53 protein-coding genes (1 of these 53 cut by a window edge) are annotated in these 56,779 nt (G+C 61.9%); 26 read left to right on the top strand and 27 right to left on the bottom strand.

Annotated features, from left to right (window positions below; genetic code table 11):
* On the top strand, positions 1-456 hold the 3' end of the coding sequence (locus M0D68_RS19845; protein WP_266225072.1) for a GlxA family transcriptional regulator. 480 nt of this gene lie to the left of the window's left edge; the window shows 456 of its 936 coding nt (coding positions 481-936); its start codon lies off the left edge, out of view; the stop codon is at positions 454-456.
* A gap of 81 nt (positions 457-537) precedes the next feature.
* Positions 538-1,008: an HIT family protein gene (locus tag M0D68_RS19840; RefSeq protein ID WP_200565624.1), complete on the top strand. Its 471-nt coding sequence runs from the start codon at positions 538-540 to the stop codon at positions 1,006-1,008.
* A 227-nt stretch (positions 1,009-1,235) separates the two neighbouring features.
* On the opposite strand, the gene M0D68_RS19835 is transcribed toward M0D68_RS19840, so the two are convergent.
* Positions 1,236-1,412 carry a hypothetical protein gene (locus M0D68_RS19835; protein WP_172737709.1) on the bottom strand — a complete coding sequence of 59 codons (177 nt, stop codon included), beginning with the start codon at positions 1,410-1,412 and terminating at the stop codon, positions 1,236-1,238.
* 278 nt (positions 1,413-1,690) lie between these two features.
* Here M0D68_RS19835 and speG point away from each other — a divergent pair, with 278 nt between their 5' ends.
* Positions 1,691-2,230, top strand: a complete 540-nt coding sequence (gene speG / locus M0D68_RS19830; RefSeq protein ID WP_093634539.1) for a spermidine N1-acetyltransferase — start codon at positions 1,691-1,693, stop codon at positions 2,228-2,230.
* A gap of 448 nt (positions 2,231-2,678) precedes the next feature.
* Positions 2,679-3,017 (top strand): surface attachment protein Sap1, encoded by a 339-nt coding sequence (gene sap1 / locus M0D68_RS19825; RefSeq protein ID WP_093634538.1) that lies wholly within the window; start codon positions 2,679-2,681, stop codon positions 3,015-3,017.
* Between the two features lie 260 nt (positions 3,018-3,277).
* Here sap1 and M0D68_RS19820 read toward each other — a convergent pair whose 3' ends face one another.
* From M0D68_RS19820 to M0D68_RS19800, 5 genes are all read right to left on the bottom strand, one after another.
* On the bottom strand, positions 3,278-5,011 hold the full coding sequence (locus tag M0D68_RS19820) for an IlvD/Edd family dehydratase (RefSeq protein ID WP_154558770.1): 1,734 nt from the start codon (positions 5,009-5,011) through the stop codon (positions 3,278-3,280).
* A gap of 38 nt (positions 5,012-5,049) precedes the next feature.
* Positions 5,050-6,054, bottom strand: a complete 1,005-nt coding sequence (gene araH / locus M0D68_RS19815; RefSeq protein WP_093634676.1) for an L-arabinose ABC transporter permease AraH — start codon at positions 6,052-6,054, stop codon at positions 5,050-5,052.
* Positions 6,055-6,139: 85 nt separating this feature from the next.
* A complete protein-coding gene (gene araG, locus M0D68_RS19810) occupies positions 6,140-7,666 on the bottom strand; it encodes an L-arabinose ABC transporter ATP-binding protein AraG (RefSeq protein ID WP_266225161.1) in 1,527 nt (508 codons plus the stop codon).
* Positions 7,667-7,789: 123 nt separating this feature from the next.
* Positions 7,790-8,794: an arabinose ABC transporter substrate-binding protein gene (locus M0D68_RS19805; protein ID WP_211706310.1), complete on the bottom strand. Its 1,005-nt coding sequence runs from the start codon at positions 8,792-8,794 to the stop codon at positions 7,790-7,792.
* Between the two features lie 258 nt (positions 8,795-9,052).
* On the bottom strand, positions 9,053-10,501 hold the full coding sequence (locus M0D68_RS19800) for an aldehyde dehydrogenase family protein (protein WP_266225067.1): 1,449 nt from the start codon (positions 10,499-10,501) through the stop codon (positions 9,053-9,055).
* A gap of 177 nt (positions 10,502-10,678) precedes the next feature.
* Between M0D68_RS19800 and M0D68_RS19795 the strand changes: the two genes are divergently transcribed.
* Both M0D68_RS19795 and M0D68_RS19790 read left to right on the top strand, forming a co-directional pair.
* Entirely contained in the window at positions 10,679-11,656 is a 978-nt protein-coding gene (locus tag M0D68_RS19795; RefSeq protein WP_200565621.1) for a LysR family transcriptional regulator, read from the top strand.
* Between the two features lie 159 nt (positions 11,657-11,815).
* Positions 11,816-12,373 (top strand): YaeQ family protein, encoded by a 558-nt coding sequence (locus tag M0D68_RS19790; protein WP_211706335.1) that lies wholly within the window; start codon positions 11,816-11,818, stop codon positions 12,371-12,373.
* Between the two features lie 44 nt (positions 12,374-12,417).
* Here M0D68_RS19790 and M0D68_RS19785 read toward each other — a convergent pair whose 3' ends face one another.
* Positions 12,418-12,843 carry a VOC family protein gene (locus M0D68_RS19785; RefSeq protein ID WP_093634532.1) on the bottom strand — a complete coding sequence of 142 codons (426 nt, stop codon included), beginning with the start codon at positions 12,841-12,843 and terminating at the stop codon, positions 12,418-12,420.
* A gap of 397 nt (positions 12,844-13,240) precedes the next feature.
* Between M0D68_RS19785 and ada the strand changes: the two genes are divergently transcribed.
* The 4 genes from ada (at position 13,241) to M0D68_RS19765 (ending at position 18,063) form a co-directional block, all read left to right on the top strand.
* Entirely contained in the window at positions 13,241-14,416 is a 1,176-nt protein-coding gene (ada, locus tag M0D68_RS19780; RefSeq protein WP_266211394.1) for a bifunctional DNA-binding transcriptional regulator/O6-methylguanine-DNA methyltransferase Ada, read from the top strand.
* On the top strand, positions 14,413-15,330 hold the full coding sequence (locus M0D68_RS19775) for a DNA-3-methyladenine glycosylase (RefSeq protein ID WP_211706307.1): 918 nt from the start codon (positions 14,413-14,415) through the stop codon (positions 15,328-15,330). Before ada ends, M0D68_RS19775 begins: the two co-directional genes overlap by 4 nt.
* A 338-nt stretch (positions 15,331-15,668) precedes the next feature.
* On the top strand, positions 15,669-17,285 hold the full coding sequence (gene gshA, locus M0D68_RS19770) for a glutamate--cysteine ligase (RefSeq protein WP_211703127.1): 1,617 nt from the start codon (positions 15,669-15,671) through the stop codon (positions 17,283-17,285).
* A 277-nt stretch (positions 17,286-17,562) separates the two neighbouring features.
* The gene (locus tag M0D68_RS19765; protein ID WP_266225064.1) at positions 17,563-18,063 is read left to right on the top strand and encodes a hypothetical protein; all 501 of its coding nucleotides are present in this window, start codon (positions 17,563-17,565) and stop codon (positions 18,061-18,063) included.
* 433 nt (positions 18,064-18,496) lie between these two features.
* Here M0D68_RS19765 and M0D68_RS19760 read toward each other — a convergent pair whose 3' ends face one another.
* Together M0D68_RS19760 and M0D68_RS19755 are read right to left on the bottom strand one after the other, a co-directional pair.
* Positions 18,497-20,059: a DHA2 family efflux MFS transporter permease subunit gene (locus tag M0D68_RS19760; protein WP_266225063.1), complete on the bottom strand. Its 1,563-nt coding sequence runs from the start codon at positions 20,057-20,059 to the stop codon at positions 18,497-18,499.
* A 135-nt stretch (positions 20,060-20,194) separates the two neighbouring features.
* Entirely contained in the window at positions 20,195-20,737 is a 543-nt protein-coding gene (locus tag M0D68_RS19755; protein WP_093634527.1) for a MarR family winged helix-turn-helix transcriptional regulator, read from the bottom strand.
* A 252-nt stretch (positions 20,738-20,989) separates the two neighbouring features.
* Between M0D68_RS19755 and M0D68_RS19750 the strand changes: the two genes are divergently transcribed.
* Positions 20,990-21,352, top strand: a complete 363-nt coding sequence (locus M0D68_RS19750) for a hypothetical protein (RefSeq protein WP_093634526.1) — start codon at positions 20,990-20,992, stop codon at positions 21,350-21,352.
* Positions 21,353-21,597: 245 nt separating this feature from the next.
* On the top strand, positions 21,598-23,163 hold the full coding sequence (locus M0D68_RS19745) for an efflux transporter outer membrane subunit (protein ID WP_211706301.1): 1,566 nt from the start codon (positions 21,598-21,600) through the stop codon (positions 23,161-23,163).
* Positions 23,164-23,254: 91 nt separating this feature from the next.
* Here the strand turns inward: M0D68_RS19745 and M0D68_RS19740 are convergent, their stop codons facing one another.
* The 8 genes from M0D68_RS19740 to gspG form a co-directional block, all read right to left on the bottom strand.
* Complete coding sequence (locus M0D68_RS19740) at positions 23,255-24,034, bottom strand: type II secretion system protein N (RefSeq protein ID WP_211706300.1); 780 nt, start codon at positions 24,032-24,034, stop codon at positions 23,255-23,257.
* 22 nt (positions 24,035-24,056) lie between these two features.
* The gene (locus M0D68_RS19735; protein WP_093634523.1) at positions 24,057-24,560 is read right to left on the bottom strand and encodes a type II secretion system protein M; all 504 of its coding nucleotides are present in this window, start codon (positions 24,558-24,560) and stop codon (positions 24,057-24,059) included.
* Positions 24,557-25,978, bottom strand: coding sequence for a type II secretion system protein GspL (gspL, locus tag M0D68_RS19730; RefSeq protein ID WP_266225062.1), 1,422 nt, complete (start codon positions 25,976-25,978; stop codon positions 24,557-24,559). Before gspL ends, M0D68_RS19735 begins: the two co-directional genes overlap by 4 nt.
* A gap of 28 nt (positions 25,979-26,006) precedes the next feature.
* Positions 26,007-27,365, bottom strand: a complete 1,359-nt coding sequence (gene gspK, locus M0D68_RS19725; protein WP_266225159.1) for a type II secretion system minor pseudopilin GspK — start codon at positions 27,363-27,365, stop codon at positions 26,007-26,009.
* Between the two features lie 548 nt (positions 27,366-27,913).
* Positions 27,914-28,591 carry a type II secretion system protein J gene (locus tag M0D68_RS19720; protein WP_211703120.1) on the bottom strand — a complete coding sequence of 226 codons (678 nt, stop codon included), beginning with the start codon at positions 28,589-28,591 and terminating at the stop codon, positions 27,914-27,916.
* The gene (gspI, locus tag M0D68_RS19715) at positions 28,569-28,985 is read right to left on the bottom strand and encodes a type II secretion system minor pseudopilin GspI (protein WP_266225060.1); all 417 of its coding nucleotides are present in this window, start codon (positions 28,983-28,985) and stop codon (positions 28,569-28,571) included. Before gspI ends, M0D68_RS19720 begins: the two co-directional genes overlap by 23 nt.
* Position 28,986: 1 nt before the next feature.
* Complete coding sequence (locus M0D68_RS19710; protein WP_211706297.1) at positions 28,987-29,541, bottom strand: GspH/FimT family pseudopilin; 555 nt, start codon at positions 29,539-29,541, stop codon at positions 28,987-28,989.
* 30 nt (positions 29,542-29,571) lie between these two features.
* The gene (gspG, locus tag M0D68_RS19705) at positions 29,572-30,036 is read right to left on the bottom strand and encodes a type II secretion system major pseudopilin GspG (RefSeq protein ID WP_093634518.1); all 465 of its coding nucleotides are present in this window, start codon (positions 30,034-30,036) and stop codon (positions 29,572-29,574) included.
* Positions 30,037-30,209: 173 nt separating this feature from the next.
* Here gspG and M0D68_RS19700 point away from each other — a divergent pair, with 173 nt between their 5' ends.
* A complete protein-coding gene (locus tag M0D68_RS19700) occupies positions 30,210-30,623 on the top strand; it encodes a type II secretion system protein N (protein ID WP_093634673.1) in 414 nt (137 codons plus the stop codon).
* 30 nt (positions 30,624-30,653) lie between these two features.
* Here the strand turns inward: M0D68_RS19700 and gspF are convergent, their stop codons facing one another.
* From gspF to gspD, 3 genes are read right to left on the bottom strand one after another with little or no spacing between them, the layout of a single operon-like run.
* Positions 30,654-31,871 carry a type II secretion system inner membrane protein GspF gene (gene gspF / locus M0D68_RS19695; RefSeq protein WP_093634517.1) on the bottom strand — a complete coding sequence of 406 codons (1,218 nt, stop codon included), beginning with the start codon at positions 31,869-31,871 and terminating at the stop codon, positions 30,654-30,656.
* Positions 31,872-31,875: 4 nt separating this feature from the next.
* Positions 31,876-33,444, bottom strand: coding sequence for a type II secretion system ATPase GspE (gspE, locus tag M0D68_RS19690; RefSeq protein ID WP_280530032.1), 1,569 nt, complete (start codon positions 33,442-33,444; stop codon positions 31,876-31,878).
* Complete coding sequence (gene gspD, locus M0D68_RS19685) at positions 33,441-35,807, bottom strand: type II secretion system secretin GspD (protein WP_266225058.1); 2,367 nt, start codon at positions 35,805-35,807, stop codon at positions 33,441-33,443. Before gspD ends, gspE begins: the two co-directional genes overlap by 4 nt.
* On the opposite strand from gspD, the gene M0D68_RS19680 reads away from it, so the two are divergent.
* From M0D68_RS19680 to M0D68_RS19670, 3 genes are all read left to right on the top strand, one after another.
* Positions 35,801-35,977: a hypothetical protein gene (locus tag M0D68_RS19680; RefSeq protein ID WP_211706295.1), complete on the top strand. Its 177-nt coding sequence runs from the start codon at positions 35,801-35,803 to the stop codon at positions 35,975-35,977. The genes gspD and M0D68_RS19680 overlap by 7 nt on opposite strands.
* Before the next feature lie 346 nt (positions 35,978-36,323).
* Positions 36,324-36,773: a lytic transglycosylase domain-containing protein gene (locus M0D68_RS19675; RefSeq protein ID WP_093634514.1), complete on the top strand. Its 450-nt coding sequence runs from the start codon at positions 36,324-36,326 to the stop codon at positions 36,771-36,773.
* A gap of 157 nt (positions 36,774-36,930) precedes the next feature.
* Positions 36,931-38,253, top strand: a complete 1,323-nt coding sequence (locus M0D68_RS19670; protein WP_211703115.1) for a GTP-binding protein — start codon at positions 36,931-36,933, stop codon at positions 38,251-38,253.
* A gap of 121 nt (positions 38,254-38,374) precedes the next feature.
* Here the strand turns inward: M0D68_RS19670 and M0D68_RS19665 are convergent, their stop codons facing one another.
* On the bottom strand, positions 38,375-38,653 hold the full coding sequence (locus M0D68_RS19665) for an HU family DNA-binding protein (protein ID WP_006050811.1): 279 nt from the start codon (positions 38,651-38,653) through the stop codon (positions 38,375-38,377).
* Positions 38,654-39,067: 414 nt separating this feature from the next.
* Between M0D68_RS19665 and mnmC the strand changes: the two genes are divergently transcribed.
* From mnmC to M0D68_RS19630, 7 genes are all read left to right on the top strand, one after another.
* On the top strand, positions 39,068-41,035 hold the full coding sequence (mnmC, locus tag M0D68_RS19660) for a bifunctional tRNA (5-methylaminomethyl-2-thiouridine)(34)-methyltransferase MnmD/FAD-dependent 5-carboxymethylaminomethyl-2-thiouridine(34) oxidoreductase MnmC (RefSeq protein WP_266225057.1): 1,968 nt from the start codon (positions 39,068-39,070) through the stop codon (positions 41,033-41,035).
* A gap of 853 nt (positions 41,036-41,888) precedes the next feature.
* A complete protein-coding gene (locus M0D68_RS19655; protein ID WP_200565608.1) occupies positions 41,889-43,094 on the top strand; it encodes a cation:proton antiporter in 1,206 nt (401 codons plus the stop codon).
* 140 nt (positions 43,095-43,234) lie between these two features.
* Entirely contained in the window at positions 43,235-44,350 is a 1,116-nt protein-coding gene (locus M0D68_RS19650) for a YbdK family carboxylate-amine ligase (protein ID WP_200651938.1), read from the top strand.
* 535 nt (positions 44,351-44,885) lie between these two features.
* Positions 44,886-45,524: a MarR family winged helix-turn-helix transcriptional regulator gene (locus M0D68_RS19645; protein ID WP_054042738.1), complete on the top strand. Its 639-nt coding sequence runs from the start codon at positions 44,886-44,888 to the stop codon at positions 45,522-45,524.
* Positions 45,525-45,652: 128 nt separating this feature from the next.
* Positions 45,653-46,366 (top strand): glutamine amidotransferase, encoded by a 714-nt coding sequence (locus M0D68_RS19640; protein ID WP_093634509.1) that lies wholly within the window; start codon positions 45,653-45,655, stop codon positions 46,364-46,366.
* 73 nt (positions 46,367-46,439) lie between these two features.
* Positions 46,440-47,552 (top strand): NADH:flavin oxidoreductase/NADH oxidase, encoded by a 1,113-nt coding sequence (locus tag M0D68_RS19635; RefSeq protein WP_211703111.1) that lies wholly within the window; start codon positions 46,440-46,442, stop codon positions 47,550-47,552.
* 220 nt (positions 47,553-47,772) lie between these two features.
* Complete coding sequence (locus M0D68_RS19630; protein ID WP_093634507.1) at positions 47,773-48,285, top strand: SET domain-containing protein; 513 nt, start codon at positions 47,773-47,775, stop codon at positions 48,283-48,285.
* A 72-nt stretch (positions 48,286-48,357) separates the two neighbouring features.
* On the opposite strand, the gene M0D68_RS19625 is transcribed toward M0D68_RS19630, so the two are convergent.
* Positions 48,358-49,860, bottom strand: coding sequence for a sensor histidine kinase (locus tag M0D68_RS19625; protein ID WP_093634506.1), 1,503 nt, complete (start codon positions 49,858-49,860; stop codon positions 48,358-48,360).
* Positions 49,861-50,003: 143 nt separating this feature from the next.
* The gene (locus M0D68_RS19620) at positions 50,004-50,690 is read right to left on the bottom strand and encodes a response regulator transcription factor (protein WP_028197606.1); all 687 of its coding nucleotides are present in this window, start codon (positions 50,688-50,690) and stop codon (positions 50,004-50,006) included.
* A gap of 173 nt (positions 50,691-50,863) precedes the next feature.
* Between M0D68_RS19620 and M0D68_RS19615 the strand changes: the two genes are divergently transcribed.
* Positions 50,864-51,088 carry a DUF3717 domain-containing protein gene (locus M0D68_RS19615; RefSeq protein ID WP_200619598.1) on the top strand — a complete coding sequence of 75 codons (225 nt, stop codon included), beginning with the start codon at positions 50,864-50,866 and terminating at the stop codon, positions 51,086-51,088.
* Between the two features lie 94 nt (positions 51,089-51,182).
* Here the strand turns inward: M0D68_RS19615 and M0D68_RS19610 are convergent, their stop codons facing one another.
* The gene (locus M0D68_RS19610) at positions 51,183-51,527 is read right to left on the bottom strand and encodes a 4a-hydroxytetrahydrobiopterin dehydratase (protein ID WP_266225157.1); all 345 of its coding nucleotides are present in this window, start codon (positions 51,525-51,527) and stop codon (positions 51,183-51,185) included.
* A gap of 49 nt (positions 51,528-51,576) precedes the next feature.
* Complete coding sequence (phhA, locus tag M0D68_RS19605; protein WP_093634504.1) at positions 51,577-52,467, bottom strand: phenylalanine 4-monooxygenase; 891 nt, start codon at positions 52,465-52,467, stop codon at positions 51,577-51,579.
* A gap of 148 nt (positions 52,468-52,615) precedes the next feature.
* Here phhA and M0D68_RS19600 point away from each other — a divergent pair, with 148 nt between their 5' ends.
* Complete coding sequence (locus tag M0D68_RS19600; RefSeq protein ID WP_054042727.1) at positions 52,616-53,107, top strand: Lrp/AsnC family transcriptional regulator; 492 nt, start codon at positions 52,616-52,618, stop codon at positions 53,105-53,107.
* A gap of 91 nt (positions 53,108-53,198) precedes the next feature.
* Here the strand turns inward: M0D68_RS19600 and M0D68_RS19595 are convergent, their stop codons facing one another.
* Both M0D68_RS19595 and M0D68_RS19590 read right to left on the bottom strand, forming a co-directional pair.
* Positions 53,199-53,735 (bottom strand): class IV adenylate cyclase, encoded by a 537-nt coding sequence (locus M0D68_RS19595; protein ID WP_097390774.1) that lies wholly within the window; start codon positions 53,733-53,735, stop codon positions 53,199-53,201.
* A 374-nt stretch (positions 53,736-54,109) separates the two neighbouring features.
* Positions 54,110-55,009 carry a LysR family transcriptional regulator gene (locus M0D68_RS19590; protein ID WP_266225052.1) on the bottom strand — a complete coding sequence of 300 codons (900 nt, stop codon included), beginning with the start codon at positions 55,007-55,009 and terminating at the stop codon, positions 54,110-54,112.
* A 133-nt stretch (positions 55,010-55,142) separates the two neighbouring features.
* Between M0D68_RS19590 and M0D68_RS19585 the strand changes: the two genes are divergently transcribed.
* Positions 55,143-56,681, top strand: coding sequence for a CoA-acylating methylmalonate-semialdehyde dehydrogenase (locus tag M0D68_RS19585; RefSeq protein ID WP_266225051.1), 1,539 nt, complete (start codon positions 55,143-55,145; stop codon positions 56,679-56,681).
* Positions 56,682-56,779 lie beyond the last annotated feature (98 nt).

The following is a 56,779-nucleotide window of genomic DNA, read 5'->3' as shown; positions in this document are numbered from 1 at the left end:
CTGTGTCTGGCGCTGGTCGAAAGCGATCTCGGTGTCGAGGTCTCGCGCGCCATCGCCAAGAAGCTGGTGGTCTATCACCGGCGCACGGGCGGCCAGTCGCAGTTCTCGGCCATGCTCGACCTGGAGCCGAAGTCCGACCGGATTCAGGACGCGCTGTCATACGCGAAGAACCATCTGCGCGAGCCGTTGACGGTCGAACAGCTCGCCGACGTCGCGCATCTGAGCCCGCGCCAGTTCAGCCGCGCCTTTCGCGACGAAACGCGCCAATCGCCGGCCAAGGCCATTGAGGCGTTGCGTGTGGAAGCCGCCCGCGCCATGCTCGAAGCAGGCCGTCACTCGATGGAAGCCGTCGCGGCCGAAACCGGCTTTATCGATACCGAACGGATGCGGCGCGCCTTTCTGCGCGCGTTCGGCCAGCCGCCGCAGGCAATCAAACGCGCAGCGCGCGCGGTATAGCAGCGTGTTGTAACAGAGGTGGTGGACAATATCGTCGGCAGCATCTCCACCTTGGACCGTACGGCAACTAGAGGACGCGTGATGAACTACGACGACAGCAATCCCTTCGCGAAGATTCTGCGCGGCGAACTACCCTGCATCAAAGTGGCGGAAAGCGATGCCGCGCTGGCCTTCATGGACCTGATGCCGCAAGCCGACGGCCACATGCTGATCGTGCCAAAGGAAGCCGCGGTTGAGATTTTCGAGTTGTCGGATGCGTCGACGGTAGCCTGCATGCGTATGACGCAGAAACTCGCCATCGCCGTGCGCGCGGCCTTGCGCCCCGACGGCGTGTTCATCGGACAGTTCAATGGCGCCGCGGCGGGACAAACGGTGCCGCACGTCCATTTTCACGTGATCCCGCGCTGGGAAGGACAGCCGCTGCGCATGCATGCACGCGATGTCGCCGATGCGGCCACGCTCGAAGCGCTCGCCACGCGCATTCGCAACCATTGGCGCGCCCCTGCAGACGGCGCGAAGGCCGAGGACGACGCAACTGGTCACGCCCCGTAATATGTGTAATGGCCGGTGAAACCAGCCGCACGCGCTAGACGGCTAGACTGGCGTCTGCCTTGTACCCGCAAGGCATTGAGTGTGGATCTCTTTTCAGCCTGCCCGAAACGGCAGGCTTTTTTATTTGCAAGTCTGATCGGCGGGTCTCGTTCGTGGGTCTCACACGAAGCGCCCTCGCCTCGCAGCGACGCTTGCAGCGCGATGATCGATGCATTCCCCTGAAAGGGTCAAACCCGATGCCGCGAGCGGCGCAGCGGATGCCGCCAGTCACGGCGCGGCTTCGTGGGCTCAAGATGCAGGTCGTGCAGATGCCGATGCTCCTGCCACAATTCGTCGGAGAAAAGAAACGCGACGATGAGCAGCGGGATGACCAGAAAGGCGCCTAATATCAAGTGCTCGATCACGGTAGCCTCCATCGCAAGAGCATGATTTTCATTGTAGAGCACCGCATGTGCCCACACGGTGCCAAGCCCCTCACAAATTTGCGATAAGCGGCCTGCGACAACGCGACGCCCCTCCCTTGCCGAACCCGCGCAGCGTCTCGCGCTTCACAAGAACGCGCTGCGTGGGCGCGAGGCGTTGTAAGAACTCCCTGCGCTGAGGCCTGACTAACAGGAAACGCAAGCCTGAGCTCTCACGCTGAGCCTGCGCAATCAAACCAATAATTCTCAAGGGGAATCCAATGACTATCGAACGCAGCAGCGAACTGACCCTGCGCCCGCTCGAGCGCACCGATCTGCGCTTCGTCCACGAAGTGAACAACAACGCAAAGATCATGCGTTACTGGTTCGAAGAGCCTTATGAAACGTTCTCCGAACTGACCCAGCTCTACGATCAGCACGTGCACGACCTGCGCGAGCGCCGCTTCGTGGCGATCGACAACGACGGCCAGACCGTCGGTGTCGTCGAATTGATCGAACTGGACTATATCCACCGGCGCGGCGAGTTTCAGATCATCATCGCGCCGCATGCGCAGGGCCGCGGCTATGCCACCGTCGCCACGCAGCTCGCGATCGACTATGCGTTTTCGGTGCTGAACCTGCGCAAGGTCTACCTGATCGTCGACAAGTCGAATACCGCTGCCATCCACGTCTATGAGAAGTGCGGTTTCCGGCACGAGGCCGAGTTGATCGAGGAGTTTTTCGGCAACGGCCGCTATCACAATGCGTTGCGCATGTGCATGTTCCAGTCCGAGTTCTTCAAGACCAATCAGCACGGCTGAGTACCCTAAACCGCGTCGCCCAGGCACGCCATGCTGCGTCGCCTGGGGCACCTGGCACCTTTTATCTTCTGTATACACACCGTTATTTCGTGATTTTTGATTAGTCGGGTGAATGACTTTGTGTGCAATGCACCAAACACCTGCATTAATTGTAGTAAATCACTTAATTGGTGCCTCGCGTTTACGCCAATACGCGCCGCAAAGCTTTACTGGTTAAAGCGGCGCACCCTGCCCGTCTTTTAGTTATCCGTTTCAATCAGCCCTGTTTAAGCGACTGCTCAAGGCTTAAGCAGGTGCGGCAGGTGGTGCGACAATTCGCCGCTGTTGCGACCGCACACAAGATGTGCTTGTCGTTCTTGCGCGTTCTCCTAAAGTGCAAGGTGCGGGTTCGACGTTAAAGTTAAATACATAGCTAACCTGAGTAATTCAACCCGCACCGGAGGAAAATATGAAAACGCGAATCGCCCTTGTTTTCGCCATTGCGGGATTGGCTGCCGCTTCTGTTCAGGCTCAAGACTCCATGGTCAAGCCGCAGCAAACAATCCAGTTCAAGGCCAACGCGTATGGCTGTCTGTCGAAAGATAAACTCGACGCCGCCGATGTCCACGCGCAAGCCGGTGAACAGCAAAAGATGCAGGAATTCTTCTCGGGATATCAGTGCGTTTCGACGCCGGAAAACTCGAGTTTCCGCGTTGTGCGCGTAGTCGGCCATGACGTCGAATTCGTCAATGCCGGCAATAGCGATACGCAAGGCCTCTGGGCAAACGATCGATTCATCAAACAATAAGCTAAACGCCAATACCCCGGGTAAACGCCCGGGTTGACGGGTTTTAATTTGCGCTACAAACCCTCTGATAAAAAACTGAGGGGCTGCGAACCTGCGAGTTAAAAATCGGCTGGGCATTACGTGCCCGGCCGCTTTTTATTTCTGCGCGCGCTTTCCATAACGTAACGCCGATAAAAAAGCCGATGCGGGCTTTCGATCCGCATCGGCAATACGCCTTCTCGCAAAGCGCAGGGAGAAACGGCTAACCGTTCAAAAGATCATCAATGCGAGTCGCGCGGCACCGGCGCGCCGCTCGATCCGACCAGGAAGTCCAGATCCGCGCCCTGGTCCGCTTGCAGCACGTGCTCGACGTAGAGCTTGTAGTAGCCGCGCGTGGGCGGCGCAGGCGGTTGCCAGGCGGCGCGGCGGCGCGCGAGTTCTTCGTCGGTGACATCCAGATGCAAGCGGCGGGCGTCGACATCGAGTTCGATCATGTCGCCGGTTTGCACGAACGCGAGCGGGCCGCCCGCGGCCGCTTCCGGCGATACGTGCAGAACCACCGAGCCATAGGCTGTGCCGCTCATGCGGCCGTCCGAAATACGCACCATGTCCGTGATGCCTTTCTGCAGCACCTTCTTTGGCAGCGGCATGTTGCCGACTTCAGCGAAACCCGGGTATCCCTTCGGCCCCGCGCCCTTGAGCACCATGACGCAGTGCTCATCGATATCGAGCGATTCGTCGTCGATCTTCGCGTGCAGCTCCTCGATGTTCTCGAATACCACCGCGCGGCCGCGATGTTTCAGAAGATGCGGCGTTGCCGCCGAGGGCTTGATCACCGCGCCGTTTGGCGCCAGGTTGCCCTTGAGCACCGCAATGCCGGCCTTCGGCTTGAACGGCTCGGCGAACGTCGTGATGACCTTCTCGTCGTGATTCGGCGCGTTGCGCACGTTGTCCCAGATCGTCTTGCCGTTCACCGTCAGGGCTTCGCGATGCAGCAGGCCTTGCTCGCCGAGTTGCTTGAGCACGGCGGGCAAGCCACCCGCGTAGTAAAAGTCTTCCATCAGGTACTCGCCTGACGGTTGCAGATTCACGAGACACGGCACGTTCGAGCCGAGCTCCCAGTCTTCCAGCGAAAGCTCCACGCCGATGCGCTTGGCCAGCGCGATCAGATGCACGACCGCATTGGTCGAGCCGCCGATCGCCGCATTCGTGCGGATCGCGTTTTCGAATGCCTGACGCGTGAGGATCTTGTCCATCGTGAGATCCTCGCGGACCATATCGACGATGCGCCGGCCGGCCAGATGCGCGAGCACTTGCCGGCGTGCATCGACGGCGGGAATCGCGGCGTTGTGCGGCAAACCCATGCCGAGCGATTCGACCATCGAGGCCATGGTCGACGCGGTGCCCATCGTCATGCAGTGGCCCCGCGAGCGGTTCATGCACGACTCGGCTTCGGTGAACTCTTCCTGTGTCATCGTGCCGGCGCGCACTTCCTCGGACATCTGCCAGACGCCCGTACCCGAGCCGATGTTCTTACCGCGGAACCGTCCGTTGAGCATCGGTCCGCCCGACACGGCCAGTGCGGGAAGATTGCAGGACGCCGCGCCCATCAGCAGCGCAGGCGTGGTCTTATCGCAGCCCACCAGCAGAATCACGCCGTCCATCGGATTGCCGCGAATCGACTCCTCGACATCCATCGAAGCCAGATTGCGAAACAGCATCGCGGTAGGCCGCAGATTGGTCTCGCCGAGCGACATCACCGGAAATTCGAGCGGCAAGCCGCCCGCTTCGTGCACGCCTTTTTTCACGTACTCGGCGAGCTCGCGAAAATGCGCGTTGCAAGGCGTCAGTTCGGACCACGTATTGCAGATGCCGATCACCGGGCGCCCGTCGAATTCGTCGTGCGGAATGCCCTGGTTTTTCATCCACGAGCGATGCAGAAAGCCGTCGCGGTCTTTGAGGCCAAACCACGCCTGGCTGCGCAGCGGCTTTTTTGTCTGGTTGGAATCAGCCATGAAATCTCCTGTTGACAAGCATGTAGTGCGGGCGCGTGTCAGTGCACGCGCTTGCTGCGGCGGTACTGATCGAACAACACCGCGAGCAGCAGAATCCCGCCGCGAATCAGGTATTGGTAGAAGGTCGGCACGTTCATCAGGCTCATTGCGTCCTGCACGGAACCCATGATCAGCACGCCGACCAGCACACCGGAAATCGTTGCGACGCCGCCCGTCAGCGAGACGCCACCGAGCACGCACGCAGAGATCACGCCGAGTTCGAGACCGACCGACGTTTTCGGGTCGCCGAGACTCATGCGTGACGCCAGCATCACGCCGGCAAAGCCCGTGACGAGGCCCTGCAATACGAACACTGTGATCTTGATTCGGGTGACCGGCAAGCCCGCGAGCAAAGCGGCCTCGCTATTGCCACCCACGGCCAGCACGTTTTTGCCGAACACGGTTTTCTTCAGCAGAAAACCGAACAGCACGAAGCCGACAATGTTGCTCCAGATCGGATAGGAAATACCGAGGAACGCGCCGCCGCCGAGGTCGAAGAAACGCTCTTCGGAAATCATCACCGCGTCGCCGTTCGACGTGATGAAGGCGAGGCCACGCACGACCTCCATCATCGCGAGCGTGACGATCAGCGAGTTGATCTTGTAGCGCGCAACCAGCACGCCGTTGACCAGTCCGACCGCGCCGCCAGCGAGCACGCCGGCAGCGATGCCGAGCGTCACGCTATGCGTCGCGGTAATCAAGGTGGACGCCACCACGCCCGCGAACGCGACGATCGACGCCACCGACAAATCCACTTCGCCCAGCGCGAGCACGAACATCATCGTTACGGATATCGAACCAATTAGCGTGACGGAGAGCAGCAAGCCTTGGATGTTTCGCGAGCTCAAGAAATCCGGCACGGTGAACGACAAAGCCGCGAACAGGATGATGAACACCATCACAATGCCGGACTTGTTGATCAGGTCCCAGGTGCGCGCCGCGCGCGCGCTCAGGCCCGAGGAAGCGATGGCTGGCGTGGAGGAGTCGGTTGAGGGTGTCTGCATGATGTCTATTCCGTTTTCGATGGCGTGAGGCAGTTGCCGTCGGTTGCATTCAGTGTTCTTCGGTTGATTCGCGAACGCGGTGTCCTCAGCGTGGCAGCGCAAGCTTGATCAGCGCATCCGGCGTGGCCTGCGCCTTCGGCAGATTGCCGACGATGCAGCCTTCCTTCATCACGATCACGCGATCCGCCACGCCGATCACTTCGGCCAGATCGCTCGACACGACGATCACCGTGCGGCCCGCTTCAGCGAGCCCATACAGCAAGCCGTAAATTTCGCTGCGCGCGCCGACGTCGATGCCACGCGTGGGTTCGTCCATGAGGAACACGTCGATGTCTTCGGCGAGCCAGCGCGACAGAATCACTTTCTGTTGATTGCCGCCGGAGAGGGTGCCGATCGGTGTTTCGCCGTTACGCGTTTTGATTGAGAGCTTGCCGATGAACTCTTTGGCGGTTTGCGCTTCCTTGCGGCCGTTGAGCACGTTGAAGCGGCTGAAGTGACGGCGGCAACTGATGTTGAGGTTGTCCGACACAGAAGCAATCGAGACGATGCCTTCCTGTTTGCGATCTTCCGGACACAGTGCGACGCCCGCACGCACGGCATCGCGCGGCGTGGCGAAACGCACGCGTTTTCCCTTGAGTACGATCTCACCGGCGCTCGGTTTGACGGCGCCGTAAATCAGTTTCATCAGCTCCGAACGGCCTGCGCCCACCAGACCGAAGAAGCCGACAATTTCACCTTTACGCACGGTAAAAGAGGCCGGTTCGCGCAAGCCGCGTCCCATCAGGTCCTTGACTTCGAGTTGCAGGCCGCCCAGTTCGCGTGAGCGGTAGCCGTACACGTCGGCAATCGAACGGCCCACCATGCAACTGATCAGGCGATCGCGATCGAGTCCGTCACCGGCTTCGAACGTATCGATGCGGCGACCGTCGCGAAACACCGTCACGCGGTCGCACAGTTCGTAGACTTCGTCCATCCGATGTGTGACATAGATAATCGCGCGGCCCTCGGCCTTCAATGCGCGAATGATCCGGAACAGCTGCGCGGTTTCGCGCGACGACAACGAGCTCGTCGGTTCGTCGAACGCAATCACACGCGCGTCGCGCATCAGCGCCTTGCCGATTTCGATCATCTGCCGCTGACCGATCGAGAGATTCTTCACCTGCTGCGACGGATCGATTTTTTCGCCGAGTCGTTCCAGCTCGCGCACCGCACGTGCAACCAGCGCCTTCTCATCGAGCACGCCGAAGCGGTTGGGCAGGGCGCCGAGCATCAGGTTTTCTGCAACCGTCAATTCAGGCACCAGATGCAGTTCCTGATAGATGATCGCGACGCCCGCCGCGATGGCCGCCTTGGTGGTGACGAACTGCTGCTCGACACCATCGAGCAGCAAGGTGCCCGCCGCCGGCTGGTTCACGCCGGACAGCACTTTGAGCAGCGTCGATTTGCCGGCGCCGTTTTCACCCATCAGCCCGTGTACTTCGCCGCGCCGCACGTCGAGCGACACCTGGTCGAGCGCGAGCACGCCGGGAAAGCGCACGGTGATGCCGTCGAGTTGCAGATACGAATCAGTCGACGCAAGCGTAGGCGAGGGCGCTTGCGTGGGCGACGCCATTTCGCCAGTGTGAGAAACCGTCATCAAAAGCCTCTAGCGGGTGGACAAGCTGTGCGGGCCGATCTCGCGTTGACGTCAGCGTGAACGTGAAAAAGGCCCGCAGTGTGCAAACTCGAATACCGCTTAAATTCCGAGCTCTTTACGCACGTCCTGCCAGTTGCCGCGCACCATCAGCTTGCCGGTGGTTTGCGTGTCGGCGGGCGGCTGCTTGCCGTCCTTGATCCACTCGACGAGGTTCTCCGTGCTCTCCTTGCCGTGCATCGTCGAGCTCACGGCGATCGTGCCGTAGAAGCCCGTCGGTTCCTTCTTCTGGAACTCGGCGAACGCTTCGCCCGCACCGTTGATGCCCACGCCGATCACGTCCGCCGCCGGAATGTGCAGCTGTTCAGTTGCGCGAACGCCGCCCAGCACGCTTTCCTCGTTCAACGCGAAGATCACCCACTTCTTGATGTTCGGATGCTGCGCGAGTACTGGCGACGATGCGTTGAAACCGCCTTCGTCATCGGTGGTCTTTTGCGGCGCGTCGAAGATGTTTTCCTTCTTGAAGCCGCCGGCCAGCAGCGATTCCGTTGCGCCGTCGGTGCGCAGTTTGGCGGTCGGCAGTTCGTAGTTCGTGATGCGCAGCGCGCCGACTTCTTCCGGCTTCCAGCCGCGGCGCTTCATCTCTTCGGAGATCGCCGTGCCGACCTGATTGCCGATCTTGAATGCGGACATGCCCAGATGCGGCACGTTCGGCAGCGGCTTGCCGGTGGAGTCGACCAGTTGATCGTCGACGGTGACGAACTTCATGTTGTAGCGCTTCGCACGCGCCTGGATCGCCGGTCCGAGCCGCACGTCGGGTGCGCAGATCACGAAGCCTTTAGCGCCTTGTGCGCCGAGGTTATCGATCGCGGCCAGCACTTTTTCACCGTCGGGCGTGCCGATGTTGACCACCGCGAAGCCGTCTTTCTGGCCGAGCGCGCTGGCGGCTTTCTGTTCGTTGATGAACCACGCCTGTTCCGGCATCTTCACGAGGAAGCCGACTTTGAGCGGCTGATCGGCGTGCGCGGAGAATTGTGCGGCAAAGGGCGCGGCGAGAGCCGCGGCTGCGATCGCGGATAGCGTCAAACGGCGAAGCTTGCTGGTCATACTTGTCTCCTGAGGTTGGAAAGCTGCATTGGTTTCGTTTATTTGCAGCGGGGGATGCACGGCGGCGTCAGCCGGGACGTGGTTGGGCGATGGGGTGAGCCGTTCGAATCGCGGCAGCGGGCGCCGAGCAATGCGCGGCATGCTGAGCAATGAGATTCGCGGCCGAGTGAACAGCGAGATACACGGCAGCTACAACGCTGCAACGGGCAGCGGACTGAGCCGTGGGAGATGTGGCGTGGTAAGCAAGTCTCATGGCCATCAACCCGCAACGTAGGCCGTTTTCACGGCCGTGCAGAACGCTGAATCAGTTGCGCCGTAGGCCGATGCCTTGCGGCCGCCACCAGGCGCGTAATGCTCGACGGTGGTCGTCGGCAGATTGATCGTGACGAGGCCGCATTGCGCGTGGCGGCGGAAATGCCGCGCGCGACTCAAGGAGCGCGTGCAGATGCCGGCGCATAGACCGTAAGCGGTGTCGTTCGCGAGATGCAGCGCGTGGTCGTAGTCGTCGGCTTTCAGCACGACGGCGAGCGGACCGAAGATCTCTTCCCGTGCGATGCGGTGTTCGGGTTCGCCGATAAACAAAGCCGGTTCGAAAAAGTAGCCACGTGTCGCGCGCTCGAGCTGTCGGCCGCCGTGCAGCAGTTGCGCGCCTTCCTCCTGACCAACTCGCACGTACTCGAGGTTGCGCTCCAATTGCGCGGCGTTGGCGACCGGACCCATATCCGTGCCGTGCTTCAGTGCGTGATCGACGTTGAGCCTCGCGAGCTTCGCCCGCAATGCGTCGACGAACGGCTCGAACACTGCACGTTCGACGATCAACCTCGACGCAGCCGTACTGCATTGGCCGGTAGAACCATACGCGCCGCTGAGGGCTGCATCGACAGCGCTGTCGAGGTCGGCATCGCCCAGCACCACGAAGGGATTCTTGCCGCCCATTTCCAGCTGCACACGGGCTTGCCTTGCAGCGGCAACCTGCAGGACACGTGTGCCGGTTTCAGCCGACCCGGTGAAGCTGATCGCCGCCACCAACGGATGCCCGGCGATCCGCGCGCCGACCTGCCGCCCACTGCCCATCACGAGATTGAACACGCCGGCCGGCAAACCGGCGCGGCTGATAATCGATGCCAGAGCCGCCGCGCAACCTGCTGCCGATTCGGCCGGTTTGAAGACCACGCAATTACCGTGGGCGAGGGCAGCGCCGATCTTGGCGGCGGCAATCGCCAGCGGCGCGCTCCAAGGCGCAATGATGCCGATGACGCCGAGCGGTTCGCGCGTCACATCGATCTCGACGCCGGCGCGCGCCAACGCCACGGGTTCGGCAAACGCGCGGAGTGCCTCTGCAGCGAAGAATTTGAAAATCTGTCCGGCGCGCGTAGCTTCGGTCAAGGCCTCGGACAACGGCTTGCCGACTTCGCGCGCGAGCAGCCGGCCCAGTTCGTCACGTCGCGCCAGCATCTCGCTGCCGATCGCATCGAGCGCATCCGCGCGGCGCTGCGCCGAACCCAGCGACCATTCGCGGAACGCCGCGCTGGCCGCTTCGATAGCCGTATCGGTTTGCCTTGCATCGGCCCGCACATAGTCGCCGACCGGTTCATCCAGATCCGACGGATTCAGCGACACGCCGGTGGTCGCGCCCGTCTCCCATCCGCCATTGATGTAATGGCGAAACGGACTGACAACGAGCGGGACGAGCGGATCACGATTCATCGACGGGAGGGCGCCACATGGGGAAGCTCAGAAAGTCCACGAATGGTATGAGCCGCCCCAATAACTTTCCAATCCCTTTTTCGGCCATCCCGATATCAATTTCGATATGGCATGATGGAGACTTAACGACGGCAAATCGTCCGACAGACGGCATCGAGCCGCATAGGGAGACAGGCCATGACGCGTAGCTACTCGAACTGGTTCGTGCGGGCGCGGCTTAAAACGCGACAGTTGCTGCTGCTTGCGGCAATGGAAGAGGAGGGCAACGTCCGGCGCGCCGCCGACGTGCTCGGCATGACCCAGCCCGCCGCGTCGCGGCTTCTGAAAGAGCTGGAGGACATGCTGGAGGTGAGTCTGTTCGACCGCACACCGCACGGCATGCACGCCACGCTGTACGGCGAAGTGATGATCCGTCACGCGCGCATGGTGCTCTCGAATCTCAGCCACGCACACGATGAAATCTCGGCCTTGCGCGCCGGTCTGGCCGGCCAGGTGCGGATCGGCGTGATCGCCGCGGCGGCTGCGACGATGGTGCCGCGCGCCATCGCCAGCGTGAAGGAACGCTATCCGCAGCTGCAAATCTGGGTGGAGGTGGAAACCTCGGACGTGATGCTGCCGAAGCTTGCCGAAGGCGAACTGGACATCATGATCGGCCGGGTCCTGGAGCGGCAAAACCAGTTCAAGGCGGAAGTGCGCTACGAACCGCTCGCCGACGAGCCGCTGTGCGTGGTGGCGCGTCCCGGCCATCCTCTCGAAAATGAAACAGGTTTGACACTGCGTGGAATCGTCAACGCGAGTTGGGTTTTGCACCCGCCGGGCAGCGTTTTGCGTCACCGCTTTGATCTGATGTTTTCGCAGATCGGACTGAATCCACCCCAAAACGTCGTCAATACCAACAATTTTTTGGCGATTTCGAGCTTATTACTTCAAAGCGACATGTTGGCGGTTTTACCTGACGAAGTGGCGCGTCAGTACCAACAGTACGGTGTTCTCAAGCAGGTACCGATCGATTTACCGTGCAGAATGGATACATTCGGTATCATCACGCGCCAGTCGCATCTGCTTTCGCCAGCGGCCTCCGTCGTGCTGGAAGCCTTGCGGCAAGCCGCTGCCGAGGTGTATGGCACTGCTTTCGAGCCGACAGTGGCGCGATAAATGCTTCTCCCGTTGCGATAGTCGCAATAGCAGCCGGTTTTTTCGGCCCGGGAGGAACACGCGATGTACAACAAACACGGAAAACGGCAACGCGCCGTCGACGATTCTTTTTCTGTTCGCTCCGGCTCCGGTGGAGTGAGCGCCTGGTTTAGTAACGGCATGGCTCTCAAATCGACGATTTACAAGGCGGAACTGCAGATCGCCAACATGGACCGGCACTATTACGCCGACCATTCCCTGACGATCGCCCGCCACCCCTCGGAAACCGACGAACGGATGATGGTCCGCGTCGCCGCGTTCGCGCTGTTCGCGCAGGAACGCCTCGAATTCTGCAAAGGTTTGTCGGACGTCGACGAACCGGATCTGTGGCAGAAGGACCTCACCGGCGCGATCGAAACCTGGATCGAAGTCGGCCAGCCGGACGAACGGCGCATTGCCAAGGCGAGCGGCCGCTCGAACGAAGTGATCGTGATCGCTTATGGCGGCCGCACGTCGGATATCTGGTGGCAAGGCGTGCGCAGCAAGGTCGAACGCATGCGCAACGTGACGGTGTGGACGCTCGGCGAAGACGTCGCCGGCGCGCTCGGCTCGCTGGCCGAACGGACCATGCGTCTGCAATGCACCGTGCAGGACGGCGAAGCATGGCTCGGCAGCGCTGATGCCGATGCGGTGAAGATCGAGTGGACGGTGTTGAAGGCGCCTGCCAACGCCTGGTAGGCTGACAGGTTCTTCGGCCCGCTAACGGCCTTGGCAGCGCCCCGTTACAGCGACGTCACACGCGCCGCTTCGGGTGGCCCTTTAAGTTCGACCATATTGCCTTCCGGGTCGAACAGATACAGCGACTGCCCAAACCCATCCGCGCCATAGCGCAAAGCCGCCTCGCCAGGCCGCGCGCCGTGTTCGGCCAGATGCGCCTTGAGCGCCTCGGCGTCGAACGGCTCGACTCGCAAACACACGTGATCCATGTTCCGCCCCGCGCCCGGCACGCCGTTTTCGGGGTGATCGAGCTTCGCGCCGACCTTTAACAGGTCGATCAGCGAGCGCCCCGCGCGCAACTGCGTCAGGCCCAGATCGGGCTGCTCCTTCTCGACGCTGCAACCGAGCACCTCGCAGTAAAAGCGTGTCATCTCCGGAACGTTCGACGCCCGAATGACAATGTGATCGATCTCGCGAATGTGGATTTTCATATCGAACGCCCCTTGCGTGGCCCGCAGAACGGATGAACAGCCACCAGTGTAGGAGAAAGGACGGCGCCGCGAGAGCGGGTGATGAATCCGCCACGAGGGGCAGATCAGAAATGTTCAGACGAAAAAAAGCCCGCTCTATGTGGAGCGGGCTGAATCCATATCAGGAGGAGACATGGAGGAGACAAGTACTAATATACACATGGGGTTGATGCGACGCAATAACTTTTTAAGGGAAAACCCGATATCGGGCCAAATTGTCGCAGTTTGAGGCGAAACGGGCGCCCGGCGGGGCTTCCGGCCCTACGAGGAAGCGCAATGACAGAGCAAGAACCGGGGCGTAGTGTTTCAGCATGCGGCCTACATTGGTGAGCATCGACACCGACTTTCCGGGACCATCATGAACCGCACCGACACTACCGAGATCAGCAACGAAGCCGCCACCAGCACGCCGCGCTGGACCACCGACGCCGAACGTTGGGAGGCCGTCACCCGCCGCGACCCGCAGGCCGACGGCGCGTTCTTCTTCGCCGTCAAAACGACGGGCGTGTTCTGCCGCCCGTCATGCGCGTCGCGCCAGCCGCGTCGCGAAAACGTCGCGTTCTTCACGGACGCCAACGCCGCGCGCGCCGCGGGCTATCGCGATTGCAAGCGTTGCCAGCCCGGCGGCCTGCCGCGCGAACTGGAGATCGTCAATCGCGCCTGCGCCGCGCTGGATGCCGATCCGCAGCAACGCCTCACGCTCGCGCAATTGAGCGACGCGGTGCACGTCAGCCCGTTCCACTTGCAGCGCCTGTTCAAGCGCGTCGTGGGTGTCTCGCCGCGTCAGTATCAGGCCGCGCAGCGCGGCGCCGCGTTGCGCGATGCGCTGCAGAGCGGGTCGGACGTGACGCGCGCCACGCTCGACGCCGGCTTCGGCTCGCCATCGCGGATGTACGACAGCGCTTCAGCCGAATTGGGCATGGCGCCCTCCGCGTTTCGCCGCAAAGGCGCCGGGCTCACCGTACGCTACGCGAGCGCGTCGACCTCGCTCGGTTTCGTGCTGATTGCGGCAACCGACAAAGGCATCTGCAAAATCGGTTTCGGCGACGATGCGGCGATACTCGTCGACGATCTGCGCGGCGAGTTTGCCAACGCCGAACTGGTCGAAGACGCAACGCGGCTCGCACCGTTCATCGCTCAGATCGATGCGTATCTGCGCGGCACTCGCCAGGACTTCGATCTGCCTCTGGATATCGCCGCTACCGCATTCCGGCAGCGTGTATGGGACGCGCTGCGGCGCATTCCCTACGGCGAGACGCGCAGCTATTCGCAGATCGCGGAAGCGGTCGGCTCACCCCGGGCCGTGCGCGCGGTGGCGAGCGCGTGCGCGACGAATCCGGTCGCGCTGGCGATTCCATGTCATCGTGTCGTGCAGAAGGGCGGGGCGCTGGCGGGATACCGCTGGGGCCTGCCGCGCAAGGCCGCACTGCTCGATAACGAAGCCCAGCACGCAGGCGACGTTTCGCGCGACGAACCCAAGCGCCGCGAGCACGCGGCCATCGCAACCACCACCAACCTGGACCACGCCGCGTGAGCACGCTTGACGACGTCGCAACACTCGAACTGCCCTTCAAACCACCCTTCGACTGGCCGCGCCTGCTGCGCTTTTTCGGCGGGCGCGCGACGCCCGGCGTCGAAGCCGTCGAAGACGGTGCCTATCGCCGCGCGATCGATTGGGCCGGCGACAGCGGCACGCTGACCGTACGCCTGCATCCGCGCAAGCGCTGCATCGTCGCGAACATCGACGGCCCTGCAAGCCGTCACGCCGACGCGCTCGTCGCGCCGATCGCGAGGATGTTCGATCTGCACGCCGACCCGAAGAAGATCGGCAACGAACTGGCTGCCGACCCATGGCTTGCGCCGTTGATCGAAGCCGTGCCGGGTCTGCGCGTTCCGGGCGCGTGGTCGGGCTTCGAGCTGGTGGTGCGCGCAATCGTCGGGCAGCAGGTCAGCGTGAAGGCGGCGACCACCATCATCGGACGATTGGTGCAGCGTGCCGGCGAGCGCATCGAAGGTCATCCGCATGAGAACACCGCATGGCGCTTTCCGACGCCCGCCGCGCTCGCGGCGGTCGATCTGGAAAAGATCGGCATGCCGGGTAAACGCGTAGCAGCGTTGCAGGGCTTCGCGCAGGCTGTTGCTTCAGGCGACGTGCCGCTCGACAGCAACGTCGCCGATGCCGACAGCCTGCGTGCTGCGTTGCTGGCACTGCCTGGCATCGGGCCATGGACTGTCGAGTATGTGGCGATGCGTGCATGGCGTGATGCCGACGCCTGGCCTGCATGGGACCTCGTGCTGATGCAGTCAATCTGCGCGCGCGATCCGTCGCTCGTGCGGCCCACGCAGCAACGCACTCGCACCGACACATGGCGGCCATGGCGCGCGTACGCCGCAATGCATCTATGGAACGAGGTGGCGGATCGGGCCGGCGCCGCGCGCGGCGGCTGAGGTGGTGTAGCGGTCGGGGAGGGCAGCACGGAACTGGCGGACCGTGGGCGTGGGCACGCGGCTAGCGTGGCGGCTGCACTCGGGACGCTAAGCGAATCGCGCGTCGAGCGCGCGAAGGGTAGCGTAAGGCGCAGGGCAGCTACTTTCGTGCTGAATCGTGCCGAAATCAGGCCAAGTTGTGTCGTCGGAAGGCCGTCCGGAGCGGCCTCAAGCAGCCGTCGTGGCGAGATGTTAAAGTGCCCGCTACCCGAAAATTCCGCCGAACGTTGTCAACCGCGCAGTGCTGCACCTAAGCAGTGAAGCGGCACATGGCGGCCGACAACGCCCGACTCGCATCAATGCCAAACACGACACCTTCCCGCACGAACGACACGTTCTCGCACCGCTTGTCCGTGCTCACCACAGGCCCGCAGCGCGACGCGCTGATACGCGGCCTGCGCGGCATCGAAAAGGAAAGCCTGCGCGTGACGCACGACGGCAAGCTCGCCATGACGCCGCATCCGCGCGCGCTCGGCTCGGCGCTCACGCATCCGTCGCTCACCACCGACTATTCCGAGGCGTTGCTCGAACTGATCACGCCGGCTGAACACGACGTCGCGATCACGCTCGAGAAACTCGATACGCTGCATCGTTTCGTCTACGCCGAACTCGGCGACGAGATCCTGTGGAACAACTCGATGCCGGGCCTGCTGCCCGAAACGGACGAAGGCATTCCGATCGCGCATTACGGCACGTCGAATATCGGCAAACTGAAGTACGTGTACCGCATTGGCCTCGCGCTCCGTTACGGCCGCACGATGCAGTGCATTGCGGGCATCCACTACAACTATTCGCTGAACGAAGAAGTGTGGCGGGTATTGCATGCCGACCAGCAATCCACGGCAAACGCCGTCGATTTCCAGTCCGACCGTTACCTCGCGCTGATCCGCAATTTCCGCCGCACCAACTGGCTGTTGATGTATCTGTTCGGCGCATCGCCGGCACTGGATCGCCGCTTCCTGCGCGATCGCCAGCACACGCTCGAAACTTTCGACGCCGACACGCTGTATCGCCCGTATGCGACCAGTTTGCGCATGAGCGACCTCGGCTACTCGAACACCACAGCGCAAGCCGCGCTCCAGGCCGACTACAACACCTTGCCGGGCTACCTCGATGCACTCGCGAAGGCCGTAAGCCAGCCGTATCCCGCGTATGAAGCGATCGGCACGCAACGCGACGGCGAGTGGGTGCAAATCAACACGAACGTACTGCAGATCGAAAACGAGTTCTATTCGACGATCCGTCCGAAGCGCGTCACGCATCCGGGCGAGCGTCCGCTGCACGCGCTGGCTGCGCGCGGCGTGCAATACGTCGAAGTGCGCTGCATGGACATCGACCCATTCGAGCCGACCGGCATTTCACTGGAGACGTCGCGTTTTCTGGACGCCTACCTGCTGGTCTGCGCACTCGACGACAGCGCAACGCTGCCACCGGACGCGTACGCTGAGGCCAATCAGAACTTCGGCCGCGTAACGATGGAAGGCCGCAAACCGGGCCTCGAACTGACGCGCAACGGCAACCCGATCGCGATGACGGACTGGGCGAACGAACTGCTCGTCAAGATCGACTCGGCAGCGGCTACGCTCGACGCACTACACGGCGGTGACTCACACGCACGCGCCGTGGCGGTTCAACGGGCAAAACTGGCGGATGCCTCGCTGACACCGTCCGCACGCGTATTGCAAACGATGCGCGACAAGCAGCAGAGCTTCCTCACCTTTGGCCTCGAGCAAAGCGAAGCGCACGCCGCCTATTTCCGCGCACGCCCGCTGGATGCCGCACAGACGAAAGAGTTCGCCGACCTCGCGACGCAATCGCTTGCAGAGCAGGCCAAGCTTGAACGAGAAGAGGTGGGTTCATTCGACGCATTTGTCGCCGCCTACAGGGCATACACGCTGAACCGGTTTAGCGTCTAAACGACGACGAACGTAGGCAGCGCGCCGGAAAAGCAGGCTAAGAACTCATGCCGTTCAGTTATCGCTGAACGGCATTTTCATTTGCGAAGCAGGAAGCGGCCATGAAGGGCCGCTTTTTTATTGCGCCCAGGTAACGTCTACGCAAAGCGCCGCCGCTGGCCCAACTGCATCGGCAAATTCTCCGTCCGTTTAACCATTCGCAAATGCGTATGAAACACTGTGCTGGGGATACGGTCCAACTTAGACGACACGCTCCAGAGAGGGAGGCTTCACCGCGATGAGAAAAGGTCTGTTGGCCGTAGTGTGCGTAGTGGCGGCGGGGTGTTCGACGCAGGGGCAGGTGAACCCGGACGTGATGCAGATCGCGACGACGCCGTTGACGTGTTCGAGCAAGGCCGAGTGTGACATCTGGTGGCAGCGAGCGCAGACGTGGGTAGCGGGCCATTCGACGTACAAGATCGAGTCATCGACTGACACGTTGATCCAGACATCGGGCCCGGACGGCGGCAAGCGCGCGCTGGCGTACCAGATAACGCGCACCGCGAACCCGGACGGCACAGCAACGATCGGTTTCGCCGCACATTGCGACGGCTCGATGGGTTGCAAACCAAACCCATGGGAGGCGGGCGCCGACTTCAAGCAATACGTACGAGGCAACACACCGGGCGCACCGCAAAGCGCCACAAAACCATCGCAACCAGCACCAACGGCGATGCACCCCGACGCCTCGCAGGGACAATCGGTCCCGGGAACAAGCGGAGAAGCGATAACGCAGTAGGAGAGGCAAAAGCGGCAACGCAATCAGCAACGCGATCAGCAACGAACCGGTTCGCGATCCTCTGCGAGGATCGCTTCACCAGACATCGCGTGTAGAACGATCCGATTGGCTTCGCACAAAAAATCAGACACACCCACCCACCAACGCAAAAGCACGACGAGTGGTTTTAGGAACTACTCTTCGGCGCGCGGAGCGCCGCCGGAAGTATGACTCCCTTGTCACAAGCACGTGCACGGGCACGAACCCAGATTCCAGATGCACCACTACCCGCAGCAGACCACGGTGCCCACTTAGCAGGGGCTTCTAGCCGCTTTCTTTGCTTATCTTTCTTTGCGGCGGCAAAGAAAGTAAGTGCCGCCCCGCACAGGGGCAACACTAATAGACCACTAACAAAACAAGGAAAGGCACCACCGCCGAAGGCAAAAAATAACGCTCAATGCCCCATAGAAGGCCCAACCCCCTTCTTGGGCTTAGTAACCCAAACAAGCACAGCAAGCACAAGAAACGCCGCACAAGAAATACGAAAAAAATCATTAGTGGCCATCATATAGGCCTGCGCAGTAACAACCTGATTCAACTGAGCGGTGAGGCTATCCCCAGAAAGCCCAATACTCCCCAACGCATTGGTATAAGCATTGGTATTAGCCGAATAGACGTTAACAGAATCAGTCAACATAGCATGATGATAGATAGTGTCATTCTCCCAGTACGTCGTACTGATGGCCGTCCCAATCGCCCCAGACAAAGTCCGAAAGAAGTTGGACAACCCGGAAGCACTAGCAAGCCGCTCATCCGACACGCTGGACAGCGTAATAGTAGTCATCGGCACAAAGAAACAGGCAACGCCAATCCCCTGCACCAACCTTGGCCAGATCACATGATTGAACGGCACATCGAGCGTAAAAGTCGAGTTCCAGAACGACACAAACGCAAACACGATGAACGCAAAACTCGCCACCACCCGCAGATTCAGCCGATGCATGTTCTTGCCAATCATCGGCGACAAAAACAGCGCGAGAATGCCGACCGGCGCCGTCGCCAAACCGGCAAGCCCGGCGGTATACCCCATCACCGTCTGCAGCCAGAGCGGGAAAATCACCACTGACCCGAAGAACGCCATAAACCCGAATGAAATGATCACCACGCCGAGCGCAAAGTTGCGATCCTTGAACAGCGAAAGATCGACAACGGGTTCCTTGTCCGTCATCTCCCACACCAGCAGGAACGCAATCGACACCACCGCGATAATGGCCAGCGTGATGATGAACGTCGAGTTGAACCAGTCGCGATCCTTACCGAGGTCGAGCACCATCTGCAGGCACGACACGCCGATCACCAGCAACGCGAGACCGACCGCATCGATACGCTGTTTGGTGACCTTGGTTTCGCGGCCACGTAGCAACAGGAACGCACACACCGCCGAGAACAACCCGATCGGCACATTGATGTAGAAGATCCACGGCCACGTGTAGTTGTCGGTGATATAGCCGCCCATCACGGGACCGAAAATCGGCGCGCAAATCACGGTCATCGCCCAAAGGCCGAGTGCGAGCCCGCGCTTTTCAGGTGGGTAAGAACGCATCAGAATCGTCTGCGAAAGCGGGACCATCGGCCCCGAGACGAGCCCTTGCAGGAGCCGGAACGCGATCAGCGACTCGAAGTTGTGCGCGAAGCCGCACAGCGCCGAGGCGATCGTGAAAAGCAGAACGGACAGCGTGAACAGCCGCACCTCGCCGACGCGCCGCGCCAGCCACCCGGTCAACGGCACGGCGATCGCCGAGGCCACGGAATACGACGAGATGACCCAGGTGCCCTGACTGGTCGCTACGCCGAGGCTACCGGAGATAGTCGGCACGGCGACATTCGCGATCGAGGTGTCGAGCACCTCCATGAACGTGCCGAGCGCAAGGCCAACGGTAAGCAAGGCCAGCGCCCCGCCTTTGAGCGGAGCGGGTTCGGCGGCGGGTAGGGCGTCGGCGGAAGCCGTGGCAGCCATGTGTGTTTCTCCTCAGCCGGGAAAGCTTGTCGCGGCAGCTTTATCGCACCCTTCAAGCGGCGCGCATACATGCCGGATCATCCTCTGCCCAGACAGATATTTTCAAACGATGGCGCTTTCAAAAACGCCTCTTGGTTACTGTCCGCCGTGACCTGGCGGAGGCTCTTCGGGTGAGTCTTCCAGCGAGTCCTGCGATGGTCCGACGCCGCAACATGCGCTTCCTCCCGCATCGATCCCATTCGCAATAAAACGGCCGAGCAGGTCGAGCAGGGTGGCGTGGTCGGCGGCGGAAAATCCGCGCAACTGCTCGTTCAGCACGGCGGCGCCCAGACTGGGCAATTGCTTCGCCGCTTCGTGGCCCTGCGGCGTCAGCTCGAGCTTGACCATCCGGCGGTCGGCGTCGCTGCGCGTGCGCACGATAAAGCCTTTCTTTTCAAGGCGGTCGAGCAGACGCGTCATGGATCCGCTGTCGTATGACATCACGCGCGACAACTCGAACGGCGTGCTCGCGCGGTGCGCGGATAACACCAGAATCACGCCGATTTGCTGGGCGGTCAGTCCTAACGGTTTGACCGCGCGGTCCATCCGCTCGACCAGCACGTTTCGCGCTTTCGTCAGGTAATAGCCAAGACTCGATTCGAGGTGAATCTCGTCCGCGTTGTAAGGGCCGTCGGGCATCGTGTATCCGGGAACATCGTCGAGCAGAACGGATTCTAGCTGCCTAAGCAGACAAGTCAAATTTCATTTCGCGTCGTGCGAACGGCGCAAAAAACAACACCGCAGCCGCGCGCGAGCAAAGTATCTTGAAATTTAATTGCATAGTCAATATTATTATAGGCAACGAGTTACGCGCGACCCGCGCCACCCGAGACCATGTTCTGACCGATTGTCTGCACGCCGCGATGGCGCCGTGCCAAAAGGATTTCCCTGATGCTGTACCTCAAAAACACCCTTGGCGGCTTGAGCCGCTCCCTGACCGACTCCGCGCTGAGCAGCTTTCAAGGTCCGCATCGCTGGTGGAAACTCGCGTTGTTCGCCGTGCTGTTCGTGCTGCCCGGTGGATCGGTGGGCGTCGCGGTGTTGGCGTGGGTGGAGCATCGGCGAGGGCAGAAGGAGAGCAAGGTCGTCCCGGTGGAGTCGGCGGGGTCCGTCATTGCGACGGGGAGTGTCGTCGCGACCACCGCTGTTGCGGCAAGCCCGCTTGGCCCTTGCCAGGCACGCTCTGGCGCGCCGTGTCGTGCCGCTGCTGGCAAGCAGGCCCGGCAACCCACGTCATCGGATTCGCGCGTTTGATTCTCTAGTCGAGGGACCGGCCTTCGTTGCCTGTGCGGCGTTTTTCCGTCGCCAGCGGCAGCCAGGCCGGTAACAGCACGTAACCATCCCGACACGCTAAGTAACACACCTCCGCCTTCCCCCGCATTACCCTTTCAGTTTCCCGCGCCCAAGCGGTCCCATACGCTAACATTCCGGCAGAGCCATGATCTCGGCCGGCAGTGCCGCCACCGGCCGCACTGCGGCGTCCAGAAGGAATCCATTGCATGCAGTTTGAACGAATCTCGCGCGCGCGGACGCTTGCGCCCCGCGCCCTGACTATCGCGGTTGCCGCGGCCCTCGCCACCGTGCTGGCCGGTTGCGTGGTCGGCCCCGACTACAAACGGCCCGCGGCCGAGATCCCCGCGTCCTACAAGGAAGCCGCGCCAGGCTGGAAAGTCGCTCAGCCGGCCGATCAGCACGACCGCGGCGACTGGTGGACCATCTACCAGGACCCGCAACTCAACGCGCTCGAAGACCAGCTGAACGCCTCGAACCAGACCGTCGCCCAATTTGCCGCAGCCTATCGCCAGGCACGTGCGCTGGTGGGCGAAGCACGCGCGGCGTATTTCCCGACCATCGGTGCATCGGCAGGCGCCACGCGCTCCGGCAACGGTTCGTCGTCGAGTGGCAATTCGACCGTCTCAAGCCGCTCCAGCGTCAGCAACAGCTTCAACGTGCAACTCGACGCAAGCTGGGAGCCGGACCTGTGGGGCTCGGTCACGCGTTCGGTCAATTCGCAGAAAGCCGGCCAACAGGGCGCCGCCGCCGATCTGGCGAATGCGCGGCTGTCCGCCCAGGCCACGCTCGCGCAAACCTATTTCTCGCTGCGCGCGCTCGACTCCACCCAGAAGCTGCTCGACGACACCGTCGCGGCCTACCAGCGCTCGCTGCAGCTCACGCAGAACCAGTACGCGGCCGGCGTCGCCGCACGCTCGGATGTGATCCAGGCGCAAACGCAATTGCAATCGGCACAGGCAGCCGCGATCGACAACGGTGTGCAGCGCGCGCAGGACGAGCACGCGATCGCCGTACTCGTCGGCGAACCGGCCTCGACCTTCTCGATTCCGCCGATGCCGCTCACCGCCACGCCGCCCGCCGTGCCTGAGCAGATGCCGTCGGCGCTACTCGAGCGGCGCCCGGATATCGCATCGGCCGAGCGCAAGGCAGCGGCGGCGAACGAACAGATCGGCGTCGCGATTGCGGCGTTCTTCCCGACGCTGACGCTGTCGGCCACGGGTGGCTTCGAGAATTCGGTGTTCTCGCAATTGCTGACCGCGCCGTCGCGTTTCTGGACGCTCGGCCCGCAACTCGCCGCCACGATCTTCGACGCCGGCCTGCGTGAAGCAAAGACCGAAGCCGCGCGTGCAGCCTACGACCAGAACGTCGCCGCGTACCGTCAAACGATTCTGACCGCGTTCCAGGACGTCGAAGACAATCTCGCCTCGCAGCGCATCCTCGAACAGGAAATCGTCGTGCAGCAGCAAGCGGTGGATTCAGCGCGTCAGGCGCTGGCCATCGTCACGAACGAATACAAGGCGGGTACGGTCGGCTACGTTAACGTGCTGACCGCGCAGACCACGGCCTTCCTGGCTGAGCAGAAGCTGGAGAACATCGCCGGGCAGCGGATGGTGTCGTCGGTGGGTCTGGTGAAGGCGCTCGGCGGCGGCTGGGACGTGGCGCAAATGAACCGCGAAACGGGCGATATGGCGGCGCCAGCACCGCAGCCTGCGGCGTCGGCGACGCCGGTGGCACAAAGCGGCGCCGCGCCGCAACCGGCGCAGAGCAACTAGGCAGGGGACTCGTCCGGGCAAAGCAAAGCAAAAGAGGCATGGCCGCGAAATGCAGCCATGCCTCTTTTTTTACGACCCGCGGCTCAGCGCCTCAGTGCACGAACGTCAACGCGACCGTATCAGGTCCGCTTGGCCGGCCCAACAGATTTAGCAGTCCCGCGAGGTTGTCGCGCGCTTCCGGGGCGGCGCTGGCCGTCCCACGAAACGATGTCGAGACGGCGGACACCGTGCCATTGCCGGTCAGCATCAGTGGCCCCTTGAGAGTCGTCAGATCCAGTGTGGACGACACACCTTGCGCCTGGAACAGCAACCGATAAGAACCCAGTGGCTTGACCAGCGAGACGCGCGAACTGACGTCGTTCAGGGTCACGGTCAACTGGCCGAACGCTTCCTGATTGAAGCTGCGCCAATCGGACCACGCGAGGCGCACGTCACCTTGCAGATCGAGCGTATTGAAAGGCGCGCCGAGGCCGCTCAGCAACGAAGCCGGCACCGCCAACGCACCCGGCGTGATGGTCGCGCTGCGCAGGGTCGCATCGACGGTGATCGGGTCGGGCATCGCTTCGCTGTGCCGCATGGTCATCCGCACACGGCCGGTGAAGAGCGGCCAGAACGCCGTGCGCCATTCGATTCGCCCCGGCAGCAGGGTCGCCGCGCTCATGTCGGAACCGGCGGCGAGCATCAGCGTGGCCGAGCCGTGCCACAGTGAGCCGGTCGGATTGACGAGATTGACGTGGCCATGGGTTTGTCTGCCGAACTGCGGCGTGATCCAGGCGGCCGGCAACAACGTGAGCATCACGACTGCGTTCGCCAGCAGCGCGACCGCCAGCCAGGGTAGCGCGACGCGCAGGCGCCGCATCCAGTAAGTCATGCGAAATCCTGTAACGGCGCGGTCATTTCGCGGTAGACGGCTGCATCGACGCCGTCAGATCCACCTGGCCGTCTTCCTTGAGCGCGGTCACGTGCGCCTCGGCGACCTGCACCTTGAACTGCTTGCGCGCATCGTCGACCCAGCTCGTCCACGCGGGGAACGCCACGTTCTTCATCTGGATCTGCACCATGTTGCCGATCACCTGCACCTGGGTCGCGGCGAGGCCGTGATCGCCGAGCGAGGCGGTGAGCGCGTCCTTCAGCGCCGCGCCGGTCGGTGCAACACCTTGAGCCGCGGCGGAGAGCTGGCGCGCTTCGTTCGCCTGCGCGGTCATCTGCGCCAGCTGACGCTGCAAGCTGGGCAGCGATTCACGCAGATGCGCGCGGCCGTCCTGCGCCGGCGCCCACAGCACCGACCATGCAATTACGACAGCCAGCACCCCGCCGCCCCATGCCAGTAGCGTTTTTTCCCGCTCGGTGCGCTGGTCCCAGAATCCAGCCCAGCTTTGGGCAAGTTCAGCTTTCATTGTCCGTTCCTGATGGTCCACTTGCCGGTATTGCTGTCGATCGCGCCGGTCAGGCCGTTGCGCGCGAGACGTTTGGCGAAATCGGGATCGAGTTTCACCTCGGGCTTGAAGGTCACATCGAGACGCCGGTCGTGATAGTCGAGCGCGGCGATGCCGTTGACTGGCACTGGCGCCAACGAACGCGCAAGGCCATCGGCGAGCGACAGGAAATCGTCCGGTGACAACTCACCCGCAGCCACCCGCAACTGTTGCAACTGGCGCGACATCTGGTCGGGCGCATCGAGCACGACCGTCGTCTTGGGGAAAGCGTTGAGGAGCAGCTCGGTCATCTGCGTGTTGATCGCGTCGCGCTGACGCGCGAGCATCAACCACTGCACGTTCGCGCCGATAATCGCGATCACCAGCGCGGCGACCGCCAGCGCGACCGGCAGGCGCAGACGCCGCAGCGTCGCGCGGTCGAGCCGCCACGGCTGCGAGGCGAACTCGAACTGACACAGGTCGAAACGGCAGTCCAGCGCACGGCGGGCGAGTTGCTCGAACGGCAGCGGGCTGGCCCCGTGGATATGGGCCGCGAGCTTCGCCGGGCTGGTTGCCGCGAGACTCGGCTCGTTGCCGGGCACTTCCGTCAGCATGTAGAGCGAAATCGGCGCCGCGCCGGCAAGCGCGCTGAGCGTCGCGTTCACAGAATTAGCCGGCACGGCCAGCCCTTCGCCCTGCACGCCGCGCGCGATCGCCAGTTCGACGCGCGGTGTGCCACTGACCGGCGCGCTTTCGACCTCACTCCCAAGCAGCAATGCGGGCGCGGTCTGGACGACGGCGCCGAGCACGGCCGTCACCATCGGCACCACCGACGCGACGCCAGGCGCCATCACCGGCGCCACGCCCGGCAGCGATGTTGCCACGCTCGCCGAGTCCGCCATGACCGGCTCGCCCGCGTTGACCATTTCCGCGACTTCGGCGGGCGTGTCGAGCGCGACCGCTTGCGGCAGACAGCGCGTGACCGGCACGGCGCGCACGCTGCGGTGACCGGCGGCGGCAAAGGCCTCGCAGATGAACCGGAACCAACCGCGGTCGATGATCGCGAGCAACTGCCGACCGCCCGCGACCGGTTGCGGATCGACGGCGATGTGACAGGTTTGCGGGTCCTGGATCAGCTGATCCTCGACGACATTCGGCAGCGCCTGACGCAATCTCGGACCGCGCAAGGGCGGCAGCTTGGCGGGCATCATCAGCAGGTCACGGGCGGCGACCATCAGCACCGTCGACGTAGCGCGCGGCAGCAGCGCGAGCGCCGAGCGGCCCGCGCGTTGGGTGCGGCCCGACTTGTCGAGCAGCACGAACGGCAACTCCGGCAGTTGCCATTCCTGCGATGGCACCGCCGGATCACGCGGCGGCAGTAGGACGATCAGTGTGCTCAAAGGCCACTCTCTCTGGGAAAGGCGTTATTCATAGTTGGTCTTGTACCCGCACGATACGCGTAGTGTGAGTCAATGCGTCGCGATAGACGAGGGTCGTGCGGTCCACTTCCGCGCGTTCGTGCTGCACGCGGCCGTGGATCAGAAAGTAGTTCGTGTTGACATCCATTTGACTCGGATCGATCCCGACCGAAGGTACGCCGGCGCCGCTCAAGGCGAGTTGCACGTCGCTGACGTTATGGAAAAACACTGTCTGCCGACGCGCGACGAAGGCTTGCGCGGCGGACAGGTTCATCCCCGGCACGATGGCCGCGATCACTTCGGCGGAGGCCGTATTCATGTTGACCGCCGACACCGTCGGCAGCACGGTGACGAACGGCCGCAAGCGCGCGACCATTTCCGGCGTATAGCCGGGAATATCGAGCAGCGAATCGACGCTGGTCATTTGCAGCGGCGCGACGGCTGCGTTGTCGTCGCCGTCTTCCATACCGGGTTTGTCGGTGAAGCTGCCGCTCGTGGCGCCGCCACCCGTGCTGATCGGGGCTGCCGGCGCGCCGGTAGTGGACGTAACGGTCTGGAAGCGTGTTGCCGATTGACCGAGGCTCGCGCGCATCTGCACTGCAGTGTTCTTTGCCAGTTGGCTATTCACGCCGAGGGATACCAGCAGGCGCTGGTACGCGCCAACCTGCTCCGTATTGATCTGCATGACGCCCGGCGCGGGGCTCGAGACGAGATTACGGAGGTTGAATTTGGCCTGAGCGTCTTCGATTGAACCTGAGAGATAGGTTGCCTGGCCTTGGTCGGCTCTGACTTCGCCGATTTGCCCAAGGAAATCCGACAGGCGGGTTTTGGCGATGGGGACGCCCCATAGGCCGCCCAGGTAGGTGATGCCTGCTGAGGTGTCGCCCTCCGAGCGGAGGATCAGGCGCGTCCAGTCCAGCGCGCCGCGGGCGACCCATTGCGCTTGTGACAGGAGGCGTTGGTTTTCGATCCTTCGGATTTGGACTTGCTGGCGCCAGAGCATGCCCGAAACTAGGATCGCTGATAGCGCGACTACTAGTAGGGCGCTGATGATGGCCGCTCCGCGTTGGGTTGCCTGCGCGGCGCTTCGGTGTTTGCCTACGGCGTTGGTCTTTGCTCGGCTCTTTTGCCTGCTTTGCGCTTTTGTCAGTGTTCTTAGGGTGTTGGCCTTTCCTTGATTTGCTAGTGGTCTATTAGCGTTGCCCCTGTGCGGGGCGGCACCTACTTTTCTTTGCCGGCTGCAAAGAAAAGTAGGCAAAAGAAAGCAGCTCAAACCGCTAATGCTAAGCGGGAACCGTAGCTCAGAACCGCCAGTGGCTCCGTGGAATCTGTGTTCTCTCACATTCGGCGTCAGTGACAAGGGCGTCATACTTCCGGCGGCGCTACGCGCGCCGAAGAGTAATTCCGAAAACCAAGGGGCGGGTTTGTTTGCTGCGGGAGCCGTCGGCTTCGCCTCGGCGAGGTGCCTGATTGGTTGGTTGCGCGTTGCACGCGCGACCGAAGTGGAAGGCATCCGTTGCGAATGGGGCGGAATCAGGCGAACCACTGGTTTGTTGAATGGCTCTTCCGGCGAGCACGTAGTGCGAGACGGGAGGTATGACGCCCTTGTCACTGGCGCGAGCAGGTGCACGAACACAGATTCCAGATGCACCACTACCTGTTGCAGGCTACGGTGCCCACTTAGCATTAGCGGTTTGAGCCGCTTTCTTTTGCCTACTTTTCTTTGCGGCGGCAAAGAAAAGTAGGTGCCCCCCCGCACAGGGGGAACGCTAATAGACCAAAAGCAAATCAAGGAAAGGCCAACACCGCAAGCGTGCAGACAAACCCGCCAGGCAGGCAAAGAAGACAAAACCGAAAGGCACGCGCGCACGCGCCCAAACCCAGAGCGTCGCGGAGACAAAGAAGAGAACCTCATACTCATTCTCCGACGAGAAAAACCCGCGTTACAGGCCGCGCCAACGACTTAGCCCCCACACTCACTTCCAGCCCAGTCACCGACCGCGGCAGCGGCGCATTCCCCAACTGGGGCACCTTCAAATTATTATCGTTCTCCGTAATCGCACTCTGCACATCCTTCATCTGCGTGGTCCAGCCAACCTTCGGCACATACAGCCGAGCAGAAATAGCCCCAACGCCCCCCATCAAAGGCACCGCCGTCCACCCATTCCCCTCACCACCGCGCAGCGCACCCCGCAACTCGCCCACATTCCCCAGCGGCGGCGACGCATACCGCACCACGCGCCCCTCGGATATGCGATACCTCACCACCTGCAAGCGCGGTGCCGTCCCCGGCAATACCATCTCCCGTACGATCTGCAGCACGTTGCCACTAACCGATACGGCCGCCTGCCCGGACTCATCATCCGACGCGGCCTGCCGCACATCAATCCGCATCTGGTCGAATAGCTGCGCAAAGACGCGCTCGTCTTCCATCGCGTTCGTGATCGTCTGCCGGCCACGAATGATCTGGTCCAGCCCGCGCCACGACAGCACGGCAATCACCGCCATGATCGCGATCGCGACCAGCAACTCGATCAGCGTGAAACCACGCGCGCCCGATCGGCCGCGGCGCTCAGAGCGAACGGTTGTTTTCATTCGCGACCACCGTGACCATCTGGGCGAGATTGCCGGAACGCCCCGGCGTCGTCACCATCACTTCCACCCGACGAAACACCGGATTCGGCGTCGCCGTCACATGCTCGGTACAGATCAACTCCAGATTGCCCTGTGAGCAGTCAAAACTCGTCGAGCCAACGTTCGGCCAGCCATGCGTCAAATGCAATTGCGCGAGCGTATTGTCGGCGCTCCATCCCGCCAGCAGCCGACGATGCAAATCGGCTTCGCCACTCGCCAGACTTCCTACCGCGCGCAACGACGCCGCCAACGCAATCGCGATGATCGCCAGCGCCACCAGCACTTCGATCATCGTAAAACCGCGCTGCGCGCCGTGGACCATCTCGCGGGCGCCCTTATTCCTGCAACGACGCATCTCAGTGCACCTCATAGCGGCCATTGCCGGTGCCGATGATCGTCGCGCGCCCCGCGGCAGAAAACAGCGTGATCTGCACGGGCACGTCGATCGCTTCGGTGCCGAACACGACACGGCTCGGGTGCGAGTCCGACCCCGGGTAATCGATCGTGACGCCGGTCACACCACCTTCCCAGTTGCGTGGCCCAAGCAAGTCGTCACGCAGTGGGCGCCAGCCGTCTTCGGTACGCAGATCGAAGCGGAAGCCGCCATCGAGCGGTTGCCAGGCGATCGGTCTTGCGCGCACCTGCGCTTCGTCGCCGGCCGACTCGAACAGCAGCGCGAGACGCTGCGCTTCTTCGTTCAAATCGGTGCGCGGGTTGCGCGTCATCGTCAGCGCGGTCAGCGATACCAGAATGCCCGCGATCACCAGCACCACCATCATTTCCAGCAGCGTGAAACCCGCCGCACGCTTCCGGCGGCTTACGCTGAAATCACGCGCGCCGACGCACGCCGTGCCCGGCAGCGATGCCGCACACGGAGTGTCCACACGGGACTTGCAAGCAGACAGTCGCATAGTGCCGGCCACGAACGATCAACTACCCGTCTATTGCCACGACCCTACGTCGGCGTCATTGCCTTCGCCGCCCGCTTTACCATCGGCGCCATAGCTGAAGACGTCGATCTCGCCATGCACGCCCGGGTTCAGATACTGATAGCTATTGCCCCACGGATCGTTCGGCAGACGTTCGAGGTAGCCGCCGTCCTTCCAGTTGTTCGGCACCGGGTCCGTGCTCGGCTTTTCGATCAGCGAGCGCAAGCCTTGCTCCTGAGTCGGATAACGGCCGTTGTCGAGACGGTAGAGTTTCAGCGCCTGCATCACGGTGCCGATGTCCTGCTTGGCGGCGACACGCCGTGCTTCATCCGGACGGCTCATGATTTTCGGCACGATCAGCGCGGCCAGAATACCCAGAATCGCGATCACGACCATGATTTCAATCAGCGTGAAACCGCGTTGACGACGGCTGCGCGGACCCGCGATTTCATGACGGCGAAGGGTCGACAATTGCATAGCTTGCTACCTCTTTTCAGGTGAAATTTCGATCGGGCGGAATTCGCGCGTCAGGCAATCAAGGTGCCATTGAACACGCCCGGCCGGTCATTTTAATGTCATGTTCTTGAAGGGTTGCGTGAAACCGCCAGGCACCCCAACGCAATTTTCACAATAGTCCGTACAATATGCGCATGAACGCTATCCAAATCCGCCTTCTGTCGCTCGCACTGTTCGCCGTGTTCTGCGCGACGCTGACCTACTGGGTCATCACGATCTCCACGACGTCCGGCGCGCCGTTGCCCGCCGCCGCCGCGCATACGCAGGTCTCGACCGATCAGGCTGCCACGCTGTTCGGCGGACAACTCACCCGCAGCGCGAACCAGGATGTGCATCTGTTCGGCATCCTCGCTTTGCGGGAAGGCGCCGCGGCCATCGTCAGCGTCGGCGGTGAACCGCCGCATGCTGTGTCGCTCGGCAGCGCGCTCATGCAAGGCGCCAAACTCTCCGAAGTCCGCGCCCGCTCGATCATCATCGACCGCAATGGCGCGCATTCCGAAGTGTTCCTGCCGGCCAATGCGCCAGGTCCTACCATCTACGTGCGCTGACCCAACCGGGCGTTCTGCCCGGTTTCCGCCTTACTGCACCAGGTTGTTCAACTCGATGATCGGCAGCATCACCGCCAGCACGATCACCAGCACCACACCCCCCATCGCCAGAATCAGCAACGGCTCGAGCAGGCTCGTCAGGAACATCGTGCGACGCTCGAGCTCACGTGCTTCGCCGTCGGCCGCGCGATCGAGCATGGTCGTCACGTCGCCGGTCGCTTCACCCGAACGGATCAGGTGAACCAGCACCGGCGGAAATGTCTTCGTATTGCCGAGCGCGCGCGATAAGGACGTGCCTTCGCGCACACGCACGATCGCATCGTCGATGTTCTCGCGCATCGCGACATTGCTGAGCGTTTCGGCTGCGGCTTGCAATGCGCGCAGGATCGGCACACCGGCCGCCGTCAGAATGCCGAGCGTGCTGGCAAAGCGCACGGTGTTGTAACCGCGCACGAGTTTGCCGAGCAGCGGGGCGGTCAACAGCCAGCGGTCGAAAGCGAGGCGCGGGCCGGGCTGCTTCAGGATCGAGCGCACCAGGTACACCAGCACGACCACGCCGATCAGCATCGCCCACCACCAGTGCCGCACGAAACCGGACAGCGCCATCATCATGATGGTGAGGATCGGCAGTTGCTGTTTGGTGCTGGCGAACACGTTCACCACTTGCGGCACCACGTAGCTCAACAGGAACGTGACGATACCGAAGGCGATCAGCGTCACGATCGCCGGGTAGGTGAACGCGAGCACGATCTTCTGCTTGAGCGCGTTGCGTTGCTCGATGTAGTCGGCCAGACGCGAGAGGACGAGACCGAGCTTGCCGGTATGTTCACCGGCGGCCACCAATGCCCGATAGATCTCAGGGAAGTCTTTCGGATGCTGCGTCAGCGCGTTGGCGAGCGAATGGCCGCCGAGCACTTCCGCACGAATCGACGCCATCAGCTCGCGGATGTAGTCGCGCTCCGATTGCTCGGTCAATACCGATAACGCTTCATCGAGCGGCAGACCGGCAATCAGCAGGCTGGCCAGTTGCCGCGTGAGAATCGCCTGCTCGCGCTGCGACAAACGCCGTCCCAGCGACAAACGTTGATTGCGCTCACCACGTGTGCGCGTCGCAGCCGGTTCGACGACGAGTGGCGTCAGTCCCTGCGAACGCAAATTGGTCCGCGCGCCGCGCGCGCTGTCCGCGTCGAGCACGCCTTTTTGCGCTTTGCCCGCCGCATCGATTGCTTCGAAACGAAATGCCGGCATGCGCTTATGCTCCGCCCGTCACGCGGATCACTTCTTCGAGCGACGTGAGCCCGGAGGCGAGCCAGCGGTCCGAGTCTTCGCGCAATGTACGCATGCCTTGCGCGCGACCCGAAGTGAGAATTTCCGCATCGGACGCATTGCGGTGGACCAGCGTGCGGATTTCATCGTCGATCAGAAGCAGTTCGTAGACGCCGCGACGTCCCGCGTAACCCGACTGGCCGCATTTCTCGCAACCGACCGGATGCCAGCGCACGCTGCCATCCTCTTCGACGCGTTCTTCGCGGCACACCGGGCACAAGCGCCGCACCAGCCGCTGCGCCAGCACGCCGAGCAGCGACGAAGCCAACAGATAGGGCTCGACGCCCATGTCGGTCAAACGGGTCACAGCGGATGCCGCGTCGTTCGTGTGCAATGTCGCCAGCACAAGGTGACCCGTTAGCGATGCCTGCACCGCGATCTGCGCCGTTTCCAGGTCGCGGATTTCACCAATCATGATGACGTCCGGGTCCTGCCGCAGTATCGAGCGCAGCGCCCGCGCGAAGGTCATGCCGATCCGCTCGTTGACCTGCGTCTGGCCGATGCCTGAGAGGTCGTATTCGATCGGGTCTTCGACCGTCATGATGTTGGTGGTCGCGGTCTCAAGCCGCGACATCGACGCGTACAGCGTGGTCGTCTTGCCCGAGCCGGTCGGGCCGGTCACCAGCACGATGCCGTGCGGTTTGCCGATCAGCTTGTCGAACTTGACGAGCGTATCGGGCGCCATGCCGAGCGCTTCGAGATTCAGGCGTGAGGCGTCCTTTTCCAAGAGACGCAGCACCGCGCGTTCGCCGTGGCCGGTGGGCAGCGTCGAGACACGCACGTCGACCGGACGTCCGCCGACGCGCAGCGTGATCCGGCCGTCTTGCGGCAGACGCTTCTCGGCAATGTCGAGCTGCGCCATGATCTTGATCCGCGAGATCAGCGCGCCGTGCAGCGCCTTTTTCGGCCGCACGACATCGCGCAACGTGCCGTCGACACGGAAGCGCACCACAGACGAAGTCTCGAACGGCTCGATGTGAATATCCGAAGCCTGTTCGCGTGCCGCTTGCGTGAGCAGAGCGTTGATCATGCGGATGATCGGCGCGTCGTCTTCCGACTCGAGCAGATCCTCGATCTCGGGAATGTCCTGCATCAAACGCGACAGATCGACTTCGCCTTCCACTTCGCCGACCACCTGCGCCGCGCTGCCGTCCTGGCGCGCGTAAGCCTGGTTGATCGCCTGGGCGAGGTCATCAGCCGGCACACGCACCACGGACAACGCGCCGAAGTTGCGTGCGACTTCAGCAAGCGCAGCATCGCTGGTGCGTTCGCTGATCCAGACTTCGAGACTATCGGCGTGCTGATGCGCGACCAGAATCTGGCCGCCGCGGGCGAAGCCGTAGGGCACGAGACGCGCCGCGACCGCCGACGGCGCGATGCGTTCGGCATGCTCCGCCGCGACTGCGGGCGGAATCGCCGCGGCTTGCGTCGATGCAGCGACGCGCGCCGCTGCGGACGATCCCGAAGCTGACGGCGGCGTGGACGGCGTGCTCACGGCTGCACTCCAGGTGACGCCGTGGACGGTGCCGTCGGTATCGGATTGGTCTGCACAGCACCACCGTTCGTAACCGGATTCGTCTGCACAGCGGCGCCATTCGTGACCGGGTTCGTCTGCACAGGGCCACCATTCATGACCGGCGGCGCCATCTGCTGACGACGCATCCTGTCGAGATCGAACAGATTCATCGCGGGCGAACCACCCTGGCTCGGGCCGATCGGCATCGGCGGAACCACCGGATCGTCCTTGTCTTTGATCAGGTTGTTATCCGACTTGTACGCGCCCGTCACGCCCTGGACGTAGTCGTAACGGTTCGCCGTCACGGCCTGTGCGGTATCGCGATCGGTGATGATCACGGGGCGCAGGAACACCATCAGGTTGGTCTTGGCGCGGGTCTTCTGTTCCGAACGGAACAACTGGCCGATCCAGGGAATATCGCCCAGCAACGGCACCTTGCTGTTGCTGACCTGGTAGTTGTCCTGCATCAGGCCGCCCAGCACGATGATCTCGCCGTTATCGGCAAGCACGGTCGACTGGATCGAACGCTTGGTGAACTCCGGACCCGCCGGATTGGTCGCCGCGTTGGTCGTGCCGTTCACGATCGCCGAGTCTTCCGTGTAGAGCTGCAGCTTGAGAATCCCGCCCTCGGTAATCTGCGGTTTGATGTGCAGCGTCAGGCCGACATCGACGCGGTCGAACGTATTGAACGCGTTGCTGGTCGTCCCGCTCGTGAGGTTCGAATACGAACCCGTCTGGATCGGCACGTTCGTGCCGACAACGATCTTCGCTTCCTCGTTGTCGAGCGTGATGAGGTTAGGCGTCGAGAGTACGTTCGCGTCCTGCGTCTGCGAGAGTGCCTGCAACAGCGCGCCGAGACCCTGCACGCCGAAAATGTTGTGAATCCAGCCGACGTTGAGACCCTGCTGGATACCGCTCCCGCTTGCGAGCGCCCCGGCGAGACCGCCGGTCGCGCCCGTCGCCGCGGCCGCGGCCGTCAGATTGATAATGCTGTTGCCGGTGCCGGTCGCCAGGTTGGTGCCGGCAAAGATCGAATTGTTCGCGACCTGCCACTGAATGCCGAGGTTGGCGTTCGTGTTCGAGTTCAACTCGACGATCAGCGCCTCGATATAGACCTGCGCGCGCCGCGCGTCGAGCTGGTCGATCACTGCTCGCAGGTTGCGGTACACCGGCTCAGCCGCCGTGATGATCAGCGAGTTGGTCGCCGAGTCCGCCTGGATCATGCCGCCCGGCTGATTGTCGTCGTTCTTGTCCTTGTCGCCACCGAGCAGGCCGGCTGAGCCCGAACCGCCGCTCGAACCGTATCCGCCGCCCCCGCCACCACCCAAGGGTGACGCCCCCGAGCTGCCGTTGAGTCCGCCCGACGGCAGCGGCGGCGTACCCGACGTACCCGTCGAATTGCTGCCGAAACCGCCTCCACCACTACCGTTCTGGTTGAACGAATTCGCCTCATTCGAGCCACCCGATGAGCCGGTGTCGCCGCCCTTACCGAGCATCCCGCGCAAGGTCTTCGCGAGCTTCGTTGCGTCGGCGTTGCGCAGCGCGACGACGTGCATGTTGCCGGGCATGGTGGTCGGCGAGTCGAGTTCCTTCGCCAGCTGCTTCGCGGCTGCGAGCCGGCCGCCGTTCGACGCGCGAATCAGCAGCGAGTTGGTGCGCGGATCCGCGGTGATCGACACCTTCAACGTTGCGTCGGTGCTGCCGATCGCGCCGGGGTCGAGCATCTTGGTCAACTGCGTGGCGATGTCGATCGCGTTGGCGTTCCTCAACTGCACGACCGCTACCGACTGGCCCGCAGCCGTATCGACACCCGCGATGATCTGCGCGATACGCCGCACGTTGTCGGCGTAATCGGTCACGACAATCGAGTTGTTGGCAGGGTAGGCTGCCACGGTATTGTTCGGCGAGATCAGCGGACGCAACACCGGCAGCAGGTTATTGGCCGATTCGTTCTTCAGCACGAACACCTGCGTGACCACCTGGTCGCCTCGCGCCACCGGCGTATTGCCGACGTAGGTCGGCACGCCTTGCAGCTTGGCATCGGCCTCGGGTACGACCTTCAGCACGCCGTGGTCCTGGACCAGCGCGAAGCCCTGCATCCGCAAAGCAGATTGCAAGGTCTTGAGCGCCTGATCTTCAGGCACTGCATTCTCCGACACGAGGTTCAGCTGACCCTTCACGCGTGGGTCGACGATGATCGTTTTGCCGGTCGCCGCGCCGATCGCCTTGGCCACCTGGTCGATATCGGCGTTCACGAAGTTGAGTGTCACCTGTGCCTGTGCTGTCTGCGCGGTGATCAATCCAGCCACCAGCAGCGCCGTTGCGACGCGACGCAATGCCATACGATTTCTTCTCATGGAATATGGGATCGATGTCGACGGCAACAGCCGCCAACGGTCATGCAGTGCGAACATTGGAGCAGGCCGCCGCCCTGTCGGTCTGCCAGCCGGCTTCACAGGCGATCAACGCCCTGGATGCCTTACTTCCAATGCCCGAAAAAAAGGAACAGTAACAGTTTTTCATGTCGGATTTGTCACAAAACGAACGGCTCCGTGCGATTACTCTAAAGACCGTCGCTGACTGTCAAACAATTGAAAGCAAACGAGCTTGTGTGCGGCGAACCGCAGAAGCGCTTCGTTTTACGCTTGATTATGTCGGTTAGCTAACTTGACGCATGTAAGTCTGCCGGTATGATACGAGCCGTTCGAGGTACTGGTTGTGACTTGGCAACGCGGGTTTTCCCCGATGGCCGACGAAGGCCCGGCCAGTACGCCTCACCGGCTTCCAGAGACTGAAGTATGGCCGATGCTTTGCCTTACCAAACCTTACTCTTGCGATTTGATTAGTCGTCTTGACTGATGAAACGAACCTTTGTCACCGTCGCCGCAGGACTTGCCGTGCTGATCGCAGCAGGGCAGGCACGCGCCGATTGCTTTGACGAAGCGGCGAAGTATCAGAAGGTCAACCCCTTGATTCTGCGCGCAATTGCGTGGCAGGAGTCACACAATCGGCCGGACGCGCAGCATAAGAACGCCAACGGCTCGACCGACTACGGCGTGATGCAGATCAACTCGATCCATCTGCCCGTTCTCGCGCAGTACGGCATCTCGCAGGGCACGCTGATGGAGCCTTGCAAGAACGTCTACATCGCGGCGTGGCATCTGCGCCGCCAGATGAACAAGTACGGCAATACCTGGCAGGCGGTCGGCGCGTATCACTCCGAGACGCCGGCACTGCGTGACAAGTATGCGATGCAGATCGCTGCAATCCTGCGCAAGTGGAATCTGATGCCGGCTGCTGCACGCTGACTCACGCACGTCCCGATCCGGCCCGTCACGCGGCCGCTCCCCGTTTGATGCACAATGCGGCTTCGTGCTGCCGTCGGTGTTCGGCCGTCTTCCGGCCCCGGAGTCATGCGACCCCAACCCGGCACGCCTTTCAATCCTCTTGTTTTCCCGTACTGCGATGAACCAGCCGCTATTGCCCGTCACCGTGCTCTCCGGTTTTCTGGGCGCCGGCAAGACCACGCTCCTGAACCACATCCTCGCGAATCGCGCCGGTTTGCGCGTCGCCGTGATCGTCAACGATCTGGCCGCCGTCAATATCGATGCAACGCTCGTGCGCGACGCCGCCGCGCTCTCGCATGTCGAAGAGCAGCTCGTCGAACTGTCGAACGGCTGCATCTGCTGCACGTTGCGTGATGACTTGCTGGTCGAGATCAAGCGGCTTGCGGGTGAAAAGCGCTTCGATGCGATCCTGATCGAATCGACCGGTGTAGCCGAGCCGATGCCGATCGCCGAAACCTTCACCTTCGTCGACGACGACGGCGCATCGCTGTCCGACGTCGCGCAGCTCGATACGATGGTGACGGTGGTCGATGCATTCAACTTCCTGCGCGACTACGGTTCGGCCGACGCGCTTTCCGAGCGGGGCATCGCCGCAACCGAAGAGGACGATCGGACGCTGGTCGAATTGCTGATCGAGCAGATTGAATTCTGCGACGTGCTGGTGGTGAACAAGGCCGATCTGGTGAGCGCGGATGAGCTCACGCGTTTGCAGCGTATCCTCGCCCGCATCAATCCGCGTGCCGTGCAGGTGGTGAGCCGTTTCGGCGAAGTGCCGCTGGCCGAAGTGCTGAACACTGGGCGCTTCGATTTCGATGAGGCATCGAGCGCACCGGGCTGGCTGGCGTCGCTTAACGACGAGCATGGGCACGACCACGAACACGGCCATGCCCATCACGGTGAAGCGGACGAATTCGGCATCGGCAATTTCATTTACCGCGCGCGGCGGCCGTTTCACCCGGAACGCCTGTGGGCGCTGCTGCATCAGGAATGGAAGGGCGTCTTGCGCAGCAAGGGCTTCTTCTGGCTCGCAACGCGTAATGACATTGCCGGTTCGCTGTCGCAAGCGGGCGGCGCTTGCCGGCATGGTCCGGCGGGAATGTGGTGGGCCGCGCAGGATCGCAGCGAATGGCCGGACGGCGATGACGAACTGGCGGCCGAAATTGCCGCCGACTGGTACGGCGATCCGGACGATCTGAGCATCGGAGATCGCCGCCAGGAACTGGTGATGATCGGCGTCGGCATCGACCCGGCGGTCTGGCAAGCGAAGTTCGACGCGTGCCTGCTGACCGATGAGGAATACGCGGCGGGACCAGAAGCGTGGCAACAATTCGCCGATCCGTTCCCGGCATGGGACTTCGACGAAGACGACCATGATCATGACCACGATCACCACGACCACGACGGTCATGGCCACGGCGAAATCGTGCATCGCCACGATTGAGTTCGAGCGGCCTTTCCGCCTGATGCGGACTGTTAGCCGTGACGCCCGTCGCGGCTAAACAGAAATCGCAGACGAAAAAAACCCGCCGTTGGCGGGTGTCAACTGCCAGGCAGTAATCTGCTTAGCGCTTGTTGACTGCGTCCTTGAACGCCTTACCAGCCGTGAACTTCACGGTCTTGGCGGCCGGGATCTTGATAGTTTCGCCGGTCTTGGGGTTACGACCCGTACGTGCTGCGCGCTTGCCCGAACCGAAGCTGCCAAAGCCGATCAACTGGACCGCGTCACCCTTCGACACAGACTTCTTGATCACTTCAAGCAACGTGTCCAGCGTCTCACCGGTTTGAGCCTTGCTGGCGCCGGTTTGTCCTGCGACGGCGTCGATCAGTTCCTGTTTGTTCATTAAGGTTCCTTTCTGAGTTTAGGTTGACACGAACAGCGCGAACGCGCCGATTATACGTGCGCGGGCCGCGCCGTCGAGCAGCTGCGGCTCCGGATCCCCTCCGGACAATTAGCGCCGGGCAGTGACTGCCCGTCGGCCGTGCTGCCGCTCCCTTCGCGGCGCTTGCTATGATAGCGCAGCGCAAACCCAATCAGGATAAGGGTTTCGAAGATTTAAGCGGTTCTGGGGCAGATATCGAGGGGAAACCCTTCCTTTTCCTCCTCGCAGAGCCCAATTGAAGGCTGAAACCCAGCATGGACGGGGCTTAGCGTTGGTTTTTGCCAACGTTGCAGCACGTCTTTTTCGCCGCCCGGCAAGTTGCGCGCGCTGGCGGTAACGTCTGACCCGCTCTTTCGAGCGTCATTTCTGCCGCGCATGACCGATCCGCTGATCCCCGCCGTCCTCGCTTTTCGCGACAACGGCACGCCTTTTTCGCCGTTCTACGACGACATCTATCACAGCGCTGTCGGCGGTCTCGAGCAGGCTGAATACGTCTTCCTCCGCGGCAATGGACTGCCGCAACGATGGCAGGGCCGCCGCGTCTTCACCGTGCTCGAAACCGGCTTCGGCATGGGGATCAACTTCCTGATGACCTGGGCCGCCTGGCGTGCCGATCCGGCGCGCTGCGAGCGCTTGCACTTCGTCTCGACTGAGAAGCATCCGTTTACTCAAACCGATTTGCGCAGCGTCTATGCGAAGACGATTTCAGATCCGGAGATCGCCGCGCTGGCGGAAACGCTGGCCGCCGAATGGCCGATGCTTGTCCCCGGCACGCACCGGCTCGAATTCGAGGGCGGGCGAATCACGTTGACGCTGGTGTTCGCCGACGCCGCGCAAAGCCTACCAGCATTGAGGTTGCGCGCCGATGCGTTCTATCTCGACGGCTTCGCGCCGGCGAGAAACCCGGAAATGTGGACGCCCGCAATCTTCAAGGCGCTCGCCCGGATGGCTGGTGAGAACGCCACGTTCGCAACCTACAGCAGTGCCGGCGACATCAAACGCGCGCTGACCCAAAACGGCTTTGTGTACCAAAAAGTCGACGGCTTCGGCTGGAAGCGCGCGATGCTGGTCGGCCATTTCACGCCACGCTGGCGCGTGCGTCGTTATGAGCCGCCCGCGCCGCTTGAAGTCGATGAACGGCATGCGATCGTGATAGGCACCGGGCTCGCGGGTTGCGCGGCGATCGAGCGTCTGGCCGCACGCGGCTGGCGCGTCACGTCGCTGGAACGGCACGCGTCGGTGGCTCAGGACGCCTCGGGCAATCCGGCCGGCGTGTTCCATCCTATGATCTCGCGCGACGACAGCGTCGCGTCACGCGTCACGCGGGCGGGCTTTCTGTACACGCTCAGACGCTGGGCCGCGCTCGAACGGCTTGGTTTCCGTCCATTGCGCGGCGCGCCAGGGCTGTTGCAGATCGCCGCGGACGATGAAGAAGCACGCTCGATGAGCGAGGCAATCGCCGCGTTCGGTTACCCGGCGGAATATGTGACGCCGGTTTCGCTGAGCCAAGCACAAAGGCTTGCCGGCATGCCACTCGCGCAAAGCGGCTGGCTCTTTCCCCAAGGCGGCTGGATCGACCCGGCGTCGCTTTGCGCCGCGCAGTGCGCAGCTGCTGGCGGGCTGCTCGAACGCCGCTTTGGAGTAGACGTAGCGCGTCTCGAGCGATCAGGCAATCAATGGATCGTCTTCGACACAGCGGGGCAAGCCATCGCGCATGCGCCCGTGGTCATCGTCGCGAGCGCGCACGACGCCGCGCGGCTCGCCGGTTTGCAGTACGCATCGACCCGCAGCATCCGCGGCCAGTTGACTTTGCTGCCGCCGGGCACGGTGCCAACACTCGAAATGCCGGTTATAGGCGAAGGCTACGCCGTCCCACTCGCCGACGGCGTTACGCTGACCGGCGCTACCTACGAGCTCGACGACCCCGATACCGCGTTGCGACCGGACGGTCATCGGGAAAACATCGAGCGTGTCGCGCAGATGCTGCCGACCTTTCACGGCATCGTCGACCCGGCACAAGCGGCTGCGCTCGACGGGCGCGTCGCGTTTCGCTGCGTCACGAGTGACCGGATACCGATGATCGGCAACTTCGCCGATGAAACCGCCTCGGCACGCGACGCCCAACGCCTACGTGGCGCATGGCCGCTCGATCTGCCGCGCGTCGACGGTTTGTACGGCGCCTTCGCCTACGGTTCCCGCGGCCTGGTATGGGCGGCACTTGGAGCGGAGCTGATCGCCTCGCAGATCGAAGGTGAGCCGTGGCCGCTCGAACGGGATTTGGCAGAAGACATCGATCCAGCCCGCTTCCTCTTGCGTGCGTTGCGCCAGGGAACGGTGAGTTAACCCGTAGTTAACCGTGCACACCGAACATCAGCGTGAAGAAAAGTTATCCACCGAAACTTGTGGATAACCGCGCCGTTTACCGGCGCAACTCATGTGGAACCGTTGTGGACGTAAACGGGGTAACTCTGCCACGTCCGAAAATCGCGAAAAGTTACCCTTGTATACCCGCCGCTGCCGCACACGCTGTGCATCCTGTTATGCGAGTGGCAAGCCGATGAATCAATTCGGTAAACCGGGGTTATCCACAGAAAACGAGTCACCTTGTTAACTGTTACTACGTATACATACGGTAAACCTGTAAACAGAAAGGCCGTGCCGGGATCGAGCGCAATCGTTGAGCCCGAAGCGTCGAAAGTTGGAGGAAAACGCCTCCGGCCGTGTCCCAGGAAACACATCTGCAACGTCAGATCTGTACGCTATGGGAGCCCGACCCGTTTTTAAAACGGTCGCTTTTTCCTCATCCGGCGAAGATAACGTACGTTTTTACCGTTTTGCCTGCATGTTCTTGTCTTTTCGGTCAAGTCTGAAAAAGCTATGGCACAATCGCCGTTCTTTTCCGCGTCGTGCCTCGCCGCTGGCCGCACACGCTGCAATGGAACGGTGCCGCGCAATCAGAATCTGATTCAAAGTCGACGGCGTTCTTTCACCGTGCCGGGCCGGTAGCTACGGCCGCCCCCAGAATGCGCTGCGCCCCTTGCGGCAGCGGCACATTCAGATCATCCGATCGTTGAAAACTCGCAACGCGGGTCACGCGAAGCGATCGCGACAGTGAGCGCCTCATGCGTTCATCCGCTCGCCGGTGTTTGCGCCGGTTCGTGTTGTCTGCCGTTGCTGCCAAGGAGAACCCATCACGATGAAGTCGGCGTTTTCATTTTTCCCAGCCTGGCCACTCACACCCGACGCCATTTTTTGGGCTGGTCTTGCATTGCTCGCCGCGGGTCTGTGCGGTGAACTGTGCTATCGCGCATGGCGTTTGCCGCGCATTTCCGGATATGCGGTCATTGGTCTGGTAGCCGGCGCAGCCGGTTTCGGCGTGATCGACGCCGATTCCGCGAGCGCCGCGCGGCCATTGCTCGACGTAGCGCTCGGTTTGTTGTTATTCGAACTGGGTAGCCGGCTCGATCTGCGCTGGATTCGTCGCAATCCCTGGCTGATTCTGTCGAGCATCGCGGAAGCCACGCTGACGTTCGCGCTGGTTTTACCGGTTTTGTTATTCCTGAAGGTGCCGCTGATCGTAGCGACGGTGCTTGCCGCAATTGCCATGGCGACTTCGCCGGCTATGGTGATCCAGCTCAAAACGGAGCTACGCGCGGAAGGTCAGGTGACCCAACGTCTGTTGACCCTTACCGCATTGAACAGCATGTATGCGGTGGTGGTCGAAAAGCTTGTCTCGAGCTGGTTGCATCAGGAGGTTTACGGCAACGTCTACGCCACGATTCTGCAGCCGCTGTATCTGCTGGTCGGCTCGCTCGTGCTGGCCTATCTGCTGGCGCGCACCTGCACGTTTTTTTATCGTCGTCTGAACATGCAGGACGAGCATTCGTTCGTCGCGCTGTTCGGCCTCGTGCTGCTCGCCATTGCGGTGGCGCATGTGTTCAAGCTTTCCACCATTCTCGCGTTGCTGGCCGCGGGCATCATCGTGAAGAATCTTGAAGCTCGCCCGCAGTTGTGGCCGGAACATTTCGGCACGGCCGGCTGGTTATTGACGGTGATTCTGTTCGTGCTGACGCTGACGTCGTTCGAATGGAAAGACATCGCGCTTGGCGGTGTCGCGGCGCTGGGTCTGATTGTTGCGCGTCTGGTTGCGAAACTGGTGGGTGTGATGGCCTTCGCCAAGCCGAGTGGCTTGAACTGGAAGCAGGGCATGGCGCTCGGTTTGTCGTTATCGCCCATGTCGGCGCTCGCGTACCTGCTCGTCGACGATACCTACAACCTCTATCCGAATTTCGATCCGCAACTGCGCGCGATCGTGATGTGTTCGATTTTCGTGCTGCAGATTCTCGGGCCGTGGCTCGTGTATCGCAGCTTGGCGCTGGTGGCTGAACGGCGCGAAGAGTAAGCGCACGGCAAGGGCACGCCGCTGTCCAATGCTTCATGCGCCTGATTTGCGCGCTTTATCCAACTTATTCGATTCAAAAACGGCCGGATGTGTGACACAGACATGTGACACACATCGGCCGACCTGACTCAGGGGACGCTATGTCACTCGAACCCTTCATCGATTCGAAACCGTTCACTTTCGGTGTCGAACTCGAGATGCAGATCGTCAATACGCACGACTATGATCTGACCAAAGCCGGCTCGGATCTGATGCGCCTCATCAAGGACGAAAAGATTCCCGGCAACATCACGCCGGAAATCACCGAAAGCATGATCGAGCTGTCGACCGGTATCTGCACGACGCATGAACAGGCTGTCACCGATTTGCGCACAATCCGTGACACGCTGGTATCGGCGGCCGACCGTCTGAACGTCGGCTTGTGCGGCGGCGGCACGCACGCATTCCAGCAATGGAGTGAAAGGCAAATCGTCGATACGCCACGCTTTCAGTATCTTTCCGAGTTGTACGGCTATCTTGCCAAGCAGTTCACGGTGTTCGGCCAGCACGTGCACATCGGCTGTCCGGATCCGAACAGCGCGCTGTATCTGCTACATTCGATGTCGCGCTTCATCCCACATTTCATTGCGTTGTCCGCTTCGTCACCGTTCGTGCAAGGTGTGGACACCGGTTTTCATTCGGCACGACTGAATTCCGTGTTCGCGTTCCCGCTCTCGGGCCGCGCGCCGTTCGTGTTGACGTGGGACAGTTTCGAGGAATATTTCTCGAAGATGGTCCACACCGGCGTGGTCAACAGCATGAAGGATTTTTACTGGGACATCCGGCCGAAGCCCGGTTTCGGCACGATCGAAGTACGCGTGATGGATACGCCGTTCTCAGTGGATCGCGCCGCGGCGATTGCCTGCTACATCCAGACGCTTGCCCGCCATCTGCTGCTCGACAAGCCGATCGTGCCGAAGGAAGACGATTATCTCGTCTACACGTTCAACCGCTTCGAAGCATGCCGCTTCGGTCTGGCCGGCAACTGCATCAACCCGCAAACAAGCGAACGCAAGACGATTTCCGAAGATATCCTCGAAACGCTGGATCTGATTGCACCGCACGCCGAAGCATTGGGTTCGGGCAACGCGCTCGCCGAAATCGGTGCGATTGCGCGCGGCCAGGTCAACGATGCGACGTGGCTGCGGGGCGTCTTCGATCAGGAAAAGTCCTTGCATGAAGCTGTCCGACAGCAGTGTCTGCAGTGGCGAGCCTAGCTAGATAGAGGATTGCTTACGTTAAACCGTAAGGAAGACCCGCCTCGTGCGGGTTTTTTTTCGTAAATAAATTTCCAGCTCGGGGGCCTTCAGGTTTTTCTAAAGTTTACGTATACAAACATAGTAGTAGTTAACAAGCATTGCATCTGCCTGTGGACAACTGAATAATTCCCTGAAAAGTCAAAGTGCTACGTAAACCATAACCAAGCTGATCCGGGGCGCATCGAGGGCGGTAAACGAGGACAACTTTAGTAAGGAAAGAGGGGGCAAGTTACTTATCAAGAATCGGCACACACGCCATCCCCTGTGTTTTCCCATGGTTATCCACAGCTTGCGTTGGATAACTTAGCTGTACGATTGGCCGGTCTCGCATAGAATGTCGTTTCATCTGCCTTTGGCTTGCAAGGCGGTAAATTTTTGAGATAGTAGAAACCGTCTCGTCTGCTTTACGGCGAGGCTACCCCACACAGGCTACGGGCGTGTTCGGCAGCGGTTTGCCGACATCGCTCGCAAGCTAATAAACCAAACGAAGATTATGAGCGAAGGCGTATACGGAGAACAGGCAACCGGGCGAGTGACCCACAGCCTATTGCGATTGAGCACGGCCATGCGGAGCCAGGCTTGGGAATGGGCGGAAGGCGCAGGCCTTACGCCGACCCAGGGCGAAATTCTGGTCTTGCTGATGCAACGCAAGGGCCCGATGCGTCTTGGTGAAATTGCCCGCGAAACGGCCCTGACCGCCGCGACTACCAGCGATGCCGTGAGTACGCTCGAGACCAAAGGCCTGGTCGAAAAGCGCCGCGCCCTCGACGACGGCCGCGCCCTCGCGGTCCGTCTGACGGCGCGTGGCCGCACCGCCGCGAAGCGTGCTGCGCAATGGCCGGACTTCCTGGCCAAAGCGGTCGGCACGCTGCGCGACGAAGAGCAGACGCTCTTCTATCGCACGCTGCTCAAGACCATCCATCAGCTGGAAGCGCAAGGCACGATTCCGCCGCACCGCATGTGCCTGAGCTGCTCGCACTTCGAGCCGAGCAAGAATCCGAAGAAGACGCCGCACCACTGCGCGCTGCTCGACATGAAGATGTCGGACACGGATCTGCGTCTCGATTGCTCGGTGTACGAAGTGGCCGACGTCGCTACCCAAAAGAAGACCTGGAAGATCTTCGCCCAATAAGGCGGCTTCTCCTGGGACAATCCGCTACACTGCGAAGCCGTGTGCCGGCGGGCGGTGAATACCGTCAGCCGGCTGGTTGGCGCCGTGTAGCGGCAAGTCTTTAGGCAACCTTAAGGTGGGACAGGCTGATGAATCGGGAAGTTCTGGCCATTCGCCACGTGCACTTCGAGGATCTGGGCAGTCTTGAACTGGAGCTCGGCGAGCGGGGGCGCCCGGTGCGCTATCTCGACGTTGGCGTTGCCCGTATCGAAGCGCCGGACCCGTTTGCCGCATCGCTCATGGTCGTGCTCGGCGGCCCGATCAGTGCAACTGACGACGCGCTTTACCCGACGCTTGTCCCGTTGCTGTCCATGATCGAAAAACGCATCGCCGCCGGTTTGCCGACGCTTGGCATCTGCCTCGGCGCGCAATTGATCGCGCGTGCGCTCGGTGCACGCGTCTACCCCGCGGGCCATACCGAACTCGGCTGGACACCGCTTACGCTCACCGATGCGGGCCGTGCGTCGCCGGTGCGTCATCTGGACGGCGCCCACACGTCGATGCTGCACTGGCACGGCGACACCTTCGATCTGCCCGACAACGCCACACGTCTCGCCTCGACGCCCGCCTGCGAAAATCAGGCGTTCGCGTGGGGCGGCCATGTGCTGGGTCTGCAATGTCATCCGGAGATTCGCGCTGACCGGTTCGAACCCTGGTTGATCGGCAATGCCGGTGAAATTGCCGGCCACGGCATCGATGCGCGGCAGTTGCGGGCCGAGACCGCACAGTTCGGTCCGCCGCTGGAAGTCGCCGCACGCCGGATGTTCGGTGAGTGGCTCGATCAGGTCGAGCCGAAACCCTGATCGGCGCGCGCCTGCAGACAATCATCCGCGGTGCTATGCTCGATCGCTCTCGGGTTTCTACTGGGCGTAATCCATGAGCGCGCTTTTTTCCCCGCTCACGCTGCGTAGCGTGACGCTTCCCAATCGTATCGTCGTCTCCCCGATGTGCCAGTATTCCGCCGAACGTGGCGAGGCGACGGCATGGCACATGATCCATCTCGGCAGTCTCGCGTTATCGGGCGCCGGCATGTTGTGCATCGAGGCGACCTCCGTCGAACCGGATGGCCGCATCACGCCCGGCGATCTCGGACTGTGGGACGACGCTACCGAAGCCGCGCTGAAGCCGGTCCTGGCCGCGATCCGCAAGCATTCGCCGATTCGCGTCACCATGCAGTTGTCGCACGCAGGGCGCAAGGCGTCGAGCCATGTGCCCTGGGAAGGCGGCCAACTGATTCCGGTGTCGCAAGGCGGCTGGCTGCCGCATGCACCGTCGGCATTGCCGCACAAGGCGGGTGAAGAGCCACCGCTCTCCCTCGACACGCCCGCACTGAACCGGATCCGCGAAGCCTTCGCGGCCTCCGCGCGTCGCGCCGCGCGCCTCGGCATCGATGCTCTCGAAGTGCACGCGGCACATGGCTATCTGCTGCACCAGTTCCTGTCGCCGCTCGCCAATCAACGCAGCGACGATTACGGCGGTTCGCTCGAAAACCGGATGCGCTTTCCGCTCGAAATTTTCGACATCGTGCGCGCCGCGTTTCCCGCGGACAAACCGGTTGGCGTGCGCGTCTCGGCGACCGACTGGGTCGAAGGCGGCTGGACGCTCGAGGACACGATCGCGTTCGCGCAGGAATTGAAAAAGCGCGGCTGCGACTGGATCGACGTGTCGTCCGGCGGTGTTTCGCCTTTGCAGAAGATCCCGCTTGAGCCGGGCTATCAGATTCCTTTCGCGAGGGCCGTTAAACACGCAACGGGCCTGACTACTATCGGCGTGGGCCTGATTACCGATCCGTTGCATGCCGAACAACTCATTGAAGAAGGCGATGCGGATCTGATCGCAATGGCTCGCGCGTTGCTCTACAACCCGCGTTGGCCGTGGCATGCCGCGGCGCAGCTCGGCGCGACGGTCGAAGCGCCGCCGCAGTACTGGCGTTCGCAACCGCGCGAGCAAAAAGCGCTGTTCGGCGATATTTCGTTCGGACAACGGTGAACCAGCCAACGTGCCTTGTGCGCGCACGTCTTATTGACGGTTGAACGAAGCCGTCTTGAGCGTGTAGGATGCCGGATGTGGCGCATGAGCGTCGCAGGTCGACGCGGCGCTCGCAAGGCGCCGCGTTTGCTATCCGCGTCGGAAAAAGCAGCGCGTTAGACGCGGGCATTTCTGACGGCTGCCGGATCTTCACCCCTAGTTCTTCACAAGGATTCATTCAATGAGTTCACGCAGGATCGCCGTGCGCCGTTCGGGTGTGCACGGCAAAGGCGTGTTTGCCACCGAGCCGATTGCGGCCGGCGAACGGCTGATCGAATACAAGGGTGAGCGGATCTCCTGGAAAGAAGCGTTGCGCCGTCATCCGCACAATCCGGACGAACCGAATCACACGTTCTACTTCGCGCTCGACAGTGGCAAGGTGATTGACGGCAAAGTGGACGGCAACAGCGCGCGTTGGATCAACCATTCGTGCGCGCCGAACTGCGAAGCCGAAGAGATCGACGGTCACGTGTACGTGCACGCGCTGCGCGACATCGCCGAGGGTGAGGAAGTCTTTTACGACTACGGCCTCGTCATCGACGCGCGCCAGACCAAGAAGCTCAAGAAGGAATATGAATGCCGCTGCGGCGCGCGCAAGTGCCGCGGCACGATGCTGGCGCCGGCGGAGAAAGAGAAATCCGACAAGACGGTGAAGAAGGTGAAGACGTCCGCGAAAAAAGCGAAGAAGAAATGAAACGCGGGCTGTCTGAGTTGAACGTAAGTGAACTCAAGGCAGCCCGTGGCAGTACATCAACCGACTACAAAGTCAGATATCGATCGGCGCCGAGTGCGCCGATTTTTTTGCCGGACGCCGCACCTCGGGTTCGACTTCTTGCTGCACGCTGATCGGTATCAGCGGAATGCGCACAATAAAGCGCGCACCGCCTTCCGGCGCATCTTCGTAATGCACGCTGCCGTGATGCAGCACCATGATGTCGTGAACGATCGCGAGACCGAGGCCGGCGCCGCTGTCCACACCGGCGTCGCTCTGACCGTCGCCGCGGAAGAATCGTTTGAACAGATCGGCTTGCTGTGTGAGCGGCACGCCCGGCCCGTTGTCTTCGACGACGATCTCGGCCATGCGCAGATTGTCGATCGCGGTTTGCGACACCGTTACGGTGATGCGGCCGCCATCAAAACGCGAAGGCGGCACGTACTTGAGCGCGTTATCCAGCAGATTGGCGATTACTTCGTGCAGCAGCACGGGATTGCCGCGCGCCATCAGCGGTTGATCGTTGCCCGGATCGTCGAGGCGCTGGAAGCCGAGGTCGACGTGGAAAGTTAACGCACGAGGCACCCATTCCGCACCCGTATCGAAAGCGAGCGCGGCCATATCCACGGTGACAAAACGTGCCGCCTGTTCACCCGGCTCCGCGCGCGCCAGCGAAAGCAGCTGGTTAGACAGCCGCACGGCGCGGTCGGCCGCCGCGCGCAGTTCACGGACCGCGGCGAGCGTTTGCTGCGGGTCACGCGCCACCGCCGCCTGTTCCGCGTGCAGCTTGACGGCAGTGAGCGGCGTGCGCAACTGATGCGCGGCGTCGGCGATGAATTTGCGCTGGCCGTCGAGGGCAGTTTTCAGACGATCGAGCAGCGCGTTCAACGCGCCCGTGAGCGGCCGGATTTCAACCGGAACATAGGTCTCGTCCACCGGTTCGAGCGACGTGTGCGTCTGCCGGTTGAGCGAATCAGCGAGATCGGTGAGTGGATTGAGCTGCTGATTGACGACCCGCCACACGATCACCCAGCCCGCCAGCAGCAGCAACAGCAGCGGCATCATGATCGCGACGAGAAACTCAGCGGCGATCTGAAACCGGTGATGTACCGGCTGACCCACTTCGACGACGATTGGATTGCCGGTGGGCTGATCGACGCGCACCTGGGCCACGCGCACCGTCACGCCTTGGTGCTGCGTTTCGAAAACGTACGCGTAATGCATGCGCCGCACGCTGGTGCCTTGCAGCGGGAGATTATGGTCGCCGGCAATTTCGGTTTCGCCGTTGCTGATCCGATAGACGAGTTGTTCGACCGGATCGGAGAACATGGCCTGCGCGAGCGGCGGCACCGTCACCTTGGCGTCGGGGCCGGCAATCTGGATCTGTTTGGAGATCGCGGTGGCGAGATCGGCGAGCGAGCGGTCGACCACATGCTGCGTGTACTGCCACGCCAGCCAGTAAGCGATCAGGCCGCTCATCAGGGCGAGCAGCGAAAGGGGAGCAGCGAGGCGCCGCAGCAGCGTGCGGCGCAGACTATTGGCGGCCGGCTGGGGCATGATCGAACGCGCGGGAAAGGAGCAACGGCGTAAAGCACCGTAGCACCGTGAAAATTCGCCGGATGCCGGCGAATTGCGCACCGAGTGCGCGGCGCCGGCCCGGCGCTGTCAGGCCGCAATTCAGATTGCGGCCCTTGCAACGATTATGCGGCCTGACGGATTTCCTGCAACAGGTAACCGAAGCCACGCACCGTGACGATTTCGACACGGCAATTTTCGAGCTTTTTGCGCACCCGGTGCACATAGACTTCGATCGCGGTATCGCCGAGATCGCCGCCGAAGTGCGTCAGATGGTCTTGCAACTGTGCCTTGCTGACCACGCGGCCGTGGCGCAGCAGCAGCATTTCGAGCACCGCGAATTCGCGCGGCGACAGTTCGAGCGGCTTGTCGTCGTTGAAAATGCGGCGATCGACGCCTGACAGACGCACACCGCCCAACGACACTTCCGGACGCGGCATGTCGCCATGCGGGCCGCTGCGGCGCATCACGGCGCGGATGCGCGCTTCGAGTTCGGTGGGTTCGAACGGCTTCAGCATGTAGTCGTCCGCGCCGGAATTCAGGCCTTGCACGCGATCGTTCAACTCGTCGCGCGCGGTGAGGATGATCACCGGCGTGTGACGATTGCTCTGACGAAAGCGCGCGAGCAGCGTCATGCCGTCGATACCGGGCAGGCCCAGATCGAGAATCACCAGTTCATGGCGGTTTTGGGTGAGGGCCTGTTCGGCGAAAATGCCGTCATGGACCATGTCGACGGTGAAGCCGGCTTGTTCGAGACTACTTTGGATGCCGCGTGCGATGGGGCGGTCATCTTCGATCAGAAGGAGTCGCATGGATTTCGCTCAAGTACAATGGTTTTAGGCGTTTGGGCAAGCGGTTCGCCGGGGCGCCTGCTGCACAGGCAGCGTGCCGCGTGGCCGTGCCAAACTGGCACCAGGCAGCCACGAAACAGCTATCGAGCAGCCATGAAGTAGCCATCAAGCAGCCACTGAGCGACCACGAAGTCATGTCCGAGATAACGATCCACGAACTGGAAGCCGCGATCAACTTCTGGCGCGCCCGCTCACCTTCGAGCGGCGACGAACTCGTTCTGTGCAAGGAGGCAAGCGCGCTCTCCAAGCCGTATGCGCTGATGATTGTACAGCGTCAGCAGACGCTATCACCGGATCGTTTAGACGGGTTTGCGAGGCTTGCGTGGGATTCTTACGTGCGCCTTAATAATAGCCTGTAGAACTGAAGGTTTGGGCGCCGGATTGCCTGCAATGCCCTTTCATTACCGTCAAATCGCGCGATGCGGGGTGCATCGAGGCATCTGATCGCTTGTATTACGCAGTAATACTGTCGATAAATCGGGCCAATTTAATGTCTCGCTCGGTCAAGCCGGTGGCTTCGTGCGTCGACAAGGTGATTTCCACCTTGTTGTACACGTTGAACCATTCCGGATGGTGATCCATTTCCTGCGCCTTGATCGCCACGCGCGTCATGAAGCCGAATGCTTCGTTGAAGTCGGCGAACTTGAAGTGGCGCTGGATCGCGTCGCGGCCCGCCACGGCTTGCCAGCCGTGCAGTTCAGCCACTTGCGTGGCGCGTTCTTCGGAAGTCAGTTTGCTAATCATGGTGCTACCTCGTTGATCTGAACAGGCGCGCCGGCAGGCGTGCCTATCCGCTATTTTTTCACGGATGGCATCAGCCTGCTGCCGGCCTGCTCAGGCCGTGTTGTCAGATATCGCCGTCGGCTTGCCAGCCTTCCTGCGAGCCGCGCGTGATCATGCGATCTTGCTCGAGCACGTCGCCTGCCGCGAACGCGGGCTCTGCAGCCAGCTTGGCGAGCAGCGGGGCGAAGTCGGTTTGCGCGACGCCGAACAACTGCGCGAAGTCGTCGATCACGAAGTAGGTTTTCTGGAACGTGTCGATGCGATAGCGCGTGCGCATCACGCGTTCGAGGTCGAAGCCGAGCCGGTTCGGCGCCGCGCTTTGCTGGCTGTAGAGCGTCTCGCCTTTGCTCGAGACGATGCCCGCGCCGTAGATCTTCACGCCGTTCGGACTCGCCGCGTCGCGGATCAGGCCGAACTCAACGGTGTACCAGTAGAGCCGGGCAAGCAGCGGCAGGGCGCCGGCATCATTGGCGGCAAGCGCCGCGCGGCCGTACGCGTGCATGTAGTCCGCGAACACCGGATTGATCAGCAGCGGTACGTGGCCGAACAGATCGTGAAAACAGTCCGGTTCCTGCAGATAATCGAGTTGGTCGGGGCGGCGCATCCACCATGTCACCGGAAAACGGCGATTCGCCAGATGCTCGAAGAACACCTGGTCGGGCACCAGTCCGGGCACGGCGACGATTTGCCAGCCCGTGGCGGGCGTTAGCCTGGCGTTGATTTCGTCGAATGAGGGCACGCGGTCGTGCGGCATGCCGATACAGTCGACGCCTGCCAGAAACTCGTCGCACACACGGCCCTTGAGCAACGCAGTCTGGCGTGCATAGAGCTGCTGCCATACGGCGTGGTCGACCGCGCCGTAGCGTTCGGTCGGCTGGTCGATAGTGAAGTCAGCACGGGTTTCGAGGCCGGCGTCGAATTGCTCTTTGAGTTTGGCGGTGTTGGCGGTGGACATGATGCTGCGCGCTCTACGGTGTCTTCGGATTGAAACGGTGATGCAAGTGTAGAGCGGTGGGCGTGCGGAATGGGCGCAATGATGGCGTTATGGTGTGTTGATATGCAATAATCGTGCATCAATTGCTGATTCAATGCGGATATCAATCATGTTAGAACTCGATCATTTCGATCTCGCGCTGCTGGACGTGCTTCAGCGCTTTGGCCGGGCTACCCACCAGCAATTGGCTGAGCAGGTGCCGCTGTCACCGTCGCAGATTGGGCGGCGCTTGCAGCGCCTCGAGCAGGTCGGTGTGGTGGACGGCTATCGCGTCGTGCTGCGTCCGGAGAAACTCGGGCTCGGCGTAACAGCGTTTACGAGTCTGAAGCTGAAGCATCACGGCGACTCGATCATCGAGCAGTTCCAGCAACAGATCGAGGTGCTGCCGGAAGTACTGGAATGCCACGCGGTGGTCGGCGACGCCGATTATCTGCTGCGCATTGTCGCTCCCGATCTGAACTATCTGTCGACGTTCGTGATGAAGAAGTTGATGCGTGTGCCCGGCGTCGACAGCGTGCGCTCCAATATCGTGTTGACCACGTTCAAGCGCAATGGGCCATTGCCGCTTGGCCATCTGTCGCCGGGGGCGGCCGCCGCTTGATGCGGGGGCTCCCCGGTCTTTCTGGTATTTGGGGGTTATGAAGGGCCGCGGCTTCTGGATTGACGTCGCTGCGACCCGCGATGCTTAAGTTTTACGCAGCCTGCTTCGGCTCAGTGTCCGGGCTCAACAAATCCACATAGGCCACCGCCACCAGATCCGATTCCGGTACGCCGAGGGTCTGGAACATCGCGTGTGCTTCGGCGTGGCCGCCTTCTTCGTCGTCGTCCTGAGCTAGCAGCACTTCGAGCTCGACAAAGTCGCCGAGACCGTCGACGCGATCCAGATGGATCCGCGTACGTCCCGTCAGATAAACGTGACGTTCCTTCGTGACGATGCCACGCGTGGTCAGCGCCGTGGCGAGCAGCGCGTGCATCGCCTCAGGGTTGGTCACCGGGCTACGCGTGTAATACGACGCCTTCGGACCGTCGCGGTCGTCGCGCTGGTAGAAGATCAGTTCGGCTGGCGTGCCGTCGTCGAACTGGCGCAGCTTCAGGCGGCCACGCGGCACGTCGTAGAAAAAGTCCTGCTGACGGAAGATCAGCGGCGCATCCGGCGCAAGCTTCGCGGCGCGTTCACGCAGTTGTTCGAAATGCTGGGCGCGGGCTTTGATTTCAATGTTGCGTGCCATGTCAGGCTCCTGTCGAAGGATGGCGTGGTCGGCAGCTTCCGGTGGTGCCGGGGCGAAGCTGCCGGGAAGGACGAAGTCAGACGGAACAGAAACGATGCGGGGCCGGCGCGTGAGCGCGAACCCTCAATCTAACAAAAAGTGCGTGACGGTGTGGTTTCAGATGACGGGGCCAGCAAATGCGGGCTTCGAGATGAACTGGGACTGATCGCCCGCGAGCTTGCTCTGCTTGCATCACCAGCCGAAAGCGATCCGCGAGGACACACGGAGAGATGACAATCGGTCGCATGGTGCGCGGCTGTCATGAGAGCAGCTCATATCGCCCTTGCGACCGTGGTGCCCTCAGGCGTGGGTCCGCGCCGGCCTTGACGCCGTCCTCAAACTGCCCATTGCTGCTCGATCAGCTTCAACGCCGCGGCGATCGCTGGTTCGTCCTTGCGCTCGGCGAGCGTGATGAAGCTGAGTTGGGTCGGCACGGTGACGCCTTCAACAATGGTCAACGCGTGTGCATGTGCTTCGGCAATTGCGGTGGCATCGCGCGCGAGCGTCAGACCGACACCTGATTTGACCAGATCGAGCATCGACGGCTCCTGATCCACTTCCGCCACCTTAATCGGTTTGACGCCGGCCTCACCAAAGCAGCGCGACAACAACCTGTTGTGCGCGGACGCAGGCGGCGTCCAGATCCATGGCAGTGCGGCGAGCGAACGCCAGTCGCGCGCGCCCTTCACGCGATCTTTCCAGCCCGCCGGCGCCAGCACGCGGTACTGGAAGTGCGTGAGCGTGACGGCATGAAAGGCAGCGCCGTCGCGGGCATCGTCATCGGATGGCAGGCCGATGTAGTAACCCACATCCAGTTCACCGGCACGAACCTGTTCGAGCACCCAGCCCGACATCCCGTGGCGCAAGGCCGTTTCGATGCGCGGCCAGGTTTCCACCAGTTGCTTGAGAAAGCCGCCGAGGCGCAGAAACGCCGGATCGAGAATCGTGCCGATCCGCAAACGACCGCGCACTTCGTGGCGCAGCGACGCCGCCGCACGCTGAACGTCGCTCGCGGCGCCTAAGGCGCGTTCGGCGTGGGGCAGGAGGGCCTGACCGTCTCGGGTCAGCGAAAGCCCGTGCGAGGTCCGCGTGAACAGCGTCACGCCGAGCGTCTCCTGCAAATGCTTGATTTGCAGGCTGACGGCGGGTTGGGTCAGGTGAAGCTGCACTGCGGCACGCGTGAGGTTGCCCTCGCGTGCCACGGTGACGAACGCCCGTAGCAGAGTCAGATCCATATCCTGATATTAGCTCGCCTTATAGCGCAGTTGAGCATTACTCATTGGATTTGTCGCCCCGAAGCGCCGTACGCTTGCGTTCATCACGCCGTTCGCGGTGGGCGGAAGACCTTCATAGGAAGAGGACAAGAACATGAGCGAGACATATCAGGACGAGGCTGTCCGGAGCGAGACGAGCGCACGCGCGCTGACCCATTTCATCAACGGCAAGATGGTCGAGGGAACGAGCGGCCGCTTCGGCGAGGTCTTCAATCCCGCGCTTGGCAGCGTGAGCGCACGCGTGCCGCTGGCGAGCGTCGCTGAGGTGGATGCGGCGGTCGCTGCCGCCAGTGCTGCGTTTCCTGCATGGAGCGAAACCGCGCCGATCAAGCGGGCGCGCGTGCTGTTCAAGTTCAAGGAATTGCTCGACCGTCACCATGACGAACTGGCGGAATTGATCACGCGCGAGCACGGCAAGGTGTTTTCCGATGCGAAGGGCGAGGTGATGCGCGGCATCGAGATCGTCGAGTTTGCGTGCGGCATTCCGAATCTGCTGAAGACCGACTTCACCGACCAGATCGGCGGCGGCATCGACAACTGGAATCTGCGTCAGCCGCTGGGCGTGGTTGCCGGCATTACGCCGTTCAATTTTCCGATGATGGTGCCGTGCTGGATGTTCCCGGTGGCGATCGCATGCGGCAACACGTTCGTGCTGAAGCCATCGGAGCGTGATCCGTCGGCATCGAACCGTCTTGCTGAATTGTTCAAGGAAGCCGGGTTGCCGGACGGCGTGTTCAACGTCGTGCATGGCGACAAGGTGGCGGTGGATGCGTTGCTCGTGCATCCCGAGGTGAGCGCGTTGTCGTTTGTCGGTTCGACGCCAATTGCCGAATACATCTATACGGAAGGCACGAAGCACGGCAAGCGCGTGCAGGCTTTGGGCGGGGCGAAGAATCACCTCGTGGTGATGCCGGACGCAGATCTCGATCAGGCGGTCGACGCGTTGATTGGCGCTGCGTATGGTTCCGCCGGCGAGCGGTGCATGGCGATTTCGGTGGCGGTTGCGGTCGGGCATATTGCCGATGAACTGATCGAGCGACTGACACCGCGCGTGAAGAGCCTGAAGATTCTGAACGGCATGGAATCGGAAGCCGAGATGGGGCCGTTGGTGACGGCGGCGCATCGCGAGAAAGTAGCGGGTTATATCGATGCCGGCGTTGCGGCGGGTGCGAAGCTTGTGGTCGATGGGCGTGGCCATCAGGTGGCTGGGCATGAGAAGGGATTCTTTCTCGGCGGCACGTTGTTTGATGATGTCTCGACCGATATGAAGATCTATCGCGAGGAGATTTTCGGTCCGGTGTTGTGTGTTGTGCGGGTGCCGGATTTTGCTTCTGCTGTTGAGCTGATTAACGCTAACGAGTTTGCTAATGGGGTGTCGTTGTTCACCTCTGATGGTGGTGTGGCTCGGGCGTTTTCGCGGCAGATCCAGATTGGGATGGTGGGGATTAATGTGCCGATTCCTGTGCCTATGGCGTGGCATTCTTTTGGTGGGTGGAAGAAGTCCCTCTTCGGGGATCACCATGCTTATGGGGAAGAAGGTGTGCGGTTTTATACACGCTACAAGAGCGTTATGCAGAGGTGGCCCGATAGTATTGGGAAGGGGGCTGAGTTCACTATGCCAGTAGCCAAATAGCCTTTTTTGCCTGCGCGGCGCTTTTTGGCCGTGTTCTTAGGGTTTTGGCCTTTCCTTGAATTGTTAGTGGTCTATTAGCGTTGCCCCTGTGCGGGGCG

This window comes from Paraburkholderia sp. SEWSISQ10-3 4 (assembly GCF_030464785.1).
In the GTDB taxonomy this organism is placed as follows: Bacteria; Pseudomonadota; Gammaproteobacteria; order Burkholderiales; family Burkholderiaceae; genus Paraburkholderia; species Paraburkholderia aspalathi.
This window is presented reverse-complemented; position numbering and strand designations above follow the sequence as displayed.

Coding starts and splice junctions, on each gene's coding strand:
- M0D68_RS19795 (WP_200565621.1), top strand. CDS start 10,679: ATGACGCGTAGCTACTCGAACTGGTTCGTGCGGGCGCGGCTTAAAACG.
- M0D68_RS19785 (WP_093634532.1), bottom strand. CDS start 12,843: ATGAAAATCCACATTCGCGAGATCGATCACATTGTCATTCGGGCGTCG.
- M0D68_RS19750 (WP_093634526.1), top strand. CDS start 20,990: ATGCTGTACCTCAAAAACACCCTTGGCGGCTTGAGCCGCTCCCTGACC.
- mnmC (WP_266225057.1), top strand. CDS start 39,068: ATGACCGATCCGCTGATCCCCGCCGTCCTCGCTTTTCGCGACAACGGC.
- M0D68_RS19790 (WP_211706335.1), top strand. CDS start 11,816: ATGGCTCTCAAATCGACGATTTACAAGGCGGAACTGCAGATCGCCAAC.
- gspK (WP_266225159.1), bottom strand. CDS start 27,365: ATGACGCCCTTGTCACTGACGCCGAATGTGAGAGAACACAGATTCCAC.
- M0D68_RS19820 (WP_154558770.1), bottom strand. CDS start 5,011: ATGGCTGATTCCAACCAGACAAAAAAGCCGCTGCGCAGCCAGGCGTGG.
- M0D68_RS19615 (WP_200619598.1), top strand. CDS start 50,864: ATGTCCGAGATAACGATCCACGAACTGGAAGCCGCGATCAACTTCTGG.
- M0D68_RS19590 (WP_266225052.1), bottom strand. CDS start 55,009: ATGGATCTGACTCTGCTACGGGCGTTCGTCACCGTGGCACGCGAGGGC.
- phhA (WP_093634504.1), bottom strand. CDS start 52,467: ATGTCCACCGCCAACACCGCCAAACTCAAAGAGCAATTCGACGCCGGC.
- M0D68_RS19700 (WP_093634673.1), top strand. CDS start 30,210: ATGAACGCTATCCAAATCCGCCTTCTGTCGCTCGCACTGTTCGCCGTG.
- M0D68_RS19600 (WP_054042727.1), top strand. CDS start 52,616: ATGTTAGAACTCGATCATTTCGATCTCGCGCTGCTGGACGTGCTTCAG.
- M0D68_RS19665 (WP_006050811.1), bottom strand. CDS start 38,653: ATGAACAAACAGGAACTGATCGACGCCGTCGCAGGACAAACCGGCGCC.
- M0D68_RS19650 (WP_200651938.1), top strand. CDS start 43,235: ATGTCACTCGAACCCTTCATCGATTCGAAACCGTTCACTTTCGGTGTC.
- M0D68_RS19805 (WP_211706310.1), bottom strand. CDS start 8,794: ATGACCAGCAAGCTTCGCCGTTTGACGCTATCCGCGATCGCAGCCGCG.
- M0D68_RS19585 (WP_266225051.1), top strand. CDS start 55,143: ATGAGCGAGACATATCAGGACGAGGCTGTCCGGAGCGAGACGAGCGCA.
- M0D68_RS19630 (WP_093634507.1), top strand. CDS start 47,773: ATGAGTTCACGCAGGATCGCCGTGCGCCGTTCGGGTGTGCACGGCAAA.
- sap1 (WP_093634538.1), top strand. CDS start 2,679: ATGAAAACGCGAATCGCCCTTGTTTTCGCCATTGCGGGATTGGCTGCC.
- M0D68_RS19645 (WP_054042738.1), top strand. CDS start 44,886: ATGAGCGAAGGCGTATACGGAGAACAGGCAACCGGGCGAGTGACCCAC.
- M0D68_RS19735 (WP_093634523.1), bottom strand. CDS start 24,560: ATGAAAGCTGAACTTGCCCAAAGCTGGGCTGGATTCTGGGACCAGCGC.
- M0D68_RS19710 (WP_211706297.1), bottom strand. CDS start 29,541: ATGCGACTGTCTGCTTGCAAGTCCCGTGTGGACACTCCGTGTGCGGCA.
- M0D68_RS19740 (WP_211706300.1), bottom strand. CDS start 24,034: ATGACTTACTGGATGCGGCGCCTGCGCGTCGCGCTACCCTGGCTGGCG.
- M0D68_RS19720 (WP_211703120.1), bottom strand. CDS start 28,591: ATGAAAACAACCGTTCGCTCTGAGCGCCGCGGCCGATCGGGCGCGCGT.
- M0D68_RS19800 (WP_266225067.1), bottom strand. CDS start 10,501: ATGAATCGTGATCCGCTCGTCCCGCTCGTTGTCAGTCCGTTTCGCCAT.
- M0D68_RS19625 (WP_093634506.1), bottom strand. CDS start 49,860: ATGCCCCAGCCGGCCGCCAATAGTCTGCGCCGCACGCTGCTGCGGCGC.
- gspD (WP_266225058.1), bottom strand. CDS start 35,807: ATGGCATTGCGTCGCGTCGCAACGGCGCTGCTGGTGGCTGGATTGATC.
- M0D68_RS19680 (WP_211706295.1), top strand. CDS start 35,801: ATGCCATACGATTTCTTCTCATGGAATATGGGATCGATGTCGACGGCA.
- gspG (WP_093634518.1), bottom strand. CDS start 30,036: ATGCAATTGTCGACCCTTCGCCGTCATGAAATCGCGGGTCCGCGCAGC.
- M0D68_RS19840 (WP_200565624.1), top strand. CDS start 538: ATGAACTACGACGACAGCAATCCCTTCGCGAAGATTCTGCGCGGCGAA.
- gspF (WP_093634517.1), bottom strand. CDS start 31,871: ATGCCGGCATTTCGTTTCGAAGCAATCGATGCGGCGGGCAAAGCGCAA.
- M0D68_RS19655 (WP_200565608.1), top strand. CDS start 41,889: ATGAAGTCGGCGTTTTCATTTTTCCCAGCCTGGCCACTCACACCCGAC.
- M0D68_RS19670 (WP_211703115.1), top strand. CDS start 36,931: ATGAACCAGCCGCTATTGCCCGTCACCGTGCTCTCCGGTTTTCTGGGC.
- M0D68_RS19595 (WP_097390774.1), bottom strand. CDS start 53,735: ATGGCACGCAACATTGAAATCAAAGCCCGCGCCCAGCATTTCGAACAA.
- araG (WP_266225161.1), bottom strand. CDS start 7,666: ATGGCGTCGCCCACGCAAGCGCCCTCGCCTACGCTTGCGTCGACTGAT.
- araH (WP_093634676.1), bottom strand. CDS start 6,054: ATGCAGACACCCTCAACCGACTCCTCCACGCCAGCCATCGCTTCCTCG.
- M0D68_RS19760 (WP_266225063.1), bottom strand. CDS start 20,059: ATGGCTGCCACGGCTTCCGCCGACGCCCTACCCGCCGCCGAACCCGCT.
- M0D68_RS19765 (WP_266225064.1), top strand. CDS start 17,563: ATGAGAAAAGGTCTGTTGGCCGTAGTGTGCGTAGTGGCGGCGGGGTGT.
- M0D68_RS19640 (WP_093634509.1), top strand. CDS start 45,653: ATGAATCGGGAAGTTCTGGCCATTCGCCACGTGCACTTCGAGGATCTG.
- speG (WP_093634539.1), top strand. CDS start 1,691: ATGACTATCGAACGCAGCAGCGAACTGACCCTGCGCCCGCTCGAGCGC.
- gspI (WP_266225060.1), bottom strand. CDS start 28,985: ATGCGTCGTTGCAGGAATAAGGGCGCCCGCGAGATGGTCCACGGCGCG.
- M0D68_RS19620 (WP_028197606.1), bottom strand. CDS start 50,690: ATGCGACTCCTTCTGATCGAAGATGACCGCCCCATCGCACGCGGCATC.
- M0D68_RS19755 (WP_093634527.1), bottom strand. CDS start 20,737: ATGCCCGACGGCCCTTACAACGCGGACGAGATTCACCTCGAATCGAGT.
- ada (WP_266211394.1), top strand. CDS start 13,241: ATGAACCGCACCGACACTACCGAGATCAGCAACGAAGCCGCCACCAGC.
- gshA (WP_211703127.1), top strand. CDS start 15,669: ATGCCAAACACGACACCTTCCCGCACGAACGACACGTTCTCGCACCGC.
- M0D68_RS19675 (WP_093634514.1), top strand. CDS start 36,324: ATGAAACGAACCTTTGTCACCGTCGCCGCAGGACTTGCCGTGCTGATC.
- M0D68_RS19635 (WP_211703111.1), top strand. CDS start 46,440: ATGAGCGCGCTTTTTTCCCCGCTCACGCTGCGTAGCGTGACGCTTCCC.
- M0D68_RS19745 (WP_211706301.1), top strand. CDS start 21,598: ATGCAGTTTGAACGAATCTCGCGCGCGCGGACGCTTGCGCCCCGCGCC.